The organism is Gardnerella sp. KA01001, from assembly GCF_049244025.1.
Classification (GTDB): Bacteria; Actinomycetota; Actinomycetes; order Actinomycetales; family Bifidobacteriaceae; genus Bifidobacterium; species Bifidobacterium swidsinskii.
This window is the reverse complement of the sequence record NZ_CP058366.1, coordinates 1,499,456-1,555,930: the sequence shown is the minus strand read 5'-3', so window position 1 is coordinate 1,555,930 and position 56,475 is coordinate 1,499,456. Positions and strand designations below refer to the sequence as shown.

General features: G+C 39.5%; 71 protein-coding genes and 1 pseudogene (1 of these 72 running past the window's edge). 68 read left to right on the top strand and 4 right to left on the bottom strand.

Features of this window, described 5'->3' with window-relative positions:
* The 50 genes from HXT59_RS06390 to HXT59_RS06145 form a co-directional block, all read left to right on the top strand.
* On the top strand, positions 1-127 hold the end of the coding sequence (locus HXT59_RS06390) for a glycoside hydrolase domain-containing protein (protein WP_421784302.1). It extends 2,084 nt beyond the left edge of the window; 127 of the gene's 2,211 nt are visible here — the last part of the coding sequence; its start codon lies beyond the left edge, outside the window; the stop codon is at positions 125-127.
* 67 nt (positions 128-194) lie between these two features.
* On the top strand, positions 195-644 hold the full coding sequence (locus HXT59_RS06385) for a hypothetical protein (protein ID WP_019260869.1): 450 nt from the start codon (positions 195-197) through the stop codon (positions 642-644).
* 85 nt (positions 645-729) lie between these two features.
* Positions 730-1,089 carry an HNH endonuclease gene (locus HXT59_RS06380; protein ID WP_421784301.1) on the top strand — a complete coding sequence of 120 codons (360 nt, stop codon included), beginning with the start codon at positions 730-732 and terminating at the stop codon, positions 1,087-1,089.
* Positions 1,090-1,249: 160 nt separating this feature from the next.
* Entirely contained in the window at positions 1,250-1,801 is a 552-nt protein-coding gene (locus tag HXT59_RS06375; protein ID WP_415699502.1) for a P27 family phage terminase small subunit, read from the top strand.
* 11 nt (positions 1,802-1,812) lie between these two features.
* Positions 1,813-2,598 carry an S-adenosylmethionine synthetase N-terminal domain-containing protein gene (locus HXT59_RS06370; RefSeq protein WP_421784300.1) on the top strand — a complete coding sequence of 262 codons (786 nt, stop codon included), beginning with the start codon at positions 1,813-1,815 and terminating at the stop codon, positions 2,596-2,598.
* 14 nt (positions 2,599-2,612) lie between these two features.
* Positions 2,613-3,881: a site-specific DNA-methyltransferase gene (locus HXT59_RS06365; protein ID WP_421784299.1), complete on the top strand. Its 1,269-nt coding sequence runs from the start codon at positions 2,613-2,615 to the stop codon at positions 3,879-3,881.
* On the top strand, positions 3,874-5,361 hold the full coding sequence (gene dcm / locus HXT59_RS06360; protein WP_421784298.1) for a DNA (cytosine-5-)-methyltransferase: 1,488 nt from the start codon (positions 3,874-3,876) through the stop codon (positions 5,359-5,361). Before HXT59_RS06365 ends, dcm begins: the two co-directional genes overlap by 8 nt.
* Positions 5,362-5,427: 66 nt before the next feature.
* Positions 5,428-6,063, top strand: a complete 636-nt coding sequence (locus HXT59_RS06355) for a virulence protein (protein ID WP_421784297.1) — start codon at positions 5,428-5,430, stop codon at positions 6,061-6,063.
* Positions 6,063-6,290 (top strand): DUF4314 domain-containing protein, encoded by a 228-nt coding sequence (locus tag HXT59_RS06350; protein ID WP_421784341.1) that lies wholly within the window; start codon positions 6,063-6,065, stop codon positions 6,288-6,290. The genes HXT59_RS06355 and HXT59_RS06350 overlap by 1 nt, the downstream gene beginning before the upstream one ends.
* A 114-nt stretch (positions 6,291-6,404) precedes the next feature.
* The gene (locus HXT59_RS06345; protein WP_048730054.1) at positions 6,405-6,689 is read left to right on the top strand and encodes a hypothetical protein; all 285 of its coding nucleotides are present in this window, start codon (positions 6,405-6,407) and stop codon (positions 6,687-6,689) included.
* A gap of 131 nt (positions 6,690-6,820) precedes the next feature.
* On the top strand, positions 6,821-7,045 hold the full coding sequence (locus HXT59_RS06340; RefSeq protein ID WP_048730052.1) for a DUF7678 domain-containing protein: 225 nt from the start codon (positions 6,821-6,823) through the stop codon (positions 7,043-7,045).
* Between the two features lie 124 nt (positions 7,046-7,169).
* Positions 7,170-8,762, top strand: coding sequence for a terminase large subunit (locus tag HXT59_RS06335; RefSeq protein ID WP_421784296.1), 1,593 nt, complete (start codon positions 7,170-7,172; stop codon positions 8,760-8,762).
* A 10-nt stretch (positions 8,763-8,772) separates the two neighbouring features.
* Positions 8,773-10,071, top strand: coding sequence for a phage portal protein (locus HXT59_RS06330; RefSeq protein ID WP_421784295.1), 1,299 nt, complete (start codon positions 8,773-8,775; stop codon positions 10,069-10,071).
* Positions 10,019-10,753 carry a head maturation protease, ClpP-related gene (locus HXT59_RS06325; protein WP_421784294.1) on the top strand — a complete coding sequence of 245 codons (735 nt, stop codon included), beginning with the start codon at positions 10,019-10,021 and terminating at the stop codon, positions 10,751-10,753. Before HXT59_RS06330 ends, HXT59_RS06325 begins: the two co-directional genes overlap by 53 nt.
* A 2-nt stretch (positions 10,754-10,755) precedes the next feature.
* Positions 10,756-11,940 (top strand): phage major capsid protein, encoded by a 1,185-nt coding sequence (locus HXT59_RS06320; RefSeq protein WP_101887634.1) that lies wholly within the window; start codon positions 10,756-10,758, stop codon positions 11,938-11,940.
* A 25-nt stretch (positions 11,941-11,965) separates the two neighbouring features.
* On the top strand, positions 11,966-12,244 hold the full coding sequence (locus HXT59_RS06315; protein WP_101890255.1) for a head-tail connector protein: 279 nt from the start codon (positions 11,966-11,968) through the stop codon (positions 12,242-12,244).
* Entirely contained in the window at positions 12,245-12,577 is a 333-nt protein-coding gene (locus HXT59_RS06310) for a phage head closure protein (RefSeq protein ID WP_101890256.1), read from the top strand.
* The gene (locus HXT59_RS06305; RefSeq protein WP_421784293.1) at positions 12,574-12,954 is read left to right on the top strand and encodes an HK97 gp10 family phage protein; all 381 of its coding nucleotides are present in this window, start codon (positions 12,574-12,576) and stop codon (positions 12,952-12,954) included. Before HXT59_RS06310 ends, HXT59_RS06305 begins: the two co-directional genes overlap by 4 nt.
* Entirely contained in the window at positions 12,947-13,285 is a 339-nt protein-coding gene (locus HXT59_RS06300) for a hypothetical protein (RefSeq protein ID WP_421784292.1), read from the top strand. The genes HXT59_RS06305 and HXT59_RS06300 overlap by 8 nt, the downstream gene beginning before the upstream one ends.
* Complete coding sequence (locus tag HXT59_RS06295; protein WP_421784291.1) at positions 13,269-13,850, top strand: major tail protein; 582 nt, start codon at positions 13,269-13,271, stop codon at positions 13,848-13,850. Before HXT59_RS06300 ends, HXT59_RS06295 begins: the two co-directional genes overlap by 17 nt.
* 14 nt (positions 13,851-13,864) lie before the next feature.
* A complete protein-coding gene (locus HXT59_RS06290; protein ID WP_421784290.1) occupies positions 13,865-14,230 on the top strand; it encodes a hypothetical protein in 366 nt (121 codons plus the stop codon).
* 242 nt (positions 14,231-14,472) lie between these two features.
* Complete coding sequence (locus HXT59_RS06285) at positions 14,473-17,298, top strand: phage tail tape measure protein (protein WP_421784289.1); 2,826 nt, start codon at positions 14,473-14,475, stop codon at positions 17,296-17,298.
* A gap of 11 nt (positions 17,299-17,309) precedes the next feature.
* The gene (locus HXT59_RS06280; protein WP_421784288.1) at positions 17,310-17,972 is read left to right on the top strand and encodes a hypothetical protein; all 663 of its coding nucleotides are present in this window, start codon (positions 17,310-17,312) and stop codon (positions 17,970-17,972) included.
* A gap of 1 nt (position 17,973) precedes the next feature.
* On the top strand, positions 17,974-20,805 hold the full coding sequence (locus HXT59_RS06275) for a phage tail protein (protein ID WP_421784287.1): 2,832 nt from the start codon (positions 17,974-17,976) through the stop codon (positions 20,803-20,805).
* 10 nt (positions 20,806-20,815) lie between these two features.
* Positions 20,816-21,028, top strand: coding sequence for a hypothetical protein (locus HXT59_RS06270; RefSeq protein ID WP_257983762.1), 213 nt, complete (start codon positions 20,816-20,818; stop codon positions 21,026-21,028).
* Entirely contained in the window at positions 21,009-21,290 is a 282-nt protein-coding gene (locus tag HXT59_RS06265) for a toxin (protein WP_421784286.1), read from the top strand. The genes HXT59_RS06270 and HXT59_RS06265 overlap by 20 nt, the downstream gene beginning before the upstream one ends.
* A gap of 13 nt (positions 21,291-21,303) precedes the next feature.
* A complete protein-coding gene (locus HXT59_RS06260; RefSeq protein WP_064340490.1) occupies positions 21,304-21,600 on the top strand; it encodes a hypothetical protein in 297 nt (98 codons plus the stop codon).
* Complete coding sequence (locus HXT59_RS06255) at positions 21,600-21,812, top strand: hypothetical protein (RefSeq protein ID WP_020757763.1); 213 nt, start codon at positions 21,600-21,602, stop codon at positions 21,810-21,812. Before HXT59_RS06260 ends, HXT59_RS06255 begins: the two co-directional genes overlap by 1 nt.
* Before the next feature lie 14 nt (positions 21,813-21,826).
* Positions 21,827-22,420 carry a hypothetical protein gene (locus HXT59_RS06250; protein WP_064340489.1) on the top strand — a complete coding sequence of 198 codons (594 nt, stop codon included), beginning with the start codon at positions 21,827-21,829 and terminating at the stop codon, positions 22,418-22,420.
* A 9-nt stretch (positions 22,421-22,429) separates the two neighbouring features.
* A complete protein-coding gene (locus HXT59_RS06245; RefSeq protein WP_233186102.1) occupies positions 22,430-22,993 on the top strand; it encodes a hypothetical protein in 564 nt (187 codons plus the stop codon).
* Positions 22,990-23,409, top strand: a complete 420-nt coding sequence (locus HXT59_RS06240) for a phage holin family protein (protein WP_064340487.1) — start codon at positions 22,990-22,992, stop codon at positions 23,407-23,409. Before HXT59_RS06245 ends, HXT59_RS06240 begins: the two co-directional genes overlap by 4 nt.
* Positions 23,402-24,322, top strand: coding sequence for a GH25 family lysozyme (locus HXT59_RS06235; RefSeq protein ID WP_421784285.1), 921 nt, complete (start codon positions 23,402-23,404; stop codon positions 24,320-24,322). The genes HXT59_RS06240 and HXT59_RS06235 overlap by 8 nt, the downstream gene beginning before the upstream one ends.
* Positions 24,323-24,487: 165 nt before the next feature.
* Positions 24,488-24,673, top strand: coding sequence for a hypothetical protein (locus HXT59_RS06230; RefSeq protein WP_020757758.1), 186 nt, complete (start codon positions 24,488-24,490; stop codon positions 24,671-24,673).
* A gap of 2 nt (positions 24,674-24,675) precedes the next feature.
* Positions 24,676-24,966: a hypothetical protein gene (locus HXT59_RS06225; protein WP_421784284.1), complete on the top strand. Its 291-nt coding sequence runs from the start codon at positions 24,676-24,678 to the stop codon at positions 24,964-24,966.
* Complete coding sequence (locus HXT59_RS06220) at positions 24,959-26,089, top strand: DUF2800 domain-containing protein (protein WP_421784283.1); 1,131 nt, start codon at positions 24,959-24,961, stop codon at positions 26,087-26,089. Before HXT59_RS06225 ends, HXT59_RS06220 begins: the two co-directional genes overlap by 8 nt.
* A 4-nt stretch (positions 26,090-26,093) precedes the next feature.
* Positions 26,094-26,642 carry a DUF2815 family protein gene (locus HXT59_RS06215; protein WP_075523955.1) on the top strand — a complete coding sequence of 183 codons (549 nt, stop codon included), beginning with the start codon at positions 26,094-26,096 and terminating at the stop codon, positions 26,640-26,642.
* A 185-nt stretch (positions 26,643-26,827) separates the two neighbouring features.
* A complete protein-coding gene (locus HXT59_RS06210) occupies positions 26,828-28,804 on the top strand; it encodes a DNA polymerase (protein ID WP_421784282.1) in 1,977 nt (658 codons plus the stop codon).
* 55 nt (positions 28,805-28,859) lie between these two features.
* The gene (locus tag HXT59_RS06205) at positions 28,860-29,270 is read left to right on the top strand and encodes an RNA polymerase sigma factor (RefSeq protein ID WP_103043206.1); all 411 of its coding nucleotides are present in this window, start codon (positions 28,860-28,862) and stop codon (positions 29,268-29,270) included.
* Positions 29,257-29,469, top strand: coding sequence for an SHOCT domain-containing protein (locus tag HXT59_RS06200; protein ID WP_103043205.1), 213 nt, complete (start codon positions 29,257-29,259; stop codon positions 29,467-29,469). The genes HXT59_RS06205 and HXT59_RS06200 overlap by 14 nt, the downstream gene beginning before the upstream one ends.
* Positions 29,470-29,530: 61 nt before the next feature.
* Positions 29,531-31,123 carry a recombinase family protein gene (locus HXT59_RS06195; RefSeq protein WP_103043204.1) on the top strand — a complete coding sequence of 531 codons (1,593 nt, stop codon included), beginning with the start codon at positions 29,531-29,533 and terminating at the stop codon, positions 31,121-31,123.
* Complete coding sequence (locus HXT59_RS06190) at positions 31,093-31,503, top strand: recombinase family protein (protein ID WP_103043203.1); 411 nt, start codon at positions 31,093-31,095, stop codon at positions 31,501-31,503. Before HXT59_RS06195 ends, HXT59_RS06190 begins: the two co-directional genes overlap by 31 nt.
* Positions 31,500-33,077 (top strand): recombinase family protein, encoded by a 1,578-nt coding sequence (locus HXT59_RS06185; RefSeq protein WP_421784281.1) that lies wholly within the window; start codon positions 31,500-31,502, stop codon positions 33,075-33,077. The genes HXT59_RS06190 and HXT59_RS06185 overlap by 4 nt, the downstream gene beginning before the upstream one ends.
* Positions 33,078-33,708: 631 nt before the next feature.
* Entirely contained in the window at positions 33,709-34,002 is a 294-nt protein-coding gene (locus tag HXT59_RS06180) for a DUF2089 family protein (RefSeq protein WP_004110367.1), read from the top strand.
* Entirely contained in the window at positions 33,999-34,172 is a 174-nt protein-coding gene (locus HXT59_RS06175; RefSeq protein ID WP_004110365.1) for a hypothetical protein, read from the top strand. Before HXT59_RS06180 ends, HXT59_RS06175 begins: the two co-directional genes overlap by 4 nt.
* A gap of 279 nt (positions 34,173-34,451) precedes the next feature.
* On the top strand, positions 34,452-34,913 hold the full coding sequence (locus HXT59_RS06170; protein WP_004110362.1) for a hypothetical protein: 462 nt from the start codon (positions 34,452-34,454) through the stop codon (positions 34,911-34,913).
* Between the two features lie 12 nt (positions 34,914-34,925).
* Positions 34,926-35,477, top strand: a complete 552-nt coding sequence (locus HXT59_RS06165; protein ID WP_012913982.1) for a hypothetical protein — start codon at positions 34,926-34,928, stop codon at positions 35,475-35,477.
* Between the two features lie 187 nt (positions 35,478-35,664).
* Positions 35,665-36,318, top strand: a complete 654-nt coding sequence (locus tag HXT59_RS06160) for a response regulator transcription factor (protein WP_004110353.1) — start codon at positions 35,665-35,667, stop codon at positions 36,316-36,318.
* Positions 36,319-36,352: 34 nt separating this feature from the next.
* Positions 36,353-37,525, top strand: a complete 1,173-nt coding sequence (locus HXT59_RS06155) for an exodeoxyribonuclease V (RefSeq protein WP_012913983.1) — start codon at positions 36,353-36,355, stop codon at positions 37,523-37,525.
* 302 nt (positions 37,526-37,827) lie between these two features.
* On the top strand, positions 37,828-38,097 hold the full coding sequence (locus HXT59_RS06150; protein ID WP_004110348.1) for a type II toxin-antitoxin system RelB/DinJ family antitoxin: 270 nt from the start codon (positions 37,828-37,830) through the stop codon (positions 38,095-38,097).
* The gene (locus HXT59_RS06145) at positions 38,090-38,365 is read left to right on the top strand and encodes a type II toxin-antitoxin system YafQ family toxin (RefSeq protein ID WP_012913985.1); all 276 of its coding nucleotides are present in this window, start codon (positions 38,090-38,092) and stop codon (positions 38,363-38,365) included. The genes HXT59_RS06150 and HXT59_RS06145 overlap by 8 nt, the downstream gene beginning before the upstream one ends.
* A 120-nt stretch (positions 38,366-38,485) precedes the next feature.
* Here HXT59_RS06145 and HXT59_RS06140 read toward each other — a convergent pair whose 3' ends face one another.
* Positions 38,486-39,373, bottom strand: coding sequence for an IS3 family transposase (locus tag HXT59_RS06140; protein WP_421784340.1), 888 nt, complete (start codon positions 39,371-39,373; stop codon positions 38,486-38,488).
* A 615-nt stretch (positions 39,374-39,988) separates the two neighbouring features.
* On the opposite strand from HXT59_RS06140, the gene HXT59_RS06135 reads away from it, so the two are divergent.
* The 3 genes from HXT59_RS06135 (at position 39,989) to HXT59_RS06125 (ending at position 42,302) form a co-directional block, all read left to right on the top strand.
* The gene (locus tag HXT59_RS06135; RefSeq protein ID WP_415693494.1) at positions 39,989-40,381 is read left to right on the top strand and encodes a hypothetical protein; all 393 of its coding nucleotides are present in this window, start codon (positions 39,989-39,991) and stop codon (positions 40,379-40,381) included.
* Between the two features lie 292 nt (positions 40,382-40,673).
* Positions 40,674-41,159: an NUDIX hydrolase gene (locus HXT59_RS06130; protein WP_076002746.1), complete on the top strand. Its 486-nt coding sequence runs from the start codon at positions 40,674-40,676 to the stop codon at positions 41,157-41,159.
* Between the two features lie 510 nt (positions 41,160-41,669).
* Complete coding sequence (locus tag HXT59_RS06125) at positions 41,670-42,302, top strand: helix-turn-helix domain-containing protein (RefSeq protein WP_076002747.1); 633 nt, start codon at positions 41,670-41,672, stop codon at positions 42,300-42,302.
* A gap of 736 nt (positions 42,303-43,038) precedes the next feature.
* On the opposite strand, the gene HXT59_RS06120 is transcribed toward HXT59_RS06125, so the two are convergent.
* On the bottom strand, positions 43,039-43,293 hold the full coding sequence (locus tag HXT59_RS06120) for a type II toxin-antitoxin system Phd/YefM family antitoxin (RefSeq protein ID WP_004110957.1): 255 nt from the start codon (positions 43,291-43,293) through the stop codon (positions 43,039-43,041).
* A 310-nt stretch (positions 43,294-43,603) separates the two neighbouring features.
* On the opposite strand from HXT59_RS06120, the gene HXT59_RS06115 reads away from it, so the two are divergent.
* Complete coding sequence (locus HXT59_RS06115) at positions 43,604-44,590, top strand: helix-turn-helix domain-containing protein (RefSeq protein ID WP_421784280.1); 987 nt, start codon at positions 43,604-43,606, stop codon at positions 44,588-44,590.
* A gap of 21 nt (positions 44,591-44,611) precedes the next feature.
* Positions 44,612-44,848 (top strand): annotated as a pseudogene (locus HXT59_RS06110) (hypothetical protein); the annotation flags it as partial.
* A gap of 248 nt (positions 44,849-45,096) precedes the next feature.
* Here HXT59_RS06110 and HXT59_RS06105 read toward each other — a convergent pair.
* Both HXT59_RS06105 and HXT59_RS06100 read right to left on the bottom strand, forming a co-directional pair.
* Entirely contained in the window at positions 45,097-45,498 is a 402-nt protein-coding gene (locus HXT59_RS06105) for a hypothetical protein (RefSeq protein ID WP_012913990.1), read from the bottom strand.
* On the bottom strand, positions 45,495-45,698 hold the full coding sequence (locus HXT59_RS06100; RefSeq protein ID WP_004110950.1) for a helix-turn-helix transcriptional regulator: 204 nt from the start codon (positions 45,696-45,698) through the stop codon (positions 45,495-45,497). The genes HXT59_RS06105 and HXT59_RS06100 overlap by 4 nt, the downstream gene beginning before the upstream one ends.
* 199 nt (positions 45,699-45,897) lie before the next feature.
* Between HXT59_RS06100 and HXT59_RS06095 the strand changes: the two genes are divergently transcribed.
* The 13 genes from HXT59_RS06095 (at position 45,898) to HXT59_RS06035 (ending at position 56,189) form a co-directional block, all read left to right on the top strand.
* A complete protein-coding gene (locus HXT59_RS06095; RefSeq protein ID WP_004110949.1) occupies positions 45,898-46,194 on the top strand; it encodes a type II toxin-antitoxin system RelB/DinJ family antitoxin in 297 nt (98 codons plus the stop codon).
* Between the two features lie 423 nt (positions 46,195-46,617).
* Entirely contained in the window at positions 46,618-47,190 is a 573-nt protein-coding gene (locus HXT59_RS06090) for a hypothetical protein (RefSeq protein ID WP_004110943.1), read from the top strand.
* 175 nt (positions 47,191-47,365) lie between these two features.
* Entirely contained in the window at positions 47,366-47,506 is a 141-nt protein-coding gene (locus HXT59_RS06085) for a hypothetical protein (protein ID WP_004110941.1), read from the top strand.
* 238 nt (positions 47,507-47,744) lie between these two features.
* Entirely contained in the window at positions 47,745-48,194 is a 450-nt protein-coding gene (locus HXT59_RS06080) for a hypothetical protein (RefSeq protein WP_004110940.1), read from the top strand.
* Between the two features lie 415 nt (positions 48,195-48,609).
* Positions 48,610-49,716, top strand: a complete 1,107-nt coding sequence (locus tag HXT59_RS06075; protein ID WP_004110938.1) for an ABC transporter ATP-binding protein — start codon at positions 48,610-48,612, stop codon at positions 49,714-49,716.
* A gap of 10 nt (positions 49,717-49,726) precedes the next feature.
* The gene (locus HXT59_RS06070; protein ID WP_004110937.1) at positions 49,727-50,506 is read left to right on the top strand and encodes a hypothetical protein; all 780 of its coding nucleotides are present in this window, start codon (positions 49,727-49,729) and stop codon (positions 50,504-50,506) included.
* Positions 50,503-51,441 (top strand): ABC transporter permease, encoded by a 939-nt coding sequence (locus tag HXT59_RS06065; RefSeq protein WP_076002751.1) that lies wholly within the window; start codon positions 50,503-50,505, stop codon positions 51,439-51,441. Before HXT59_RS06070 ends, HXT59_RS06065 begins: the two co-directional genes overlap by 4 nt.
* Before the next feature lie 421 nt (positions 51,442-51,862).
* Positions 51,863-52,369, top strand: coding sequence for a GNAT family N-acetyltransferase (locus HXT59_RS06060; protein WP_004110930.1), 507 nt, complete (start codon positions 51,863-51,865; stop codon positions 52,367-52,369).
* Between the two features lie 5 nt (positions 52,370-52,374).
* Positions 52,375-52,680 carry a type II toxin-antitoxin system RelB/DinJ family antitoxin gene (locus HXT59_RS06055; RefSeq protein WP_049762315.1) on the top strand — a complete coding sequence of 102 codons (306 nt, stop codon included), beginning with the start codon at positions 52,375-52,377 and terminating at the stop codon, positions 52,678-52,680.
* Positions 52,681-52,753: 73 nt separating this feature from the next.
* Positions 52,754-53,245 (top strand): recombinase family protein, encoded by a 492-nt coding sequence (locus tag HXT59_RS06050; protein WP_012913996.1) that lies wholly within the window; start codon positions 52,754-52,756, stop codon positions 53,243-53,245.
* Positions 53,246-53,264: 19 nt separating this feature from the next.
* Entirely contained in the window at positions 53,265-53,894 is a 630-nt protein-coding gene (locus HXT59_RS06045; protein ID WP_012913997.1) for a hypothetical protein, read from the top strand.
* Between the two features lie 547 nt (positions 53,895-54,441).
* A complete protein-coding gene (locus tag HXT59_RS06040; RefSeq protein WP_012913998.1) occupies positions 54,442-55,740 on the top strand; it encodes a hypothetical protein in 1,299 nt (432 codons plus the stop codon).
* A 269-nt stretch (positions 55,741-56,009) separates the two neighbouring features.
* Complete coding sequence (locus HXT59_RS06035; RefSeq protein WP_012913999.1) at positions 56,010-56,189, top strand: hypothetical protein; 180 nt, start codon at positions 56,010-56,012, stop codon at positions 56,187-56,189.
* Positions 56,190-56,475 lie beyond the last annotated feature (286 nt).

Here is a 56,475-nt window from a genome sequence, read left to right as displayed (position 1 = left end):
AGATGTTGTTGAAATAGGTGTAGCAGTAGCGGGAGTAGTTGCTATTTGTGCTTTTGTTCCAGTATTAATTACAGGTATTTTGGGATTCTTAGTAACATTAGGGTTGGTTGTTGCTGCTGATGCATAGAATGCATGAAAGAGAATAGGATCTGCTTTATGATAAGATAAAGTTAGATATTAGAATTTGGTGGAGTATGAATAAGATAAGTAAAAAAGCGAAAGTGCTGATATTTTGTATTTCAATAGTTGTGGCTATCGTTTGTTTTATCACCTTATTCTTGCATCGTATTGATAATAATGCATTTAATGCTCAAATTGATAGTAAAGAGAAAATAGCTTCATATAGGGCTAACTATAACTACATAGATGTATATAAGCAAAAAGATAAAATAATTATCAACACCTATTCTGATAGTAAGTTTGACGAACCAAATCGGATTGTTGTTCCATTTGAAGGTAAATTAAGTAAAAGTGATATTCTAGTAAAGTGGAAAACCGCAAATGGTGATGTTATTGAGCAAGATAGTGATAGTATCCTTGCGGCGAGTATCATCATTGAGAAAAATGGAAAAACTATATGTAATGAAAACATAAATTTTTGTGAAAAAGGCTGGAAAGTATTAAACGATGTAATTGGAAAATAGTGATATAGTTTTGTAAATGATTTTGTTAAAAGCTCTTTGAGATTATCTCAAAGGGCTTTTTTCATGCCCGAAGGGAGGATAAGTCTTGCCAAGAAAACCTAAAAGACCGTGTTCTTATCAAGGCTGTCCGAACCTAACTGACGGCAGGTTTTGTGAAGAACACTTAAAACAAGAGAACAGACGATACGAAAAATACGAGCGTCCCTATGATGCTCACAAGCGTTACGGCAGAGCATGGCAGAAAGTAAGGGATTCTTATGTGAAAGAGCATCCTTTCTGTGAGCTTTGCTTTAAGAATCGTGTGCTTGTTCCTGTTGAGCAGGTTCATCATATTAAACCGATTGCTGAAGGCGGAACACATGAGAGGAATAATCTTATTTCTCTATGCAAATCCTGTCACTCTAAAATTCACGCTAAGCGTGGAGACCGCTGGCATAACAAATAAAAACCACCCCAGGGGCGGTCAAAATCTCTAAAAACCTATTCCCCAGGGAACGGGCGCAGGGTCTCGCGTGCAAAAACAGCGTATTCAAAAGGGTAATAGGCAAAATCAGACACAAAAATTTTTTAATAGTTAAAACTCGCGTGGGAAGGAGGCGAAAAGTTTGCCTACAAAATCAAATAATATCGGCGGTCGTGGCGGCAGACGCGTAGGTGCCGGGCGTAAAAAGAAAGCGGTTGTTGAAAAAGCTAGTGAAGGAAACCCCGGCGGTAGGCCTTTAAGCGTTCTTGATATTCCGGAGCTTGAAGGTGCTGAAATGCCTCAGCCTCACGAGTTTTTATCCGCCACGCAAAAAGACGGTACTCAGCTTCAGGCTAAAGAAATTTTCGCTGAAACATGGAAGTGGCTAAAAGACATTGGTGTGAGCAGTAAAGTCCCGTCTCCTCTTATTGAACGGTATGCGATGAGCTGTGCTCGTTGGATTCAATGCGAGGAAGTAACCAGTAAACTCGGGTTTCTTTCCAAGCATCCAACCACGGGAAAACCGATACCATCGCCTTTTATAAATATTGGTATTAACTACATGAATCAGGCGGTCAGGCTTTGGAATGAGATTTTCCAGATTGTGAAAGAAAACTGTTCGACTGAGTTTGATGGTGTTTCACCTCAAAACGATTTAATGGAACGCCTGCTTTTAACACGTAAAAACATTTAGGAGAAAAAATTATGATAGAAAAAGTAAATCCAAGTCACCCGGACAAGATTGCGGATCGTATTGCCGGAGCAATTGTTGATCTTGCTTACAAGATTGATGAGAATCCTAAGATTGCTGTTGAAGTGATGCTCGGGCATGGTAAGTGTGCCGTGTTTATTGAAAGCACGGTGATGTTTAAGTTTAAGGATATTAAAAATATTATCCACCGTTTAAGCCCTGGGAAAGTAAAGATTGATATTACGGTCGTGCCGCAGGATAAGCATTTAAGCCAAAACCAAAACGGCATGGTTCGCTGTGGCGATAACGGGATTTTTAAAGGCGTACCACTAACAGACGAACAGAAGAAACTTTCTATTATTGCTCGAAAGGTTTATGAAAAGTATCCGTATGACGGCAAGTATGTTCTTGATGGTGAAAAGCTTATCATCTGCCAGTCTCACGCTAAACGAGAAGACTTATTGAAAGACTATCCGACAGCGTTTGTTAATCCTTTAGGTGACTGGACGGGCGGTATCAGCGTTGATACGGGAGCGGTTAACCGAAAACTCGGGTCAGACATGGCTGATTCTGTTACGGGTGGCGGTCTTCATGGTAAGGATCTTACGAAAGCTGACGTGTCGGTTAATATTTACGCGTTTTTGAAAGCACAGGAAACCGGCCGGGTGGTTGAGTTTTCTTGTGCTATCGGGGACGAGATGGTTGATGGTAAACCGTATTCGCAGATTGTGAAAATTGCGAAAGATTATATTGACTCGGTGGGTGGTTTTGAAAAGCTGGCTTGCTGGGGTCTTTTCTAACGGGAGGAAAGCTTATGGAAAAAGAGATGCAGTATTATTTGGCTGACGTAAGTGAGCTTATCCCGTATGTGAGAAACGCTCGCACGCACTCTGAGGCGCAAGTAGCTCAGATAGCGGCAAGTATTCGCGAGTTTGGTTTTCTCTCCCCGATTCTAGTGGCTGAGGATAATACGATTCTCGCAGGGCATGGTAGGCTTGCCGCGGCATTAAAACTGGGTCTTAAAAAAGTTCCGTGCGTGAAAGAAAATCATTTAACTGAAACACAAAAGCGTGCTTATATTATCGCGGATAATAAGCTTTCACTTAACGCCGGCTGGGACAATGAGCTATTAGCAGTCGAGTTATCGGAGCTTGAAGGAGCTGATTTTAACCTTGATCTTCTCGGGTTTGACGAGGCGGAGCTTTCCAGTATTTTTGATGCTGATAAAGACGTAAACGATGATGATTTTGATGTTGAAAAAGAGCTGGAAGAACCGTGTTTTTCTAAAACAGGTGACATATGGACGCTTGGTAAGCATCGTATTATTTGCGGTGATTCAACCGATTCTTCCACGTTTGAAAAACTGCTGGGTGAAACGAAAGTAAATCTTGTTTGCACGGACGCACCTTATTTCGTGAACCTTGAAAACGCGTCAGGGAAAATTAAAAATGATGATTTAAGCGATAAAGAAGGCTACGAGTTTTTAATGAAAGTTTTTACCAACTTTAAAAACTCTATGGCAGCTGACGCGTCTATTTACGAGTTTTACGCGACCATGAAAGCACGTGTTTTCTACGATGCTTTTGAGGACGCGGGGTTTAAGGTTGCAGCCGGTTTAATTTGGAAAAAGCCGAGAGCTCCACTTATGCGAACGGACTGGAAGTTTAACATGGAGCCGATTATTTACGGTTGGCGTAAAGACGGTAAACATAAGTGGTATGGCGATCAGAAACAGACAGCCGTGTTTGAGTTCGATGGGATTAAAAACTCGAAGGAAGAAGGCTGTGGGCATCCTTCCAGTAAGCCCGTGCCGTTAATCGCTTATCTTATTAAACAAAGTACGCAAACAAACAGTGTTGTGTTAGATGGGTTTTTAGGTTCGGCATCTACGCTTATAGCCTGTGAGCAGATTGGCAGAGTTTGTTTTGGAGTGGAGCTTGAACCTAAATTTATTGATGTTGCGGTTAAACGGTATATGAAGTTTCACGATGATAAAACCAAGGACGTGCTTCTTATACGAGATGGGAAACAGTATAGCTTTAAGCAGGCAATTGAAATGATGAAAGAGGCTGGCGATGAGTAAAACACTTACACTCGCCAGCCTTTTTGATGGCTCGGGCGGTTTTCCTTTAGCGGCTACGCTTATAGGGATTAAACCTTTATGGGCAAGTGAAATCGAGCCGTTTCCTATAAGAGTTACCACTAAAAGATTGCCTTATGTTAAGCATTTAGGTGATGTGTCAAAGATTAAAGGCGATGCTGTGGATGCGGTTGATATTATCACGTTTGGAAGCCCATGTCAGGATATGTCGATTGCAGGTAAACGGGCAGGTCTTAGCGGTTCTCGCTCGAACCTGTTTTTTGAAGCGGTTCGGATTATTAAAGAGATGAGGAGGAAAACAGGTGGACAAAAACCAAGATATATCGTTTGGGAGAACGTTCCGGGAGCGTTTTCCTCAAATAAAGGAGAAGACTTCGAGAAAGTTATCAAAGAAATCTGTGCTGTCAAAGGACATTCGTTTAATGCTCTTAGACCTGAAAAATGGAGCAGTGCAGGACTTGTCATGGCAGAAGATTTCTCACTCGCATGGCGGGTACTTGATGCTTCATACTTCGGAGTACCCCAGAGAAGAAAACGTATCTTTCTTGTCGCAGATTTTGATGGACAAAGTGCCGGAAAAATATTATTTGAGCAAGAAAGCCTGCCTGGGGATTTTACGGCGAGCGGAAAGCCGTGGCAAGAAACTGCCGGATATTTTGAAACAGGCACTGGTGATGCAATCGAAAGATACTGTTTGAACGATCAGGGTGGAAGCAGAATGGACGTGTTTGAAAACAAAAGCGGTACGCTTACAGCAAGCGTGGGAAACCATCCACCGCTCGTGTTTGAAAATCACGGACAGGACTCACGATATAAAGGGCCTCTTAGCGTGTCTCAAACCGTGCTTTCAACGTTTGGAACTGGTGGGAATAATCAGCCTTTTGTGGTTTGTGATAAAACCTGTTTTGATGTTCGTTTAACATCACTCAATACGAAAAACAAGCGTGCTAAAGTGTATGAAACGAAACTGGCAAGAACAATTAACACAGGGCTAAACTCCCCTGAAGCTAATCAAGGCGGTCTTGCAATAGTGTATTCTACGAGTAAAAACTCGCATCACACGAATGCTCGGGCTGAAATGACAGACACGCTTGTGGCAAGTGACTATAAAGATCCTCCTGTCGTAAACGATATGAATGAGGATAAACACTATGTGGTTAGACGTTTAACACCGAAAGAATGTGCAAGACTGCAGGGCTTTCCTGACTGTTGGTGTGATAATCTTCAAACAGAAAATCCAAGCGATGAAGAGCTTATCTTTTGGCAGGATGTGTTTGAAACACATCGAAAACTAGTCACGAACGCCTGTAAGCCGAAAAGTAAAAACCAGATAATCAAATGGCTTAAAAATCCTCACACTGATTCGGCAGAATACAAGATGTGGGGCAACGGCGTGGCGCTTCCCTGCGTGTATTTCGTTCTCAAAAATATCGCTTATTTTCAGGGAAAAGAAAGCACATAAGACTTGCTAAATACCTTCTTTAGAGTGATGTATATACACAAGGAAAAACCTAAAGGAGGTATTAAAATGAGCTTAGAATATGGTTTAAAAGGTTCTAAAAGAAAACCACTCATACAAGCAATAGAAAACTTAACAGGTCTTAAAGCCGCGTATCTGAAAACACCCAGCATGGCTTACAAGATAGGTCCTTTCACAGTTGGTAAAACCGGGACAGTAACATCTACGGATGCTGAAGACCTAAAGGATCTAAAACAAATACTTGAGGGCGACTATGGTATACGCCTTCCTAAAACACAAGATGAAAGCACACGCATGCTTACAGTCGAGTTTCCAAAAGATAAGCTTGATGTGACTAAGCTTAGAAAAATCATCAAAAACAAGGGTGATTTAATCAAAAAAGCACTCGATGTGACAAGCCTTGAAATAGAAGAAAACGATGAAACAGTTAGTTTTCCCTGGTTTAAAGATGTAAGCCAAGATCATATGGATACTTACATGAAGCTTATTTTGGCTCTTTGCAAAATGAGCTTGGAAGTAAAACATGTGAATGAAACTAAACATAAGCCGGTTAACGATAAGTATGCCTTCAGATGTTTTCTTCTTAGGCTCGGCTTTATTGGAGATGAGTTTAAAAAGGATAGAAAGATTCTGCTTTCCCATTTACAAGGCTCATGTGCTTTTAGAAACGAAAGAGGTGAATGATGAGAACGGTAAGTAGAGAACAGGTTGAAAAGCTTAGAAAAACTTATCCTAAAGGTTGTTTGGTAGAGCTTATCTTAATGGATGATGTTCAGGCACCTCCTATCGGCACTAAAGGCAGAGTGCGAGGTGTTGATGATATGGGTTCAATCATGGTTTCTTGGGAAACAGGAAGCGGGTTAAGCGTTGTTTATGGCGTGGATAAGTGCCGAAAAATTAGCGACTTGTAAGAACAATAATTAGTGGAAATACCAGCGGTTTTATCCCATTTATTGCTTGATAATATGTGCTTTTAGAGTGATATATAGTATCAGCAAAAGCAAAGAAGCAAAGGAGAAAAACCTATGAAAAAAGAAACCTTACAAAGACTTACAAGCGAAGTTAAAGCCTGCAGACGCTACACACTAAACGCAATCAAAAAAGCTGAAGAAGGAAAAATTAGTTCGGCTATCAGCATGCTCGACATTGCACAAACAGCAAAAACCTGCGCCATGCAAGCTCACGAGGAGCTTTGGAAGGTAAGCGAAGGAAAACTAAACGATACGGAGTTTGAACTGTTTGCGGATGCTGAAACCTTGGACAAGGATATTCAAAAAGCCTACCAAGCGATTAAACAGGCAAGAAATTAAAAAGAAAAATTGGTTAAACCAAAGAAAAATCGTGGAATTACCTGCGATTTTTTCTCATTTATGACTTGCTATTAGGTGCTTTTAGAGTGATATATAGTACTAACAAAAAGCACAGAAAAAGGAGAAAAACCATGTGGGAACAAGATACGCTTAAAGTAGAAGATCAGGTTGTAAGCTACAGTATGAAGGTTTTTGAAGAGCCAAGCGAATATGGGATTAACCAGGGAAGAATTTCCAAGCTTACTTTGAAAAACAATAACAAGGTTATCGCAAACTACGATAGAGGCTGGGATATTATGCCAACAGATAAGATTGCAAACGAGGCTTTAGAAATGATCCTTGAAGCTAGAAACTAGAAACTGAAGTTTTATTAAAAGTAGCAGGGCTTTTAAGGCCCTGTTTCTCGTAAGAAAGACGAGAAAATGATGTGGACGCAAGTAAGCGTCTTTTTTTTATGCCTAAAGAAAGGAGGAGCTTAAGTTGCAAGCATACGAGGTTACTAAGTTTAAAAAAGAAGATTCAACGTATAGTAAGGATTTAGCGGATTATGCTGTAAGTTTTATTGAATGTTTAACGCATACGAAGGGAACGTGGGCTGGTAAGCCTTTTAAGCTCCTTGACTGGCAGGAGCAGATTATTAGGGACTTGTTTGGCGTGGTGAAACCGAATGGTTACCGTCAGTTTAATACTGCTTATATTGAGATACCTAAGAAGATGGGTAAGAGTGAGCTTGCTGCTGCTGTGGCACTGCTTTTATGCTGTGGGGATAATGAGGAGCGTGCGGAAGTTTATGGTTGTGCGGCGGACCGTCAGCAGGCAACGATCGTGTTTGATGTGGCGGCGGACATGGTTAGAATGTGTCCGGCTCTTAATCGTAGGGTTAAAATTTTAGCTTCGCAAAAACGTATTATTTTCCTACCAACTAACAGTTTCTACCAGGTCTTGTCGGCTGAAGCGTACTCTAAACACGGTTTTAACATTCACGGTGTCGTGTTTGATGAGCTTCACACGCAGCCTAACCGTAAACTGTTTGACGTGATGACTAAAGGCTCCGGGGATGCTCGCATGCAGCCACTGTATTTTCTGATTACCACGGCTGGTACGGATACGCATTCTATCTGCTATGAGACGCATCAGAAAGCAGTGGATATTCTTGAGGGTAGGAAAATTGATCCAACTTTTTACCCCGTGATTTATGGTGCAAAAGATTCGGATGATTGGACTGATCCTAAGGTGTGGAAGAAAGCTAATCCTTCTCTTGGGGTGACGGTTCAAATGGAGAAAGTTAAGGCTGCTTTCGAGTCGGCTCGGCAAAATCCCGGTGAAGAGAATGCTTTTCGTCAGCTTCGTCTTAACCAGTGGGTGAAACAGTCTATTCGTTGGATGTCGATGGAAAAGTGGGATGCTTGCGGTTTTCAGGTGAATGAGGAAGAACTCGAGGGCAGGGTCTGCTACGGGGGTCTTGACCTTTCAAGCACCACCGACCTTACCTCCTTTGTTTTGGTCTTTCCACCAGAAGATGAGTCGGATAAGTTTCGTATTCTACCTTATTTTTGGGTGCCTGAAGAAACCTTGAGTTTACGCGTGAAGCGAGATCACGTGCCTTATGACGTGTGGGAAAAACAAGGGTTTATTAAAACTACGGAAGGGAACGTTGTTCACTATGGGTTTATTGAAAAATTCATCGAAACTTTAGGTGAACGTTTCAATATTCGTGAGATTGCTTTCGACCGTTGGGGCGCGGTACAAATGGTGCAAAACCTTGAAAACATGGGGTTTACCGTGGTTCCGTTCGGACAGGGATTCAAGGATATGAGTCCGCCTACCAAGGAGCTTATGAAGCTTACACTCGAGCAGAAAATCGCACACGCAGGGCATCCGGTGCTTCGCTGGAACATGGACAACATATTTATTAGGACAGATCCTGCAGGAAACATTAAATGCGATAAGGAAAAATCAACCGAGAAAATTGATGGTGCTATCGCAACCATCATGGCACTTGACCGTGCTATCAGATGCGGTAATGCAAATACGGAAAGTGTGTATGACAGTCGAGGAATCCTATTCATGTAAGGAGGTGCGTATGAACATTTTCAGTAAGATTTTTAAGAGCAGAGATAAGCCTGAAAACAAGATGTTAGGCGGCGGTTATCGTTTCTTAATGGGTACGTCCTCGTCCGGTAAGAGGGTGAATGAGCGTTCAGCGATGCAGATGACAGCTGTCTACTCGTGTGTGCGTATCCTGTCTGAAGCGGTGGCGAGTCTGCCGCTTCACGTGTATGAGCGGACGAGTACGGGTACGGCTAAAGCGGTTAAACATCCTTTGTATAAGGTGCTTCATGATGAGCCGAATCTTGAAATGACAAGCTTCGTGTTTAGAGAAACCTTGATGACGCATCTACTGTTATGGGGTAATGCTTACGCGCAGATTATTCGAAACGGTAAAGGCGAGGTTTTGGGCTTATACCCTTTAATGCCTGATCGTATGAGAGTTGACCGGGATGAGAGTGGTCAAATTTTTTACGAGTATACGTTAAATGATAGTGATGTTTTAGCGGGTAAAGAAACGAGTGTGAAACTTAAACCTTTTGACGTGCTTCATATTCCCGGTCTTGGTTTTGATGGTCTTGTTGGTTATTCGCCTATTGCGATGGCAAAAAACGCTATCGGTATGGCGATAGCTACGGAAGAGTATGGTGCATCGTTTTTCGCTAACGGTGCTACACCAAGCGGCATCTTGGAATACCCCGGAACAGTAAAAGATCCGTCTGGTATGAGGGATAGTTGGAATAAGGGGTTCTCGGGTTCTAACTCGCATAAGATAGCGATTTTAGAGGAAGGCATGAAGTATACGCCTATTTCTATTTCGCCTAACGAAGCACAGTTTCTTGAAACTCGTAAGTTTCAGATTAACGAGATCGCTCGTATTTTCAGAGTCCCACCACACATGGTTGGTGATTTAGAAAAATCAAGCTTTTCTAATATTGAGCAGCAGTCGCTGGAGTTTGTGAAATACACGCTGGATCCTTGGGTAGCGCGGTTTGAACAGTCTATTACGAGACGGCTTTTTACTGATAAGGAGAAAGAAACCTATTATGTGAAGTTTAACGTTGATGGTCTTCTTCGAGGAGACTATCAGAGTCGTATGAATGGTTATGCTACCGCTCGTCAAAACGGTTGGATGAGCGCAAACGATATTAGACAGTTAGAAAACTTGGATAAGATTCCAGCCTGTGAGGGTGGTGACTTGTATTTGATTAACGGCAACATGCTCCCGCTTAACCGTGCGGGAGCGTTCGCAAACAGTAGCGGAAAGGAGGAAAAAGGTAATGAGGAAGTTTTGGCAGTGGAAAAACCAAAAGCAAAATCAGGAGTCAAATGAAATATTGGAGAGAACGCTGTTTCTTAACGGTACGATTGCTGAAGAATCATGGTTTGATGATGATATTACACCACAACTTTTTAAAGACGAGTTAAACGCTGGTAGTGGGAATATTACAGTGTGGATTAACTCGCCTGGCGGCGATTGTGTGGCTGCGGCACAAATCTATAACATGCTCATGGATTACAAGGGTTGTGTGACGGTAAAGATTGATGGTATTGCTGCGTCGGCGGCCTCGGTTATTGCGATGGCCGGGACAAAGGTTTATATGAGCCCGGTGTCAATGCTTATGATTCATAATCCTATGACGGTTGCTTTTGGCAACAGAAGCGAAATGGAAAAAGCAATATCAATGCTTGATGAGGTCAAAGAGTCCATTATTAACGCTTACGAGATTAAAACAGGGCTTAACCGTGTGAAACTGTCGCATTTAATGGATTCGGAAACGTGGATGGATGCTAACAAGGCGGTAGAACTCGGGTTCGCTGACGGTGTTTTAACTAGAGGTGAAACCGCTGATATTGGCATACCACAGGTTTCAACATTGTATTCAAAATTAAGCGTGCAAAACACGTTATTGGAAAAAATATGTAAAGCCTGCCGGATAAGCGGTAAGGAAACAAACAATATTAGTGCAGACGATCTTATGGATCGTCTTTTTTTAATCAAAAATTGGAGGTAAATATGATGAACAGTATTTCAAACATGGTTGAGAAACGTAATAAGGCTTGGCAGGGTGCGAAAGCTTTCCTTGAGTCTAAACGTGACAAGGACGGGCTTATTTCAGAAGAAGACGCGAAAACCTATGATGAGATGGAAGCGAAAGTGAAAGCTTACAGTATGGAAATTGATCGTTTGGAGCAGATGGAAGTAATGGATAAGGAGCTTTCAAAACCAACATCCGAGGCGATTGTTGCAAAACCTATGAAAACAGGTGTGAACCTTGAAAAACAAGGTCGTGCGCGTGACGAGTATAAGCAGGCGATGCTTACAGCTCTTAGAAGTAATTTTAAACGAGTCGATAACGTGTTGCAGGAAGGCGTGGACGCTGATGGTGGGTATCTTGTGCCGGAAGAGTATGATAATCGTCTGATTGAAACGTTGAAAGAAGAAAACATTATTCGCTCTCTTGCTACCACGATTACTACTAGTGGCGAGCATAAGATTAATGTTGCGATGAGTGATCCTGCGGCGGCTTGGATTGAAGAAGGCGCAAGCCTTAACTTTGGTGATTCCAAGTTTGCGCAAATCCTGCTTGACGCTCATAAGCTTCACGTGGCGGTAAAAGTTACTGAAGAACTCTTGTATGATAATGCGTTTAACCTCGAGAATCATATTCTCACATCCTTCGGCATGGCGTTGGCTAACGCTGAGGAAGACGCTTTTCTTAACGGTGATGGCGTGGGAAAACCGACTGGTATTTTCAATAAGAAAGACGGTGGCACGTTCCTTAAAGAAACTGCCGGTATTAAAACTGATGATTTGATTGATCTTATTCACGCTTTGAGGCGACCATACCGTAAAAACGCGAGTTTTATTATGAACGATAAAACAGTCGCGAGCATACGAAAACTTAAAGACAATAACGGCGCATACGTTTGGCAGCCTTCATACCAGGATGATGAGCCGAACAGGATTCTCGGATACCCGGTATACACGTCTGCTTACGCGCCTGAAAACATGGTGGCTTTTGGCGACTACTCGTACTACAACATTGGCGACCGTGGTTCACGTTCGTTTAAAGAGCTTACCGAGCTTTTCGCTGGAAACGGCATGATAGGTTTCGTCGCTAAAGAGCGTGTAGACGGCAAACTCGTGCTTAAAGAAGCAGTGCAGATTCTACCTGTTAAAACAAGCGTAGCAGCCTAAAAAGATGGTTTAAGGAGGGGTGTTGATGATAGTTACAGTTGAGGAAGCAAAAAACTATCTTAGGGTGGATAGTCGAGAAGATGATGAGCTTATCAACACCCTTATTCGTTCTGCTGAAAAACTCTGCCAGGGAGTAGCTCGTAAAAACGATACTAGTTTGATTAGTGAAAACTTTGATGAGTATAGGCTCGCAGTCTTATACGCTACAGGCTACTTGTATGAGCATCGGGAAGAAGCAGACCATCACGCGCTAACTATCACTTTACGTTCGATGCTTTTTACTGTTAGAAAAACGGGGTTTTAAATGAGAATAGGTTTATTAAACGAGCGTATTATGCTGCTTAAAAACAGTGTTGAAGTTGATGATGTTGGTAATCATAAGATTAAGTGGAGTAAATATTACGAGTGTTACGCTACGGTGAGTGCTGAAAGTCCATCTGAGCAGACTTCGGCAGGAAACGTGTGGGATGAGTCAAAAATAGATTTTACTATCCGCTATTCGAAAGAAACAGCTGCAATATCATCCACCAGGTATCGTGTTATTTTTCATGATACGGTTTATGAGATTTTAGGTGTTGACCACATGAATTATAAGAAGAAAAGCCTGAAACTTCACTGTAAGAGGTGTAAAAAGTGAGCAAAACAGGAGTAGATAATCTTTCAAACAGGATAATAAAAGAGCTTAAAACTTACGCTGATACTACGAGTGAGAAAGTAAAAGAAGCAGTTAAAAACGTGAGTAAAACCGTTAAAGAAGATATAGAAAACACTGCTCCGAAACACACAGGTAAGTATGCGAAAAGTTGGGCGCTGAAAACTGTTAAAGAAACAGAAAACGCTCTCACACTGGTAGTTCACTCAAAAAACAAGTATCAGCTTACACACTTGTTAGAGTACGGTCACGCTAAACGAGGCGGAGGACGTGTGGAAGCAAGAGCACACATTAAGCTTGCGGAAGAAAAAGCGGTTAAAAGTTTCGAAGAAAAAATAAGGGAGGCGGTAGAACATGACTAAACTTTTAAGCATCATGAGAGAGATAGGTTTTCCTTTTGCTTACCATCATTTTGCTGAAGGAGAATCACCTTCCCCACCGTTTCTTGTGTTTCTTACGCCTGCAAGCAGTAATTTTTCTGCAGACGGGAAAGCGTATTTTAAAGCAAACGAAGTTCATATTGAACTATACACAGATTATAAGAACCCCGTGCTGGAAGAAAAAGTTGAAGCCGTGCTTGATAGGCACGGCATTTTTTATAACAAAACAGAGACGTTCATAGAGTCGGAAAAGCTTTATGAAACACTCTACATTTTTGAAATGGAGGTAACAGAAAATGGGAAACAAGGTTAAATACAATCTTAAAAACGTGTACGCGGCAAAACTTAAAAAAGACGCAGGCGGAAGTTTTAACTATGATGCGCCTAAACCTATTCCGGGAGCTGTGAGCATAAGCCTTGATGCGGAAGGTGAATCCTCACCGTTTTACGCTGACGGGATTGTCTACTTCCGCTCGACTGCGAATAACGGTTACAGTGGCGACTTGGAAATGGCTCTTATACCTGAATGGTTTAGAACGGAAATATTAAAAGAAAAACTTGATAAAAACGGTGTGCTGGTAGAAAAAGCAACTACCGGTGAAGCGGAAAAGTTCGCGCTTCTTTTTGAGTTTGACGGTGATGTTAAAGCAATCCGCCATGTGCTTTATAACTGCTCGGCTTCAAGGCCGTCTATCGCTTCGGAAACTAAGGAAGACACGATAGAACCGGGTACTGAAACACTCTCGCTTACGGCTGATCCTAGAGAAGATGGGCTTGTTAAATCTCGTAGCGGGGATACGACATCTGATGAAATTTACGCTAACTGGTATAAGAGCGTGTACGTTCCTCAAAACATGACAGAGGTTAAACCTAAGTAAAAGGAGTGGTGAATATGATTGAAAAAACAGTAAAAATCGGTGGCAAAGACGTGAAGTTTCGTTCTTCTGCCACTATTCCAAGACTGTATCGTATCAAATTCAAGCGTGATATTTTTCAGGATCTTTCCAAGCTTGAAAAATCGTATAAGAGTAAAAACACCGGGTTTGAGATTGATGATCTGGAGATTTTTGAAAACGTAGCTTACATCATGGCTTACCATGCGGATAACACGATTCCTGAAACGATTGAAAAATGGCTCGATGAGTTTGAAATGTTTTCTATCTACGAGGTGCTGCCTGAAATTCTTGAGCTTTGGGGTGCGAATTTACAAACACAGGTTCAATCTAAAAAAAAGTTACGTCAACTACAAGAGAAATGACAACCGCGTTATTTCTTCTTAGATGCACAGAAATCGGGATAAGCATTTGTGAACTTGATCTTTTAACTATCGGCATGATTTTAGACATGTGGACTGAGAAAGCAAACGATAGTGTGAAATACGATAGGCTCGCAAGCCAGGCAGAATTCGACAGGTTCTAGACGAAAACCAAACATTCTTATGCAAGGCGTTAAAATACCTGAATTTTTTATTCCTAAATTAAGAGAAAAGGAGGTGAAGTTATGGCAAACAGGATTAAAGGTATTACCGTTGAAATCGGTGGAGATACCACAGGCTTGGATAAAGCGTTAAAAGACGTGAATACGACTATCCGATCCACGCAAGCTCAGCTTCGTGACGTAAACAGGCTGTTAAAACTCGATCCGTCCAACGCTAAACTTTTAGCACAAAAACAGCAGTTGTTGCAGCAGGAAATAGCAAACACTTCCGAGAAACTTAACGCTTTAAAACAGGCTGATAAGCAGGCTAAAGTACAGCTTGAAAACGGGGATCTCGGTAAAGACAAGTATGATGCTCTGCAGCGTGAGATTATTGAAACCGAGCAGAATCTTAAAAATTTAGAACAGCAGGCAAAGAAAGTCCCATCAGCGTTAGCAGTTTCTATGAAAGAAACCGGGGATAAAATTAAAAGTGTCGGTGAGAAAACAGCCCAGGTCGGCACAAGCTTATCCACGCATGTTACCGCACCAATTGTGGGGCTTGGAGCCGCATCGTTAGCCGCGTTTAACGAAGTTGATGCGGGCATGGATACGATTGTTACTAAAACAGGCGCAACAGGAAAAGCACTGGAGGGTATGCAAGATAGTATGAAAAATCTTGCTACCAGTATTCCTACTGATTTTCAAACCGCAGGTGCTGCTATCGGCGAGGTGAACACAAGATTCGGTTTAACAGGTAAAAGCCTTGAAGACCTGTCAGGCAGGTTTATTAAATTTGCTCAAATTAACAACATGGACGTTTCCACGGCTGTTGATAACACGCAGAAAGTTGTGGCTGCTTTTGGGCTTAAAGCACAGGATGCCGGGGCTTTACTTGATACGATGAACGCTGTAGGTCAGCGTACCGGTGTCAGCATGGATACGCTTGCTAAAACCATGGTGACTAACAGTGCCTCCTTACAGCAGCTTGGGTTTAGTGCATCTGATGCTGCTAATTTCTTAGGTAATGTTGAAATGTCCGGTGCTGACACGTCACAGGTTATGACAGCTCTAACTAAAGCATTGGCTGCTGCTACAGCTAAAGGCACGCCTATGAAACAGGCTTTAGAGGATATTCAAAACAGTATGGTGAATGCGAAAAGCGACACTGAAGGTTTAAAAGTAGCTTATGAGCTGTTTGGTAAGCGTGCGGGCGCGGCTATTTATCAGGCGTGTAAAAACGGTTCACTGTCTTTTGCTGAGCTTGGTACTTCCCTTAAAGATAATGCCGGCAGTGTGGAGAAAACGTTTAACGAAACGCTTGATCCGATAGATAAGTTTAAGACTTCAATGAATAGTCTGAAAATCGTGGGAGCAGATCTTGGCAGTTCTCTTGCAACGGTTTTACAGCCTATGCTTGAAAAGTTCGCTTCCTGTATGAAGTCTTTAAGTGAAGCTTGGAACGGATTGTCTCCGGGAATGAAGGATGCGATAGTAAAAATCACGCTTATTGCGGCAACAGTCGGTCCTGTACTCATTGTGATTGGAAAAATTATTAGTGCTGTTGGAACAATCACTTCTGCTCTGGGAGGGTTAATCGGACTTCTTGGAGGAACAGCCACAGCCACTACTGCGGTAGGTGTGGCAGGAGGAGCAAGTGCGGCAGGAACAGCGGTGGCAGGGACAGCAGCAGGAACGGCGGCTGTAGGGTTTGGTGCGTTAAACGTTTCACTTCTTCCTATTATCGGTATTATTGCGGCGATTATTGCCGCGGTTGTGGCGATTATTGCGATTATTAAAAACTGGGGTGCTATAAGCGAATGGTTTAAAAACCTGTGGCAGGGTGTTTGCCAGAGCGTGAGCAGTATTTGGCAAAACATCTCGGAGTTTTTCCAAAACGTGTGGCAAGGCTTAGTTCAGGTTTTTACCGGCGTGTGGGATACGATTAAAAACGTGCTCACGGTAGCACTCATGTTTATCGTAGAGCTTATCAAAGGCTATTTTTCGCTTATCACACTACCGTTTAGGTTTATTTGGGAAAACTGTAAAGACGTGATTATAGGCGCATGGGATGCGATTAAAACCACGGTAAGCAGCGTGCTTGAAGCCATAAACAGTGTAATAACAAGTGTTATGAACACGATTATGTCGTTTATAACAAGCGTGCTAAACACTATAAGCAGCGTGTTTACGAGCGTGTTCAATGCGATTTTAAGTGTTGTAACCTCTGTTTTTAACAGTATAAAATCGGTGGCTGAAACGATATGGAATGGAATGTGCAGTGTTATAACAAACGTGGTAAACACGGTTAAAAATACGGTTTCTACAGTGTTTAACGCGGTGGCAGGCGTTGTAGGCAACGTTTTTAACGGTATTAAAAACACGGCCGTATCAATTTGGAACGGTATTAAAAACGCTATCATCACTCCGATTGAAGCGGCGAAAAACAAGGTTAAAGCAGTAGTTGACGCGATAACAGGCTTTTTTGCAGGTATTAGACTTAGTCTTCCTCATATTAAACTGCCTCATTTTAGTATTAGAGGACACTTCTCACTCGCACCACCGTCTGTACCGTATCTTTCTATCGACTGGTATAAGAAAGCAATGGATAAGCCAATGCTGTTAAACGGGGCTACTATCTTCGGTGAGAAAAACGGGCATTTGCTTGGCGGCGGCGAAAAAGGCCCTGAGGTGATTATGGGACTTGATGCTTTGCAGAATATGAGCGCGGGAGCAAACACGCAAATGCTTAGTGTTATGAACCAGATTCTAGCGATCATGGACGCATATTTCCCACAGTTTTCCAACCAGAGTATTGTGCTTGACTCAGGCGAGCTTGTAGGCGGTATTGCAAACAAGATGGACAGTGAGCTTTTCAAACTGCAAACAAGAAAAACAAGGGGGTGGTAAACGTGTATGGGATGACAATAGGAAAATTACATAGTTTTAAGGATTTAGGCTTAGTTCCAACACTTAAGCCACATGTTAATCTACCATCCCCAAGGTTTAGCTATCTGGAAGTACCCGGAAGATTGGGAAGTTTTGATCTTACAGAAAGTTTAGCAGGTGAAGTGTTATACGAAATGCGTGAAGGCAGTTTTGAATTTATTGTCGCGGATAAAGGCGTGTGGCAGAAAGCTTACGAGAAGCTTAAACGTGATGTTCACGGGCTTAAAACAACCCTTGTGCTGGACGCTGAATCTTCCTTTTACTATCAGGGTCGAGTGTGGGTAAGTGATTTTAAATCAGATAAAAACTATGAAACGATTACGCTTAACTACAGGCTAAACCCTTATAAGCACAGTGTTTTAGACATGGAAACAGGTGGCGTGTACACGTTAAAAAACGTGCAGGTTAAAGACGGGAAAGAAATCAGGCTTACCCGTGATTTTGATATGACGCTTATACCTGAATTTACTAATAAAACACTAAGCACAATAAGCGTTGATTTTAAAGGAAAAACCTACAGTCTAAAACAAGGCGTATCTCGTTTCCCTGAACTTAGGACACGCGAAAATAATATGACGCTTACGTTTCAAGGCACAGGCACACTTGATATTTCCTACCTAAGGGGGTGGTTATAAATTGTACAGAATAACTCTTGATGAAACAGCCTTGTATTATCCGGGCGACACTAAGAATGTTCTTCTTGACGCGACGCTTAACGTGGAGCTTAACACTGCAGGCACGCTTGTGTTTACGTGTCCGAAAGAAAATCCCTGCTATGAGAAGTTTTTTAACAGAAAATCAGTGGTGAGCGTGTATCGAGGTGAGAAAGAAATTTTTACCGGAGAGGTAAGAGAACAGGAGAAAGACTTAAACCAAAACAAGAAAGTAGTATGCGCAGGTCTTTTAACGTATCTTGCAGACAGTATTCAGCCGCAGAGAGAATATCATGATCATACACCTTACCAACTGTTGGAAAAATTCCTAAACATTCATAACGAGCAGGTGGATGATAGGAAGAAGATTCATATCGGAAAAGTCAGCGTGACAGATCCCAATAATTCCTTGTACAGGTTCACCAATTTTGAAACCACGCTTGAAGCGATTATGGGAAAAATGGTTGATAAGCTGGGAGGATACTTAAAGCTAAGACGAGAAAAAGACGGGCTGTACCTTGATTATCTTTGCTTGGAAGAAATGGGTAAAATGGCGAAACAGCCGGTTGAGTTCGGGTTGAACCTGCTTGATTATACTGAAAACTTATCGGCAGAAGATGTTTCTACAGCGATTATTCCTTTAGGTAAAGAACTGGAAAGTGAAAACAGCAAAAACGAGGTTCTTAAAAAATACACTGATATTACAAGCGTTAATAATGGGAAGAATTATCTTGTTTCCACTCAGGCCAAGAGCGCGTTTGGTTGGGTTTGTAAAGTCGTTAGATGGGATGATGTTGCTGTTCCTGAAAACCTGTTACGTAAAGCCTCTCTTTGGCTTAAAGATAATCAGTTCGAACAGACAGAGCTTAACTTAAGCGCGGTTGACTTATCCGAGTTTGACCTTGATTTTGAAACTATTGAATGTGGAGACAGAGTTAGGTGCATAGCATCACCTTTTGGCATGGATCGGGTATTTCCCGTGATGAGACAGTCTATTCCATTGCAAAAACCCGGTGAGATGAAAATCGTCCTGGGCAGTCAAACCAGACGAAGCTACGTGCAAAGCTCGCATGATAGTGTGCAAAGCCTGCGTGAAGAAAGCCTTGCAACAAGAAAAATAGACAATGAGCGCGTGCAAAGTGAAATCAACAATATTAAAGCACAGATGAACATCACCTCAGGCGGCTACAAGGTAACAGAATATGATGATTCAGGCAGGTGGCTAAGAGACCTTTATATGGATACGCCTGATAAGAATACTGCTACGAAAGTATTACAGGTTAATATGAACGGGATCGGCGGAAGCCATAACGGTTTTGCAGGACCTTACAATACGGCGATTACTTTAGACGGGCGTGTTTACGGAGATAGAATTATCGGGCATTCGATTGATGCGGAAAAACTTTCAGTTTCTTACACTTCACAGGTGGAAAAGCAGATTAGTAACGCAAAACAGGAAGCTATTTCTGATAATGATGAGAAACTTAAACGCTACTATACGATAAACGAGGTTAACACCAAGTTTTCCGTAACGGATCGAAAGATTGAATCAAGTGTTGAAACAGTTAATCAAAAACTGGAGCAGAAAAACGGTAACTATTACGGCACGTATACTCCCTACTCTTCTAATGCTCCGGCTAACTCTTGGACAAGCAGAAGTGAGAAGTTAAACCACGTGGGAGATTTTTTCTTCGACACTCAAACAGGCTACGCCTACAGGTATCGGGTTAAAAGAGACTGCTTAGAGATTAAGTTTAACAGTAATTGCCGTACGGAAAGCGCAAACTATGATTGGGTGGAAGTTTTCTATGAGTCTGAGGGTAAGATTCACGTTTTACCGAAACTCGGCGGTGCGGACATAGCAGATAAAAGCATCTTTGTGCCAAGCAATACGTTTTGGCTTTATTTTAGAAGCGATGGCTCAAGCCATGATTATTACGGTTTTAAGATTGATGCGATAAGAAAAAGCGGTTCAAGAAAAGAAGTTGAAGATAGTTTAGCGGTTTTACCTAACGATGCCGGAAACATAATAGAACTGTCAGGCAGCAACTATCCTGAGTCAGAGCATGATCCGTATCAGGATAATACGAGAAAACTATGGCGGTATACGTCAAATGAGAGTCTTGACAGCTACCTGGAGTTTGACTGGGTTAGAGTCAGTGACAAAGACATTCAGGCGGCTAAAGATACAGCTGACAGAGCTATATCTAAAGTTTCTATTGTTGAAGACTCGATTACTTCCATGGTGAAAAAGGGTGAGTTCGGTTCGTTTATGCGGCAAAACTACAACAGTTTTCTGATTGGATTTAACGAGTCAAGCAACTATGTTCAAATCACTGCAGGACAAATAGGTCTTTACAATGGCTCAATTGACCAGTATCACAAGCGTGCAGTCTTTGATGAAAGCGGTAACCGTTTCTATCGTGAAGGCTCATATGTCGGCATGATCGGCACGAATCATAAACGTTACGTTGAAGAGTGTAAGGGTCTTGAGTTTGATTTGAGTTACGAGGGTCAATATATGGCTTTCGCACAACAAAAATCATCAAATCATGACGAGCTGAACACCATGCTTTGTTTTTCACGCTCAAACGGTATGTATGACGAGTATGGCTTGCATTTAGGCTGCAACTTTTATGCCCACGGTTTCAAGGTTATAAAACCGCAGTGGGAAGAAGGATTTGGAACTACGGCCACCATTCATTATGTGCAGGTGCTTGATGTGGATGAGTACGGCAAAGTAAGAAGATGGGGTGAAAACGGGCGCATGGTATTTAAAAACGGTATCCTCATGGACTTGACTTTCTACAACTAAGGAGATGAATATGGCAGAACTTATTATTAACACAAACGAAGTTGTGATAAACGAAGGTACTAAAAACAGTGACATAAAAGTCGCTAAAACTGTTGATGAGAGTATGGAACTAGAGCAGTTTATCAGCAACAGTAAGTACGCAAAAATGATAGAAGACATCAATCACAAACTGGATATTCTAATCGAGGAAAAGGAGGTGGAAGATGGAAAAGCCGACCATTAACTATGCGATAGCTACACAGAAGTTTAGAGCGAAGTTAAGCGATGAGATAGTGTCTTTGCAAAAAACTATCCCTATCCCGACCTACATGGTTGAAGGGATAATCGCATCAGTTTTAGCTGACATACGCTCAGCTCTGATAGCTGAAAACACGATGGAACATGTTGCTTTTAGTGAGGAAAACACAAAGTATTACGAAGAACAGTTAGAAAAACTAAACGAGGAAATCCTAAAACTTAAAGCAGAAAAAGAAGAAAAACCATAAGGAGGAAAGCCTTATGTATAGAGGAACAACACCTACAAACGTGTTCAGGACAGATGTGGATTTAGAAAACGCATCTGTCCTTTTTGTTAGCTATAAGCAAAACGGAAAAGTTGTTTTAGAAAAAAGCTTAGAGGATGTGAGTATTAAAAAGACGCTTGTAACAGTAAATCTCACGCAGAAAGAAACACTTTTGTTTCAAGACGGTATTGTCACGATTCAAATCAGAGCCAAGTTTCCCGACAACACGGCTATCGCTTCAAATCTGATACGAACAACAGCTGAAGAAATAGTAAAGGACGGTGAGATTTAATGGCAGAACTACAGGCAAGTTTTAAACACAATACAGATATGAGCGCATCTTTTGAAAGCATCATAAAAGTAACAGGCGAAGAAACAACGGATTACAACAGGCTTACTAACCTGCCGAAAATTAACCAAGTAAAGCTTATAGGCAATAAAACGCTTTTAGAGCTGGGACTTTGCTCTATCAGCAATATTGAACTCGAAGAATTACTTAAATAAGGAAGGAAATTATTATGCAAACTAAATTTTTAGATAACAACGGACTTTTATACGTTTGGAAGAAAATCAAGGAAAGCTTTGTGAAAAAAGAAGAGCTGACAAAAGCTTTGGAAACAGTGCCGAAGAAAGTTGCGGATTTAAGTGATGCGGCAAACTATGCACAAGTATCTTCAGTGCCAACCAAGGTGGAAAACCTGACAGATGCGTCAGAATACGCGAAGAAAACCGACATTGTGACAAACGTAGAAAATCTTCAAGGCATTGACGCGTATGCGAAAACAAGTGCACTACCGACAAAAGTAGAACAGCTGGAAGACGCAGCGAATTATGTGAAAAAGACAGACCTTACTGAAGAGGTAAAGCATCTTGTCGGCAACATTCAATCAATTGATTTTAAGGTGGTTGATAGCCTGCCTCAGACAGGTGATAAGGCAACAATCTATCTTATAAGCGATAACAAGGGCGAAAACGATGCGTATGATGAGTACATTTATGTAAACGACAGGTTTGAAAAAATCGGTACAACATCAGTTGATTTAAGCGACTATGTGAAAAAAGAAGATGTTAAAAGTATCAGCAATGAAGAAATCGATGCACTGTTTGTGTAGGTGAAGCTTATGGCAGACAAGTTTTTAGGCAAAGAAGGTTTACTTAGGCTGATAGAAAAACTGAAAGAAAAATTTGCCACACTGGACAGTCCTGCTTTTACGGGAAAACCGACTGTTCAAACACCAACCTATATACCGGACACCAGAGGAAAAGAAATCGTTAACCGTGAATACGTGGATTTCGTAACAAAGCTGCTGATACATCAGGAAATGCCTAAGCTCCCCAAGCAGTTCAAATGGGTTATTACACCTGATTCTTGGCAGGAAGTACTAGATGGTTATGTGTATGGCTTTTTTTACGAAAAATATTACAAGCCACATAAAGAACAGTACTCCAACAATGCGCAGGAACAGAATGTAGCACTTGATATAAAAATCGACTTTGAAAGACTTCCGTCTATGAGGTTTTATGGCATGGGAGATATTAAGGAGGTTTGCAAACTAACTATGGCAATCGGCAGTGATTGGCGGATTTACTGTTATGGGGATAAACCTTCAAACGAAATACCGGTAATTATTACATTTATGCAGGTAGAAGATGTAACTGATCTTATTAAGGAGGCGGTAGAATGAAAGAATTTTGGAATACACTACAGTTGGCTTTCACAGTAGTAGGCGGCTGGCTGGGATACTTTTTAGGCGGGTGCGATGGTTTAATCCTCGCACTTCTTTTATTTGTGGTAACCGATTACATCACAGGCGTGATGTGTGCGGCGATTGATAAAAAGCTCTCAAGTAGCGTGGGTTTTAAGGGCATCTTTAGAAAGGTGCTCATTTTTATGCTTGTTGGCATAGCAAACATTATAGATTTTCAGGTTATTAAGCAAGGAAGCGTGATTAGAACCGCGGTAATTTTCTTCTACCTATCTAACGAAGGACTTTCACTCATTGAAAACGCGGCTCACCTGGGGCTTCCCGTGCCTGAGAAATTAAAAAACGTTTTAGAACAATTACACGACAAAGACAGAAAGGACAATACTCATGAGTAAAAAAGGAATAGACGTATCAGTATGGCAGGGTGACATTGATTTCAACGCGGTGAAAGCATCCGGCGTTGAGTTTGTGATCATTCGAGCAGGATACGGTATCGGATGCAAAGACAAGTGGTTTGAGGAAAACTATCGTAAAGCAAAAACAGCCGGTCTTGATGTGGGAGCTTACTGGTATTCGTACGCAAGCTCTGCAGGTGAGGCGGATTTAGAGGCTCAAAGCTGCGTGAACATACTTTCAGGTAAGAGTTTTGAGTATCCTGTTTACTTTGATTTGGAAGAAAAAAGCCAGCTTAACCGTGGACGGGATTTTTGTGATTCTTTGATTACAAGTTTTTGTAACAAGCTGGAAGCTTGCGGATATTATGCAGGTTTTTACACTTCGCTTTCAGTAGCTAATAACCTTGTGTCTTCTCATGTTAGAGACCGTTACGCTTTGTGGATCGCACAGTGGAACACGCACTGTAGCTATCAAGGTTCGTATGGTCTTTGGCAATACTCGTCAAGTGGCAGTGTTAACGGGATAGCCGGAAGAGTTGACATGGATTATGCTTACGTTGATTATCCAAGCGTGATAAAAAACGCTGGGTTAAACGGGTATCAAAACGGTGGCTCTTACACTGCTCCTCAAACATCAAGCATTGATGAAGTGGCAAGAGAAGTTATTAACGGTGATTGGGGTAATGGAAATGAGCGTAAAAACCGTTTAACTTCTGCCGGATACGATTATACGAGCGTGCAAAATAAAGTTAATGAACTTCTTGGTGTTAAAGCCTATAGAAAGTCGGTTGATGAGCTTGCACGTGAAGTAATCCGAGGCACGTGGGGTAACGGCAACACACGAAAACAGCGTCTAACTCAAGCAGGATATGATTATGATGCAGTACAAAAACGAGTAAACGAACTCTTGTAAAACAGTTTGAAACACTTATAAAGCCCGAGGCTTGTTCCTACATTGGAGCAATCCTCGGGCTTTTTTTATTTTTGAAAACTTTTTTTAGAAAAACCGTCAGATTATCACCTTTCCCAAGGCTACCCCATAGAAGGGCACAAAGTCCTTTTAGAAAGGAGGCGGCACATGAAACAAAAACTTGTCGTAAGTGTTTCAAAAAAGCCTAAAGAAGATGGGCTTGCAAGTTGTAAACCTATCGGGCTGAGAGAAAAAATCATCCGATTCTTCCTCGGAAAGAAAGAAGACATCATGGTCTTTATTCCAAGTAACAGAATCGATGAAGTTGTGGTTCAAAACAAGAAAGGTGAATAAGAATGAACGAAAACACGGTAAAAAAGATAATTGGCGATCTTGAATCACTGATTTGTCACCTGAAAGAGATCGAAGGTGAAACAACACATAAGACGTCACCAAAACAAGTACCTGAAACTAAAAAGGTAAGTCTTGAACAGGTGCGAGCAGTTTTAGCAAAGCTTAGCCAGCTGGGAAAGACAGCTGAGGTTAAAAAACTCATCGTAAAACATGGTGCGCAAAAGCTCTCGGATATTCCTGAAAGCGAGTATGCGAGCATGTTGTTTGAAGCGGAGGGAATTAAAGGTGACTAAGCATGCTTTACTTTCCCCGTCTTCTGCTCACAGGTGGATTAAGTGTACTCCGAGTGCTGTTTTAGAAGAAAAGTTTGAAAACACTACTTCTATGGCGGCTGAGGAAGGAACGGCGGCACACGCGTGGTGTGAGTACAAGCTGAATAAGCTTCTTAACCGTCCGTGCGAAAAACCGTCAACAGAGTATGACTCAAACGAGATGCAGGAATACTCGGATGCTTACGTGGATTTCGTAATGGAAAAGTATGAGCAGGCAAAGCTTAACTGCCAAGATCCTATTCTTCTCATCGAGCAGAAAGTTGATTTTTCAGATTACGTGCCTGATGGGTTTGGTACAGCGGACTGCATTATTGTAGGCGATAAAACGCTGCAGGTTATCGACTTTAAGTACGGTCAAGGCGTGCTGGTGGACGCTTACGAGAATCCGCAGATGAAATGCTACGCTCTTGGAGCTTTAACGCTTTTCGACAGCTTGTACGAGATTCAAAGCGTTGAGATGAGTATTTTTCAGCCAAGACGTGACAACGTATCAACTTTCACGCTACCTGTCACGGATCTTATCTCTTGGGCTGAAAAAGTGCTTAAACCTAAAGCAGAGCTTGCTAACAAAGGCAAAGGCGAATTTGAAGCCGGTGACTGGTGCAGGTTTTGCAGGGCAAAAGCCACGTGCCGTAAACGGGCGGAAGAAAACCTTAAACTCGCAGAACTTGAGTTCAAAGAGCCATCTGTTTTAACAGATAGTGAGATTGAAGAAGTGCTCACGCTTATACCTAAGCTCACGAAATGGGCTGATGATGTTTTAGCGTATGCCACAGATTCCGCTATAAACCACGGTAAAGAGTGGTCTGGTTTCAAGCTCGTGGAAGGACGTTCAGTTCGTAAGTTTAAGGATGAGACAGCGGTTATTGAAAAAGCGAAAGCTCATGGCTTTACCGACATTTTCAAAACTAGTCTTATCGGTTTAACGGAAATGCAAAAGCTGATGGGCAAGAAAAAATTTGAGGATATTCTGGGCGACCTCATTATCAAACCGTCCGGAAAACTTACGCTCGTACCGGACTCGGATAAGCGGGCAAAAGTTAATGTTTCAAACGCAAATAACGAATTCAAAAAGGAGAATTAGTACTATGTCTAAATTAAATAACACGAAGGTTATCACCGGTAAGAACACGCGTCTTTCTTATTTCAACGGTTGGGAGCCAAAGTCTATTAATGGCGGTCCTGAAAAATATAGTGTTTCACTGCTTATTCCTAAAGATGATGTTGAAACAGTAAATGCTATTGAGAAAGCTATTGATGCTGCTATTGAGGAAGGTGTCGGCAAGTTCGGCGGTAAGAAACCAAACAAGGCTGCTCTTAAAACACCACTCAGGGACGGGGATATTGAGCGTGATGATGAAGCGTATAAAGGACACTATTTCATCAACGCGAACTCAACCACGGCTCCGCAGATTGTAGACAAGCAGGTAAAACCAATCATGGACCGCAGTGAAGTGTATTCAGGCTGCTATGCGAGGGTTTCCATCAACTTCTACGCTTTTAACTCTAACGGTAATAAGGGAGTTGCTTGCGGTCTTGGCAATATTCAAAAAATTCGAGACGGTGAGCCACTCGGCGGACGTAGCCTCGCAACCGATGATTTTACGACTTTAGAAGATGATGACTTTCTAGCATAAGGAGCATGTGAAGATGATTAGCTGGTTTGTTGGAATATTTGCTGGCGTATTGCTTCTTGATTTCGTGGTAAGAAAACTTGTCAGTCTTTATATCGAAGTCAAAAACATGCTGAACAGAAAGTAAGAAAGTCAAGGAGGTGGCGGGTTTTCTGTCACCTCTTTTATTAACTTGGAGGTGATGTAATTTGGAAAATTTGAGTGTGGATTTGGAGACGTTTTCCTCCGTTGACCTTAAAAAATGTGGTGTGTACAAGTACGCAGAATCGGATGATTTTGAGATACTGCTCTTTGGCTACAGTGTGGACGGTAGTGAAGTTAAAGTCGTTGACTTAGCGCAAGGTGAAACCATACCCGAGGTTGTGCTTTCCGCCTTAACAGATGAAACAGTAACCAAGTGGGCGTTTAACGCTCAGTTTGAAAGAATCTGCTTATCACGCTACCTGCGAGATAAAGGCATCAATGTTAACCCTGGTCAGACAGTGAAAAGTGAAGGCCTATTTTTAAATCCCTGCTCGTGGCATTGCACAATGATCTGGTCAGCCACACTGGGACTTCCCATGTCTTTGGAAAACGTGGGAACAGTACTGGGGCTTGATAAGCAGAAACTCACTGAGGGTAAGAATCTTATTAAATATTTCTGCCTGCCGTGTAATCCTACGAAAGTAAACGGTGGAAGAACAAGAAACAAGTATTTTCACGATAAGGAAAAGTGGGAGCTGTTTAAATCGTATAACAAGCGTGATGTGGAAGTTGAGATGAGTATTCAAGAAAAGATCTCACGCTTTCCCGTGCCAGACTTTTTATGGCAGGAGTTTTATCTCGACCAAGAGATTAACGACCGTGGGATAGAAATAGATCCTCTTTTCGTTGAGTCAGCCATAAGACTCGACCAGGAGGTGAAAACGCATCTCATGAGTGAGCTTAAGCATATTACCGGTTTAGAAAACCCGAACTCCGTGTTACAAATGCGCTCTTGGCTTAAAGAGCATGGTCTTGAAATGGAGTCGCTTGGTAAAAAAGAAGTCGCTAAAGAGCTTAAAACAGTGGGTAAAGAGTTGGCGGAAGTTTTACGGCTTCGCCAGCAGCTTGCTAAATCCTCGGTGAAAAAGTATACGGCGATGAAAAACGCTGCCTGCATGGATTATCGGGAGCGTGGCATGTTTCGCTTCTATGGTGCAAACCGTACCGGAAGGTTCGCGGGAAGGCTCGTGCAATTACAAAACCTGCCACAGAACCATCTGCCTGATCTAGCTGAGGCTAGAAGTCTTGTTAAACAGGGAAATGTTGAAGCGTTGGAAATGCTTTATGAGGATATTCCGGATACTTTATCCCAGCTTATACGCACTGCTTTTATTCCACGCACGGGATTTAAGTTTATTGTCGCAGACTTTTCAGCAATCGAAGCGAGAGTCTTGGCTTGGCTTGCGGGTGAAAAATGGCGTATGCAAGTATTCGCGGAAGGCAAAGACATCTACTGCTCGTCAGCCTCTCAAATGTTTGGCGTACCTGTTGAAAAGCACGGAGTAAACGGGCACCTGCGGCAGAAAGGTAAGATTGCGGAACTTGCTCTTGGATATGGCGGATCTGTTGGAGCGTTAAAAGCTATGGGAGCACTCGACATGGGTCTTAACGAGGATGAGCTGCAGCCACTTGTTGATGCGTGGAGATCATCTAATCCGATGGTGACTACACTGTGGTGGGATGTGGACAGAGCGGTAAAACAGTGTGTACACGAACACGTATCTGTGCGAACACACAATATAGTGTTCACTTACAAGAGTGGGTTTCTTATCATCAAACTGCCGTCTAAAAGATGCCTTTACTATGTGAAACCACGTGTGGAAGAAAACAAGTATGGTGGCGAATCGGTCACCTATGAGGGTGTGGGATCTACTAAAAAATGGGAGCGGCTGGAAAGCTACGGGCCTAAATTCGTGGAAAACATTACGCAAGCTATAGCTCGTGACATTCTACTTTACGCCATGCAAACGCTGAAAGAATATCGCATCGTTGCTCACGTGCATGATGAAGCCATTATCGAAACCGATAAAAGCGTGAGTGTTCAAAGCGTGTGTGAGCTAATGGGAAGAACACCACCTTGGGCAGAAGGACTTTTTTTACGAGCTGACGGCTACGAGTGCGATTTTTACAAAAAAGATTAAAAAACCGTCAGATTTTATTCTTTCCCAAGGCTACCTCATAGGAGGTGGCCTTTTTATGAATATGGAAGAACAACGCAAGGTCAAATTGCTAAGAGATGAAGGCCTTAGCTATACGCAGATTGCAAACCGAATGGATATTTCCGTTAATACGATTAAAAGCTACTGCAAACGTAACAGTCTAGGCGTAATCCAGTCTACGAAAATACAGACGGCATTATGTGAATCTTGTTCAAAACCAATCAAGCAAAACAAAGGAAGAAAAGTTAAACGTTTCTGCTCTGATGCGTGTAGAAACACATGGTGGAACAAGCATACACAGCTGGTAAAAAGACAGGCAAACTATGAGTGCACTTGTCTTAACTGCAAAAATTCTTTTATCTCTTACGGTAATAAAACCAGAAAATACTGCTGCCACGCCTGCTATATAGAACATCGTTTTGGAGGTGAGCATCATGCAAATCAGTAAGGATGTTCACGGGCTAAAGGATGTTAAAGCCAGAGCTTGGACGAAAGAGAGTATGCAGGCGGATTTTTGCTTTGAAATAGCCGAAAAACTTACCGTTTCACTCTTTAAAAAAGGGCTTATCAGCGAGCAAGAAAAAGAAAAAATAAGCCGTCTTAACAGGAAAAAATTTCACCCGTTTTACAAGGAATTATTGGGCTAAAAGCTTGATAAACACTGCTTTTAGAGTGATGTATATGACTGTAAGAAAGTGAGGTGAGATGATGAAAATGATAACAAAACTGGAAGCCAAACAGCCGGATAATTCTCTTAGAAAAATACGGGTTGCAGCATATGCGAGAGTTTCTACCGACAGTGATGAACAGCTTCTCAGTCTAGAAGTGCAAAAGGAGCATTACGAAAACTATATTAAGTCTAATCCGTACTGGGAGTATGCGGGGCTTTACTTTGACGAGGGTATTAGCGGCACGAAAATCGATAAGCGTGAAAGTCTTAAACAACTGCTTAAGGACTGTGAGAGTGGTCAGATAGACAGGGTTATTACAAAGTCTATTAGTAGGCTTGCAAGAAACACGGTTGACTGTCTTGAAATAGTTAGAAAACTTACCGGTCTCGGTATTTATTTGTATTTTGAGAAAGAAAACATTGATACCGAGCATATGAGTTCGGAGCTTATGCTTTCTATCTTAAGTTCCATTGCGCAAAGCGAGTCAAGATCTATCTCGGAAAACAGCATGTGGTCAATTCAAAAAAGGTTCGAAAACGGAAGCTATATCATTTCTTCCCCATCGTATGGCTATAAAAACGAGAACGGGAAAATGATTATCGTTCCAAAGGAAGCTGAGGTTATAAAAGACATCTTTAGTATGGCACTTTTAGGTAAAGGCGGGCATGTGATAGCTAATGAGCTGACTGCTAAAAAGATTCCCGCGAAAAGAGGAGCTAAATGGTCTTCGACTACCGTGAACGCTATTTTGAACAATAAAACATACACAGGGGATGTGATTTTTCAGAAAACATACACGGATGATAATTTTAACCGCCATAAAAACTGTGGCGAGAAAAAACAGTATGTTATTGAAAACCACCACGAGGCTATCATCAGCCATGAAACTTTTAATCTTGTGCATGAGCTGAGACAGAAGAGAAAATTAAAACTAAATATTACCGGCGGTAGTAATAAATACCTTGCTAGATATGTGTTTTCAGGAAAACTTTACTGCGGTAATTGCCATAGTAGGTTAAAGAAACACGACCGGTATAAAAAAGATGGAGCCTATGTTGTTTGGTGTTGTACCAAGCATATACGTGAAATTAAATGCTGCCCTATGAAAGCTGTAAAAGAGGAGTATGTTAAATTAGCTTTTCTTCAAATGCTTAACAAGCTCAAAGCAACATACGCTCAAATATTAACGCCTTTCATAAAAAGCTTAAGAAACGTGAATAATAAAGACGGATTAAACAAGGTTATCGAACTCGAAGAAAAAAAGCTTAAGCTGCAAGAACAAGAGCAAGTACTCAGTAAGCTTTTAGCCGGTGGCTACATTGAGATGGATTCCTACTATCTGGAAAGCAATCAGCTTCAAACGGAAATAGATACTTGTCTTAAGGAAAAACTTCAGCTTTCCAACAGCTTAAACGGTAACTTAACGCACTTAAACGAGGCACAAAAACTTCAACGGTTCGTAAGCGTCACAGAAGTATTTAGCGAGTTTAAGGACGAGAATTTTCTAGATTTCGTAGACGATGTCGTAGTTAAAAGCAGAACAGAATTTATTTTTCATTTGAAATGCGGATTGGACTTAGAAGAAGAGGTGAAAGAAACATGGCATACATCCCATATGGTTACAGAATAGTAGACGGTAAAGCGGTTATAGACGAAAAAGAAGCTCAAAAAGTGAGAGAACTTTTCCGTAAATTCTTAGAATTTGGAACGATTTCTGAAACGGCTCGAGCGGTGAACATTGATAAAACACATTCTGTAATTAGCAATATTTTGAAAAATAAAACGTACTTAGGAACATCGCTTTACCCGAGTCTTTTAGATGAAGAAACTTTTTATAAAGTTCAGCAGTTAAGAGCCAACAATTTTAGAAGAAAACCTCGTACAACAGAGCTAAAACCTTTAATTACAACAAATTTCGCGTACGAAATAGGCGTTATAGAAAAGAAATACGATGATCCTTATCGGCAAGCAGCATACGCGTACAGTCAAATCAAGGGAGGTGTAAAATGAGTGCCAACGTTACAATTATTCCACCAAGAAAAATAGCGGGGAATACGGTAGATAAGCATAAAGATAAGCCGAAGTTAAGAGTAGTAGCGTATTGTCGTGTTAGTACTGACAGTGAAGAACAGGCAACAAGTTATGACACGCAAGTTCAGCATTATACGGATTATATTTCAAGAAATCCTCTCTGGGAGTTTGCCGGCATCTACGCTGATGACGGTATTTCAGGAACCAGCACGAAAAAACGTGTCGGTTTCAACGACATGATCCACGATTGCATGAGTGGCAAAGTAGACATGGTTATCACTAAGTCGATTAGCCGTTTTGCGAGAAACACTATCGACTGTTTAAAGTTTGTTAGACAGTTGAAAGACAAAAACATTCCAATCATTTTTGAAAAAGAAAACATCAACACCATGGAAGCAAGCGGAGAACTATTGCTTACTATCATGGCTTCTTTAGCTCAACAGGAATCCGCGTCGCTTTCTCAGAATGTGAAGCTTGGACTTAAGTTCCGCTACCAGGAAGGCAAAGTGCAAATCAACCATAACTGGTTTTTAGGATACACAAAAGACGATGAAGGGAATCTTGTAATTCTTGAAAAGGAAGCACAAGTCGTAAGAAGAATCTATAGAGAATATTTAGAAGGAGCAAGCCTTAGAGATATAGCGGAGGGTCTTGAAAAAGACGGTGTTAAAAACGGTGCCGGGCATTTAAAATGGCACTTGTCTAATATTAAAACCATCTTGCAAAACGAAAAATATATTGGTGATGCTCTTTTACAAAAAACCATCACGACAGATTTTATTAACCATGTTCGTATAAAAAATGATGGAACAGAACCACAGTATTATGTAAAAGATAGCCACGCGTCTATTATTCCAAGAGATATTTTCTTTAAAGTTCAAGAAGAAATGGTAAGACGAGCCAACATGTTTAGTGGTGAGGAGAATAAAAAAAGGAGAGTTTATTCCAGTAAGTACGCTTTATCCAGCTTATGTGTTTGTTCTAAATGCGGGGATGTTTACAGAAGAATTGCTTGGAATAATCGAGGAGTGCGTTCTGTTGTTTGGCGTTGTTGTACCAGATGGGAAAATGGTCCTAGTGCTTGTGATGCTCCGACAGTAAAAGAGGAAGAGCTGCAGTCTGCTACAGTGAAAGCCATAAACAAGGTGTTTAGTATATCGGATGAAGTATTGGATACGTTGAATAACAATATTAGAGAAATTATCGCTGGCAATAACTTAAGTGAGCTTGAAACGGTTGATAAAAAAATTGCAGACAAACAGGCGATACTGCTAACCTTGCTTAAAGCTAAAAAAGACTACACGAAAATAGCCAACGAGATTGATGAGCTGAAAGGTAAGAAACAGCAGCTTCTTATAGAAAAAGCAGGTCAAGAAGATGCTAAAAGACGAATCAGAGAAATGGAAGATTTTCTGAAAAGTGAGCGTCACGAGCTTAGTGAGTATGATGAGAAGCTGGTAAGAAAGTACATCAAGAAAATAAAAGTTTACGAGGATAGGTTCAGCGTAACTTTTAAATCAGAGTTTAGTGTGAATATTGAAAGGGCATCGTAAAAGTCAAAAGAATGTGAGCGTTTGAAATGTTACAAAAGTCAGCCTAGGGGTAATCCTCTCTAGGCTGTTTTTATGCTCAAGAATCAAGCTATTAAGCCAATCTTAAACCTTTTAACGATAGCTTTTCCTATCGTTAAAAAGTGCACCCAATATCCATAGTGTGCACTCAAAAAAGTGTAGCTATACTTGGAGTTCTCTCAATCCACGTCGAGAGTGTTGTCTTGATGTCAAAGATTGATTAGCTGGGTGCATTGAAAGCTTTGTGTAGCAGGGCTTAGCGAGGGCTATCGTTAAAAGGTTTAATGCGAAGCGGCTTCAAGCTGGGTTCTCGCGGTTTTTGAGTGCGATTTTGCTGTATGAGGGAAGATGTCGACGCTCTAGGGTTGAGTGCACAGGATGTTAACGTACTTCGCTCGCGTTGAAAGCACACTGTGCTTTCAACTTTGAGCAAGCTCAGCGAATCGAAGGCGTAAAACAAAAATAAGGATTGGAGTTATAGGTTAAAATTGTCCTAAGCCCCCTTTACGTCATATCTCTCATGCTCATTCTTGACAAACCCATACAACAACTTTAATATTTTTAATAAAAGTTTAATTTAATTAAAGTTTTGTAGGTTGAAGAAAGGGGTGATATGGATCATATTCCAAAATGGATGGCTAATCTCACAGATGAAGATATGTCGTTTATAAAGAACTTTGTATTATCGTCTGGGTCGTTAAAAGAAATGTCGCAAATGTATCAAGTCTCTTACCCAACGATGAGAATCAGGCTTAACAGGCTTATTGAAAAACTGCGCATAAGCGACAATGAACCAGAAGATCCGTTCGTTCTTTTGGTAAAGAGTCTTGCTATTGACGATAAATACGATGTTGACACAGCTCGAACACTCATAAACGAATATAGAAAAAGGAAGGATGAATCATGAGCTATGCATTATTTGGTCCGATAATTGACATTCTTATCGCACTTGCTATATGTGCTTTAGTGTTCTTTATTGCAAGAAGTCTTATTCGATATGCGCATTCTCTTAAGAAAGACGATAAGTCATCTAAGCAGTCTGCAGAAGATAAAAGAATCGCATTACAGGACTTATAAAACACAAAAATAACAAGTTATCGTGGCAGAAATTGCAAAATTAGCAAAAACTGCCACGATAGCTCCATAAATATGTCTTTATTTAAGAATGGTTCCAAAATGTAAATATTTTTAAATGTTGGTTGTTAGGAACATACAAACTACTAATAGTAAAAGTTTTTTTAAAAAGTTTTCTAAAAGCACTATCGTTAAAAATAGGTACACCTATTTGTGTAGATAAAATCTGCACGTTAGTATGTTGGTAATTTACGAAACGAGAATCACGAGGAGGTGCTTATTATGACTAATCCTTTGCGCGGTATACGAGAAGAAGATATCGTCAAGTATTTTAAAGATCACAATCTTTCAGTTGATAAGACGTATGTATTTACAATGAAATACGACCCTTGGTGGAAAGATTTAATCAAACTATTTTTGTTACCTAAATTATTCTATGTAGCGCAAGGCGTTGATGCGCGTATTGTCGCTGCCACTAATAATGAGTTTATTGTGGTTAATCCGAATGCCATTTTAGGCTCGGGTAATCTAGCTAAATTAGACGATAAGCATCTTCGTCGCATTCCGTGGAATCAACTCACTAATTTTGAAGTTATAAATAAGCCAACAACTCAAATAATTCGCTTTACTGTCAATAGTAAAACCGAAGAATGGAGTGTACCAACGGAAAGTGCTAGCGTATGGCACTTTAATGTGTACAATCTTGATAATTTGAGAAAAACAATACAATCGCACATTAAGTAAGGAGATACGGTTATGTTAAAGGTAAAAAAGATTGTAACATCACTGATTGTGACTGTTTTGTCTTTCGGATTCTTGTCAACAACAATTTCAGCTGCGGAAGCGACTGAAAATAAGTCTACAGCTATTGTACAACAGGATGTTAAGAAAATTGAACAAGAAGTTCGTTTTATTTTTGAAGAAGCTAGCAGTTATAAGAATGGCGTGGTTTCTGTTAAAGATGAGCTCCTTAAGATGAAATATGGAAAAGTAATGGCAGCATACATTGCTGAAGGTATTCGACAAGTATATACAAATGATAACCTGTTGGACGCAATCCGCGCGAATAGCCAAGATAAGGATTTTTGGTCTTGCATGGGCGGCGAACTTATAGGTTTAATTCCTGGGATGGATATTGCTCAACTGCTTTCCAGTGGTGATTTTAAAGCTTATATTGAAGGGCATGCTTGGGATAAGCTTGCTAAATTCCTTGCAAAACAAATCGCTAAATTTGGATTGAAGGTGAATGTTGCAGGTATCGTAGCATCAATCGCAATTGGCGCTGGGAAATGTCTCATTTTTGGATGAAATAGTAATAAATTGTTCACTTTTGTCATAGATTTATGATGCATGTATTGCAATTTTGTATTGCAAAATATGAAAATAATGCTTTGGCTTTATCGCACAATTACTTTGCGACAGAGCCGAAGCATTTTAATCATCATTCTAAACATCTATTGACAAGCAAATTCCAAAACAAGATATCATATATTGTATGAACACTACTTATGCAATTGTTGATAATGACACGTTTGTATTGCGATATATGCAACTTCTTTTAAAAAGTCGTTTGCCTGAAAACTTTGTTTGTGCATGGATGTGTTCTTCTGCAAAACAAGCTATTCATCGTTGCGTTACAGAAAATACTCCTGACGTACTTTTAGTAGATATGTCAATGAGAGAAATGAGTGGTGTTGATGTAATTAAAGCAATTCGCGAGCGCAATAGCAATATTGTTTTAATTGGCATTACTTCCTACATGCTGGATGAATACGTATTGCAAGTTGCTAAGTCGGGTGGTCAAGCGCTAGTGCATAAAGACAATTTAGCAGACGTAGTTGCAGCTATCCAATCGCGCGCAACGAGCTACGGGTGTCCAGAATTGCCACAATATATTGACTATTTTCACACTCCGCAAGAATCATTTAATATGATTTCTCAACTTCCGAAGACTTCAGTTTTGTCTCCTCAAGAATCGGAAATTATGCGCTTGTGTAAACAGGGGTATTCGTCAAAAGAGATTGCAGATCAGCTTAATGTGAAAGTTTCAACAGTCAACACGCATTTACGGCGTATTTATGGAAAACTTCAAGTTAAAAGTCGCATGCAGGCGCTTGCTGTGCTCGCAAAATATTCACATGACATATAACGTGTAAGAAATTAACGTGTAAAAGTAGGTAGTTATGAAATTATTAACGCGTATGATCAATTTTTTGCCGCATGATGCCTGGCAGAAAATTGGAATTGGTGTAATCATAAGTTGTACTTTGATTCTTGAGATTTGTTCCTATAATAATCTTCATTACTACTCTAATTGGCATGCAATTACAGTTGAAATAGTATGGATTGTAATCTGCTTATGCATTGCAATATGGCCACGTAAAGCATCTTTTATTGTACTTATTTGGATGCCGTTGGTAATTATTGCGCCAAATATCAACTACTCATCTATGATGCTTACCATATTGATTTGTTTGGCAATTGCTGTAATTACTCAACCTTGGTACACCGTGCTTTCTTCTTGCGGAGTATCTTCATGGTTCTTTATTATCTGCGATTTTCAAAACGCCTATGTGTTAGCGTGGTGGCTTCTTATCACTCTTATTTCTAGTGCAATCGTAAAATACTATATTTCTACTATTCACCAACAGCAGGAACAGTTATTTGCGCAGCGTTACAACGTTTTTCAAAAATATGCCACTATTGCAGCAATTCGCATGCATGATGAAGTAACTAATGAGCTTTCCAGCATTATGATGATGGCTCAACAATCTATTGAACCTCAAACAACTCATGAGCAAGAGCATGAAAATTCGCGAGAGATTCTTCAACGTGCTACTACAACTGTTCATAGAGCACGTAATATCATTTCTCTTCTTGACAATGCTACAACTGCAAGCACTGGCGATGTTATGCAATCGACTACATGTTATAAAGATTTTTGTACAGGCTTACGCGTTTTATTTGACTGTGAACAAAAGTCATTTGAAAAGCTTGGCTATATTGGTTCCATTGACTTGAGTAGTGATTTAGCTACTGAAGATTCTCAATCAATCCATTTGCCTTTTGAAGAATGTGCTCAAATTGAGTATATTTGCCGAGAACTGCTTGCGAACGTAAAAAAGCATGCTGCAAAGCCTAAAGAATACGCCATGAATGTAATGCTTAATGACCATGAATGTCATATTACGTGTATAAATAGTGCGCAACGAGGTATTCTTGCTAACTTGCAATTAGGATATGGACTGCGTTTTCATAAGATGCTTGCGGAATGCGTTGGTGGAACTTTTAAAGTTATTGAAGATGACGATTCGTGGATTATTAATGTACATGTTCCGCTTCATGCAGAGAAATAGCCATTGCGCAAGATGCTTATTGTGCTTTCTTGCGCTTCAATCGAGTATTTGGACGAACCTTTGTGCAGCAGATGCAAGTAGGTGGTTAATTTGCAATGCAGAATGCTGCTTCGTTGCTATGTTATACCAGTTATCGTGGCAGTTTTTGCTAATTTTGCAAAAACTGCCACGATAACTTGTGATTTAGTAATAATTGTGTACACAATGGTGCTACTTTGGTATTACGTTGGGTGCTGTAGGTCTGTTATAATAAAGCAAAGCATGAATAACAAATTCATGATTTTGAGCTTAAAGGAAACGACATGACTTCTACAAAAACAGCTAGAACAGGCAGATTAAGTGTAAGAGTTAATCCAGAAATACGGGATAGCGCATCGCAAGTTCTTGAACATTATGGTCTTGATATGAGTTCAGCAGTCAACCTATTTTTATATCAGATTGTAAATACGCAACGTTTCCCATTTTCACTTGAAAGTTCTCCATATGAGCATGCTATTGATGAAGCTATGAAAGAAAAACCAATAGCTGCAGGTACTGTAGACGATTTTGCTGAGCTGATGCGCAATGCCTAAACCGCCATTTTATAGTCCAATCTATCTGCGAGATGTTAAGAAATATAAGCAGAAGCATTACGATATTGAGCAAGTAATCAATATTGTAAGACTTATTTGCAATGGTGCAGATTCTCGCGAACTTGCAACTTATAGAGATCATATTCTTAAAGGCTCATATAAAGGCGTGCATGAATTGCATGTGTCTGCAGATGTTCTACTGTTGTATCAAGTTAAAGAAGATTGCATTATATTTCTACGCTTAGGATCTCACGACGACTTATTCTAGATAGCAAAATCTACCACGATAACTTGCTTAAAAATATAGTTATACAAAAGGAATCACATTTTCAAGCGTACTTGATGAAATTATAAACTTATTGAACGTTCTTAACTCTAAGCAAAATGACTAAATTTTGTATCCGTTGGCGACAAAGCGACAATTTTGGCGACATAAAAATGTCGCTTGGGGCTTAGTACAATTTTTAGACATTTTGTGCAACCATAGCACGATGTTCCATAATTGTCTTTTAATCCCCATTTTAATTCTGTGATTGTTGTAAAAATCAATATAAGTATGAATAGCTTGACGTAATTCTTCTGTACTATCCCAGTTAAGTGGATAATACATTTCTGTTTTCATTTGTCCAAAAAAGCCTTCACAGGCAGCATTATCTCCACTGTTTCCTTTTCTTAACATGGAGCGTGTAATACCAAGACCTTCTAATCTCTCAATCCACCTGCCATCTCTATAGTGACCTCCTCTATCTGTATGAATAACTAAGCTTTTACATTCTGTAGTGTCAAGGGTAGTTAAAGCCCCTTCTAACATTTCATCTACAAGACACTGATCTGGGTGGTTTGAAAGAGCGTAAGAGGCCACTTTACTATCAAAACAGTCAATCATAGGGCTTAAATAGAGTTTTGACTCTTTTGCTGAAAACTCAGTAATGTCTGTAAGACAAATCTTATTAGGTGAATCTGCATGAAAATTATTATTAACGATGTTACTACATGCGGGAGTAATTTCTCCTATGTAACTTGAATAGCGTCTTTTACGCCTGGCATATCTAACCTCAATTAACTCTTCTTTCATGAGCCGTCTTACTACTTTTTCAGATACTTTAATACCTTTAGTTCTCAACGCTAACCATATTCTAGGAGAGTCATAAGTAAAGAAGTTTTCTTCTGCAATCTTGTGTATGCAACCTCGTATATGTGCGTATTTGTCAGGTTTTTGAAGAGCATTTTTAGCATAGTAATAACTTGAACGTTTTATCTGAAGTGTTTTAATCAGAAGCTCTAACGGTAATACTAAAAGTAGTTAGGCTTATAACACTTTTTGCGGAGTGAGGATTTCTGATATTAATACGGTTGGGATTATATTAGATTTGTTGGGATTGTATTAAATACAGTTGGGACTTTATTAGCTACGGTTGGGACTCTATTAGAGCGTGGCTAATGCTCGTTTTGTTTTCTAAAACGAGTGTTGTTTAACGAGAAGGGGGGTGAAAACATTGTTAACGCTTAAACCTCAAAGCACGTAGCTTTCAAGGCAAGTGTGGTTTTTACATGTCAAACTGTTATAAAAACGAGATTATTCCACTCTTTTTTACACTCATGATACGGGTTTTAAGAAAGAGCGGGTAAATGTTATAAGAATTTTTGGAACAATTAACAAGATTGTGGTTAATGATTAATCAATAAGACACTACTAATAAACAGTTAAAGCCTGATTAGCTATAGGGCGATGAGATACGTCAATAGGATCCTCATGGTTTTTTCATGACTCCTATGAAGTACCTCTATTCTACTATGGCTGTTTTTCAGGTATTAGAGTCGGTACTTCATAAAGTATCGGCTCTTTTTTGTATGTGTCTTCACCCTACCGCTGCAGGCGGGAAGGGTGAGCATGAAGACTCGTAAAACTAATAGCAACGATCGAGCAACATATAAGTACACAAGTTGTGTTCGTAATGAAGATGGTAGTTATAGTGAAGAAACTATCGAGATTAAACCAGGCGAAAATGGTGTAACCGTTGCGGATATTAAGATGCTTCACTCAATGGATGACAGTGAGGTTTACTACAACAATAAGAACCTGCGTCCTACTAGAACTGCTGAAGAAAAAGCTGAGATTAAGGCGTGGAAAGAAGAATATATCCAGCATTTTAATCTTAAGCATGGTTATGAGCCTAACAAGGATGATGTGGAGTATGCTACTGAAGAGCATTTTCCACGTAACTATAATCTTTCACTTGACTTTGATGCACGTCGAGAGTGTCGTATTGATGTCAAAAGCTGATTAGGTGGGTGCAAGTTTGCCCTTGTGTAGCAGGGCTTAGCGAGGGCTATCGTTAAAAGGTTTAATGCGAAGCGGCTTTAAGCTGGGTTCTCGCGGTTTTTGAGACCAGTTTTGCTGTATGAGGGAAGATATCAACGCTCTAGGGTCGAGTGCAATAAGTTCAATGATTGTTGCTTGTGCACAGTGTGATATACAAATGTATCAATCACTTGGATTTTCAATTCAGATTGGGAACTTGTTTGCATTTGAACCATAAGTCACAGTCATTAGATAAAAAATAAAGGAGTAAACTATGGAACATAATTGCGGATTTATTAACGATAAAAAAGCATTTAGATATAGAGCAGCAGCCATCATAGTAGAAGAAGGTTGTGTGCTATTTGCAGGAAATGATGAGGACGACTATTACTACTCAGTTGGCGGAGCGGTTCACATGGGCGAGACATCAGAAGAAGCCGTTAAGAGAGAAGTATTTGAAGAGACAGGTCTTAATTATGAAGTAGATCACCTTGCTGTCATACACGAGAACTTATTCATCGGCAGCTCTGGCTTAAAAGGAGTAGACTTCCATGAGCTGACATTCTACTACATGATGAAGCCCATGGGCAAAAGAGATTTTACGAGCCAAAGCACTACAGAGTCAGATGCTAAAGAGACAATGCATTGGTTACCTATAGATGAGCTTGATAAGTTCAAGGCTTACCCGACATTTATGAAAGAATATCTTAAATCGGAGCATAGTGGAATAGAGCATATAATTTCAGATGAAAGATATTAATGAATTCCGCTATTATGGCAAGAGATCGTTACATAAACATTAGTTCTAGTTTCTTAACTCTTGGATACAATGAAACTTTTCCTTCTGTACTCTGAAACTGTTTGCTTTCTGTGTTATATATCCCAGCATGCACTTGACAACAAACGTATGTTTCTGTTGCCTTATTCCGTACGTTCGTTGTTGGGGATTGGCATGAATGAGAGCAGAGCAATGAGGTGGATATCGGTCTTCGGCGCATTGTGTTGTATGGCTCGTGCACCTTGGATTTTGTACGTTCTCTGTTAGTTTTGTATAAATTCTTTTGAAACAGCTATTTTCACATAATTATGTGCGCGTGTGCTAAGAAAATGCCGTGTTACGATTCGTAACGCTTGTGTTATCGTTCGTTCCTTTTCTATTCATATGTTGCTCGTTAGCATGTAATTACGCAGTGCGATTATTAATTGCATTACGAGCAAAACAAATAATCGTTAAGAACGAAAACTTATAGCCAATGAAAGGAGTTATACGATGTTGTTGGGAGAAAAAATCAGAAATGCGCGCGTGGAAGCGGGTTTAACTCAGGAAGAACTTGCTGAAATGATTATGGTTTCGCGTGCTGCGGTAGCGAAGTGGGAAGGCGGTCGCGGTCTGCCGGATGTTGCAAATTTGAAGGTGATTGCGGATGCGCTGGGCGTTACTGTCGACTATTTGTTGGATAAAGACAATGCTATTGATTTGTCAATCATTAAGAAGCCTATTGATTTAGCGAAGTATGGTCTTAATGCAAAATTGGGTGTTCGTAAGAAAATCAAGATAAAGGAACAAATTATTCGCGATGAATATGCAGACGCTGAAATTATTATGCTCACGGTGACGAAGTTTATTCCAAATTCGTCTGAAAAGTTTATGGATAATTTTATCGGGTGTATTACTACTTTGTTCGGTGATATTCCTTTGTTTGATACGTTTGCATTCGGTAAAGCGGTAGAGAGCATTGGCAGTGAACAGTATTACTTGGTGAATAAAAAAGAAAAGCAATTTTTTGTGCTGATAACGGATGAGTATATTATTAGCAGAATGATGCGAGTAAAGTTCACTGATAAGAAGATGTGTGTTGGGGATAAGGAATTTACGCAAGTTGGTAAGTTGCGTGATAAGTAAGAACCGGGAACCGGTAGTTGGTTGGGAATTGGTCAGAAGAATGTGTTTTTCAGTTTTGATTTCCGCATTCTTCTGATTTTTAGTTTCCGGGTTTTGTACATGCTTTTAGTGTTTTACATGACAGTTGATCATAAGAAATGAAATTCGATTTTTGCACACATATAAAAATGCATATTCTTTGCATCTGGCTAGTCTACTGAAATTATTTGACCTGTGCGTCAAAAAAGTTCATTGGCACCAAGTCATGATTTTGACTATATAAAACGTTACATTGGGCTTTTAGAAAGATATGTCACATATTGTCGAATTTCCATTATTTGTTGTTGATAATATTTTCAATGTTTCTGCCTGTATAAAAGATACGAACAATCGTCACGCTACATTTATCTTCATCTAAGAGGTAAAAAGCTGTGTAGCTATCTATGGGAACCCTGTGTATTTCCATAGAACACCAAGGCTCCCAGCCAACAATCTAGTATTGCATGGGCATGGTGTTAGTAGAATGGATATCATGCCTGAAATCAGGCTATAAAGTCAATTTTAAACCTTTAACGATAGCTTTTTTAATAACCGTTAGCATAATAATGATTGTTATTAGGAATAGTTATTCCAGTAGTGCGTCAATATTTCGTTTTGAGTATAGAAGTCTTCGCACTTCCATAGTGTCGTCGATGACAACGTAAAAAATAGAAAAGTTGCGTACACTAATCCTGTAGTAAGGGTGTTCTCGTGTTGATTAATCCCTTCTCCTTACACTATCAAAGACGTCGTCTTTAGAAAGACGCGTAGAAGTATTTGCGGCAAAAGTATCTGCTTCGTCGAGTTTTCTTTCGATGTCGTCAGTGAGAGCAGAGTATTGTTTGATGCTCATGAGAACCATAGTTCCATAACCGTTTTTTGTAAGGAATACTGGTGTATTTGAATTTATAACTGTTTCTTCTACTTCTGGGAATTTATTTCTTAAATCGGAAACTGGGCGAATATTGATCATAGTATCAACCTCCTTTTATCAAAAAAGTATCATAATATTATCAAGATTACAATAGTTAGCGCGCTATCGAACTTTTATTCCGACGTTTGGCGAGATATTATTCCAATGTTTGGCGGCATCAGTGAAGATGATTGGAAAGTGCGGTGCAAACATGAGAGAAAACGAATTGGTGGTCGGTTGCGCTCATTTGTCGGCAGAAATTGCGCTTTTAACGGTAATTGTCAATCGCACTTGCTACTACGCAACTGCTGTTTCAGCTATAATTTCACCATAATCATGATGAATTCTAGTTTGAAATGGAGATGTTTTTATGATTTTAGCAGATAAAATATTGGAACTGCGTAAACAAAACGGTTGGTCGCAGGAAGAATTGGCGGACAAATTGGGCGTCAGTCGCCAAGCTGTTTCCAAATGGGAAGGCGCACAAAGTATCCCGGATATGGAACGGATAATTGCATTGAGCCGTTTGTTTGGTGTTAGTACAGATCTTCTGGTAAAAGATGAAATTGATGTTATGGGGAAGAACGTCAACGCAGGTGAAAATGCCTGCCAGGAAGAAGCCGGCGTTCGCATGCGGGTAATTGAGCTGGAAGAAGCCTCCGCTTATATTGCTCACAGAATATCATTTGCCGCCTATGTTGCTCTAGGCGTTCTTCTTTGTATTCTGGCGGCAATACCGTTGGTCGGCAGTGATCTTTTGCTTTCTCACACAGTAAATGCACAAGTCGGTAAAACTATGGGCTTAGCATTCAGTGTTGCGATTATTACCGTAGCTGTAGCTATTTTTATTATTCAGAGTTTCCACGGAAAGCGTTATCAATATTTGGAAAAAGAGGACTTTGAAACGGCTTACGGCGTTGACAGTGTGCTCAAAGAACGCTTGGAACGGTTCATGCCGTCGTATGTGCTGCGGACGGTCAGCGGTGTCGTTTTATGTATGGTTGCCTTTATTTTTCTTATAATTTCGGATATAGCACCGAAATTTTATCAACTTTCATCCGGCTTTTTTGTAGTTATCGCTATTGCCCTGGTGGCAGCAGCTGTCTATTTATTCGTACAGGCGAATATTGTCCGCTCGTCCTATTGCCGTTTGCTGCAACCGAAGAAAAAAACTGTCTATCCTGCAAAGATTAGCTTATTCCTCCAAGCTTACTGGCTTATAATTATCTGCATTTATTTAGCCTACAGTTTCATCACGTCCGATTGGGGAAAAAGTTGGATTGTTTGGCCGTTGGCCGTATTGACTTACGGAGTAATAGAAGTAGTGCTCAAAGCGTGGAGGCTCGGAAAGAAATAAGTGACTTTCGGAGCCGATTTTGTGGCGAATAATGTTAAGGCTGTTGCTTCTTGCATGGTGGATACGTTAAATGGTACGAGTGTTTTAGAAGGAGAAATACCTAAGGATGTATGTCTTGAAGTAGTTTGTGAAAATGGTATTAGCGAGGTTTCTGATAAGAATAAGGTCAATCTTAGTTGTAATAATTTTGGGCGCAAAACAGATGGATGTGCTCACTATGCTGTGCATTGCTTGAATGGGAAAGCTGTAGTGAAGTAATACTGTTGCGGTGTTTTATGTCTGTCACTGTGACTAGTCGCACGAAATATAGTTTGGCATATTCTAAAAATGCTTAGGAATGTTGGAGTATTAGGCTTGGTGGTTTTTTAATCCAAGTGTAAAGGTCATTTTCATTTGCCTTGCCTGATGCAACTTTGAGAATAAAAAAGTTTCGTATTAGGGATAAGGAATTTATGAAGGTTGGTCAGCCTTGTAATAAGTAGTAAATGAGCGGGTTATGTCTGGTTTTAATATTTTTTCTCATAATATTTGTTGATAAAAAACATGATTAATGGAGAAAAGGCAATCGAAATAGCTAAAAGAGCAGCTGGCAAATATGCTTTCGTGATAAATGCAATTATGGCAATTATTCCCATTAGGTGCATCAGTATGAATGCCATTGTTGCATTTACTTTATCTTTGATTTTCTCATTTCTTTCATCGTTCACATTTATTTTGTAGTTGTGGTCTTTTTCTATCATCTTATAGTGCATGATTTTTACGTGTGAAAGTGAGATAATTGCAACAAAAACAACTGACAGTACAATTCCTACGGATTCGTTCAGTTTAAGAGTCAGCGCAAGAATTAGTCCGCAAATTCCTATTACATAACCTATGTACCAAAAATTCTGTGTTTTTTGTTTTTTCATTTTTTATCTTCCTCGTAGATAAATATTTCTTCGATTGTTAAATTAAAGTACTTAGCAATTTTGTATGCCAATATGATTGATGGATTGTATCTTCCATTTTCCAAAGAACCGACTGTCTGTCTTGATACTTCAAGTGCATCTGCAAGTTCTTCTTGTGTTATGCCTTTTTCTCTTCTAATTTGTTCAAGTCTATTTTTCACATTACATTCTCCTTCCTAATGGAAAGCTAGCTTTACATATAAGATAATTATTTCGAAAGCAAATTTCAAGTTAGCTTTCCAGTGTATTTAATAAAGATGTGGTGGAGCACCTGCCGTGAGTTTTGCTTTGCTAATGCTGATGTTAATGCAATGCCAATGCAATGTCATATAATCATTGTAAGAAACAAGGGGTGATTGTATGGCGAAAACAGCTAACTTGTATACTCGTATTGATCCAGAGTTAAAAGAGCAGGCAGAGTATATATTGAATTCTTTGGGTCTTCCTCCTTCGAGTGCTATTACCATGTTTTATAAGCAGGTTGTTTTGCAGCAGGGGCTTCCTTTTGATGTGAAATTGGGTTATAGAGAGCCGCGTGATGTGAGTTCTATGACTCAAGGTGAGTTGAATGATGAGTTGGAAAAGGGTTATAAGTCAGTTTTATCTGGTGATGTGAAGCCTGCGGATAAGGTTTTTGAGTCCTTGCATAAGGCATAGGGTTCGTGTCGTGTGATAATTTTCTTATTTTTTATTTTGTTTTTGAAGAAAAGTATGAAGTTGTGGTTTCTCGTGTGCTTTATGGGAAAAGAGATATTGAGAAAGTTATAAATGGCAATTAAACCTTTTGCAATATCTCGCTTCTATCGTTAAAGCGTGTACTCATTTTGCCACACATTTGTTTATGTATGGAAATAAAATCCTGTAGATTATCGGATGATTTTTAGCTATAGTTATTTTGTAGGCTGTATATCTGCATTCTTTGTCCATAATTTACATCCCGTCAGTTTTATTAAACTCAAAGATGATTTGTACTCCGAGATGAATAAATATTTGGCAGATGATGGTGAAGAACAAAGTGAAGATTGAACATGAGAATCGTAGCTGCAATTAGGTAAAGATTAAGTTGTAGAGGAGGCATAAATGAAGAATATCAAGCATTATGCTTTTTTGACTATGGTAGTTTGCCTTATGTCACTTATTTCAGGTTGTAAGAGTCAGAATAATTTTAGTGATAATAATAGAGAAGTAAAAACAGAAAATCAAAAGTCTGCAAGGAATGAAAGACACTCAGAAAATAATGAAGATGTTGACTGGAAAGAGGTAAGTAAAAATGGTGTTGATGAAACTTTGCTCATAAAAAACATAGATGAAAAGGTTCTCACGTATGTTGCTAAACAGTTACAAAATCTATGCGACGAGATTGGTGAAAAGGGGGTCAAAGATAAATACTATCGGCTGACAGGGTGGTATAACGATGTAGTATATTCTAAGCAATACAAGAGTGTTGTGTCGTTGGGTAAAAAAGCAATGAAACCATTGTTCCTAATAATATATAAAAGCAAAGAGGCTGGAATGTATGAATGGGTTTGTAGTAAAGCGTTAGATGAAATATCTGGTTTTGATTTCTCGGGATTAAACAATGGCGCAGGCTGGAGTAATTCTAGAGAATTTTTAAAGGCATTTACCGATAAAATTATTGAACAAAAAAATTAACAACTCTCTGTTTACAATTGTCTTGGATGTTTACACTCCTACAATATTCCCAATATTAACTTCCATTCTGCAATGAGCATTAAGACTATTTTGCTGTCGAGTGATTATTAATTTAGTTGTTTATGTTTTGGGGATCAAATCGGTTAAATAATTGTAAAAAAGTTCCCTACACTGTTTGATTTCTCATGGTAATGGCTTGTTGGTTATTCCAGAAAATAGGGTTCCTGAGTTTAAGAAGTTGCTTGTTGGGTATTATGAAGGTGAAGATTTGCAGGTAATTGCTTCGTTTATGAGGGAATATTGTTGGAAGCATTAAACGCTCACAATTATGTTGGTTCCTCTGGCTCTGCGAATCTTGCTGTTTATAAAAATTATAGTTTGCTAGTAAATGAAGAGATTAGTGTCAATAATCTAGACAAATTAATAAAAAAAATAATATATTTATTAAGATTATTACAGTAATCAGAGCGAATGGTAGATCTTGTTTACTTAATAATCTGTTTTATGATCATTTGATACAGAGTCGTGTTAACGAAAAGGAGGCTAGTAGTGTTATGAGAAGTAAAACTATTTTTTGTAAAACCATTTTTCAAAGTTGTCTTGTTATGCTTCTGCTGCTAGGTACTCTCTTTTCTCTTGCGGGATGTGCCGACGATGATGAGAAGGCGGAGCTTGCGTCGTATCATTGGGAGACGGTGGCGGTGTCTCAAGAAGAGTTTCGTATACCAGAAAACTATATAAATAAGGATGAATTGTATCTCTTTGTGTCACGAGACATTCTTGATTCTCACTATGATTTGTCTAAAGTTACTCTTGGAGATAAGCGTATTAAGTTAGTTGACTCATCGTTCAATTTACCTGGTCCAGGACTTAAAGCTTTATTTTTAGTTGGAAAATTTGATTTAAAAGACAAGCCAGGCTCTTGTAAGTCAAGCTCTTGTGTTCTTAAAGTACCAGGGCTTAATAAAGCAGGTAATGTTGCTATAGGTTATAAGAAGAAATAGTAATATTTTGCACATGTTAAACAAATGTTTTGTGATTGCTTATATTTGAGTTTTTTGCGGAATGCTAATATAATTTTCCACGTAAAGCACATTTAAGTTTATGAGGTGTTGCGCTATGACTGCCCAAATGATCGCTAGTCTTAAGAACGGTTTGAAAGGCATATAAAAGCACATAAAACAGCTTAAGATACATATTCTTTAGCAGTATTAAACACGCATTGCACATGGTGTTTTGTTTCATTATGTTTGCGCATGCGCGTTGGTTTTTGTACGTTTTTTTTTGCATGTTTTTGCGCGTTCTTATCGTTCTTGTAAGCAAGCGTTATCTCTTTATCTAATTAATTTTCATTGTTGAAATTTATTCAATAACAGTAAAAATTAAGCTTTAATAACACGTAAGAACGAAGTAATAATAATGAATAATAATATAGAAAACGCAACTGATAGTCGCGATAACAATAATAAGCAGTCAGCTAGCAACTTAATATTGCGTATTGATAATATAACAAGATCTTATTCTCGTGGATTTGGTCGTAAGAAGACAACTCGCCAAGTTTTACATAACGTATCTTTTGATATTCATTCTGGTGAAATATTTTGCTTGCTTGGCCCTAATGGTGCAGGTAAAACAACTACCGTAAAAATTGTTGGTACGTTGTTAGCTCCTGATAGTGGTAGTGTTCGTATTGCCAATATTGATGCTGTGAGTAATCCTCGAGAAGCGCGTAAGCATGTGTCGTTACTTCTTGGAGGTGAGCGAGGATTTTATCAAAAGTTAAGTGCATTAGATAATCTTCGTTATTTTGCGGATCTTTCTGCTGTTCCATATAGGGAGCAAGGAAAGCGTATTCACGATGCTCTTGAGCAAGTTGATTTACTTGATAAAGCTCATGATGCTGTTCAAACTTTTTCAAGGGGAATGTGGCAGCGGTTGCATATTGCTCGATCGCTGGTTGCTAGAACGGATCTTATGCTTTTAGATGAGCCTACCACTGGTTTGGATCCTGAAAATGCTAGGAAAGTACGTGAAATTATTCATGCTTTACGAGATCAAGGAATAGCGATTTTGTTAACTACGCATGAGATGAGTGAGGCTGAGAAATTAGCTGATACTGTTGCTGTAATAAATCACGGTAATATTATTGCTCAGGGAAGTGTTCAGCAGTTGGCTTCTTTGCAGCATATTGATCATGTAACAATGTACGCGTATGAAGGTGAAACATCAAGTGGAACTCCTAGTGTTAAGGAAGAATTGCAAAAACTTGATGGAGTGTTGTGGTGTGATGTTTTTGAATCGCATGGAGTGTTAAATATTACTATCGCGTGGAGCAAAGCATTATCTCAAGAACGAAATGTTAAAATTCCTGTTGATGGGATTACACGTTTAGGTGATCGCGCTGCAAGTTTGGAAGAAACGTATCTTGCTATTGTGCAAAATGATAATATTTCTGCATCAAATACTTCTACTTCTTCTGCTGCTACGTCGTCTTCTTCGTCTTCTTCACTTTCATTGAGTAAGTAGGAGGCTTAATATGAATACTTCTACTCGTTCATGCGCTTCTGTGATTCGTGGCATGTGGTTTCAGCTTAAAAGCTTAGCGAAAACAACGTTTTTCTTGCAAAATGCGATACTTGCTCCAGTATGTTTTGCGTTGATGAAAATTGTTGCATACTATGGTTTTTCTCATAATTGTGCCAACTTCCTTAATAATATTTGGGTTGATTCTTCTATAGCTGGATTATGGTCTGCTACAACTACTGCTGTTGGAATTATTGGATACCAGCGTTATTTAGGAACATTACAATATTTAACTTTAAGTGTTATCTCACCTTCTGAAGTGTTTCTTCCTATTGTAGGATCCGCAGCTTTACTTGGGTGCATTGGTATGCCGCTTGCGATTATTACCGTTGCTGTTTTCTGCCATGGTTTCTTTATGATAACATTCACGCAGTTAGTTGGATACTTACTTTCTATGCTTGCTTGCGTAGCTTCTGCTGCATTATTATCTGGAATTTTTGTATTATGCCGTAAAGCTACAGTTTATGAAGGTTTGATTTTAATTCCTGTATGGATGCTTTGTGGAATAGTGATACCTGTAGAATCAATGCCATTGCCTGCTCGCATTATTGCGTTTATTCATCCGCTCACGTCTGCAGTGTGGGTGGTTCATGCGCAATCGTTTAATACTACTACTGTGTTAGCAATTGTGTTATGCGTTGTATTATCCAGCGTTCTGCTTGTTATTGCAGGTTTTATGTTACGTCATGCTATTCGACTTGCAACGCTTAATGGAAGTTTGAACATAATATGATACGAAATAATAATCAGGTTGAAACTATGCAAAATAAAATTATTAAAAATAGTAAGTACGCTGAATTGCATCAATATAATCAATATTCTCAGTATGGTCACGTGAGCGTGTTATCTAGTATACGAACTGGCGCAAGAGTGAGTATACAGAGTATACCTAGCTTAAATAGTTGGAATACTGCTGTTATTCGTATGATTATTGAGCCTCTTTTATCCACGTTCTTATACGTTTTTCTAGCTGGGGCTGTAAGTGGAGGATTCAATGGAGCAGCTAGTGCTGCAACTAGCGCTGGTTTTAATCATAGTTTGATTGCTTCAACTCTTGCTGCTGTGATGTGTGCATGTTCTATTTCCACAAGTATGACTGTGTCAGAAGCACTAGCATGGGATCGTTTTGAAGGAACAACACCATTCGTGCTTACAAGCGCGAAAGTTGCATTACCATTATGGTTCGGCCGTATTGTTGCGCTCGTGACTATTTCTTTAGTGAGTGATGCTGTGACTTTGTTTATAACAATGCTTGTAGTAAGCCCGAGTGCTTTCTTGATGATTAATATGAGTGCGTTGATGCTGTTGTTCCTTATTGTTCCTGTTGCTTCTACGGGATTTGGTATTGCTGTAGCTGCTATAAGCATGATGATGAATGATGTTTATACTATTTCTAACGCGCTTAGTGCAATACTTCCTATTGTTTGTGGTGTGATTGCTCCAATTAGCGTATTTCCTAAGATGATGCAATACGTGTTATATGCGATTCCAGTAACTCATGTTACTCAAGCATCTCGTAGTATAGTTGATGGTTCTGTAAATGTTGGCGTATCGCTACTTGTGATTCTTGTTGTTGGCATGTTATGGGCAATTGTTGGCGTGATTATATGGAATGTTGGTGTGGCGGTTCAACAGCGTAAAGGTACTTTAACAAATATAGGGTTTTAGGTAATAAATATGGGATTTAGTTAATTATATAAAGATTAAATTCGCGTATGGAGAGTGGGTGTAATGCTAGTGGCATGTTGATTATTGCGTAAGATTGTTCAGCAAGCTATTAAGCAGGTCTTAAACCTTTTTGCGATATTTCCTATCGTTTAAAAGTGCACCCACTTTTTGTTTGTATATTTGGCTGTATCATACATTATTTTTCTAGTAGAAGCTGTGCTTTATGGAAAAGAAAAATTTTATGGATTTGAAAAGCTCGCACTAATTGAAAGAAAAAATAAAAAAATTTTTCTTTAATAAAGCTTGTATGTGTGGTTTTTTTAAACAGTAATACTATTAAAGCTAAACAGACTATTATGGACTCTAATTTTAATAGAATTGTATTCTTATTAGAATCACATATTAAGAATAAGGAGAACTTATGAAATTAATTAGACCAGATAGTAAATATATCCAAGGTTATATAGAAGCAAATGAAGAAGATGAAATTTTTAGGCCGAATGCAGAAAGACGTTTTATAAACCCCGAAACAATTATAGAGAGTTCTTATAATATTGAACATGGTATAAATTTGCCTGAAAATTATGTTAGAGCTACTACGTTTTGGCTGATAGATAATGAAAAATTTATTGGTGAAATTAATATTAGGCATGAATTAAATTCTTTTTTAATTAACTATGGTGGTCACATAGGATACGAAATTAGACAATCTGAATGCATGAAGGGCTATGGAACAAAAATGCTTTCTATGGCACTTACATATTGTAAAGAGACTTTGAATCTGCATAAGGTTTTGATTACGTGTGATGATGACAATATCGGATCGATAAAAGTTATAGAAAATAATGGTGGAATTTTAGAAAACAAAGTGAAAAATAACTTATCAAGAGGAAACGTTACAACAAGAAGGTATTGGATTAATATATAGGAAAAATATTAAAAACAGCGAATGTGAATGTGAGAATACAAGAAAATATTAAGCAGCAGGCAGATCGAATTTTGGAAACGATTGGAGTCCCTAGAGCTATGGCTATTGACATGTTTTATCGTCAAATCATTCTTAATAATGGTATTCTGTTTTCGCTTACTATTCCAAAGTCTCTTACAGCACAAGATGCTATGGATGAGAAAACGTTTAATGCGTTGATGGTTAAAGGATATGATCAGGCGGTTCGTGGTGATAGCTATCTGATAGATGATGTTTTTTTGAAGAGCTTGAATGCTGATTGGCAGTCGTGATGTGAGATTGGTTTTAGAAAATTAAACCTTTTTGTGATTGCTCGCTTCTATCGTTAAAAAGTGCACCCACCCTGTGAAGGTTGGTTCATCAAGATCTGAATTTAATCGAATGATTGATGAGTGTGAGAAAGGTAATCTTGATATTATTCTTACTAAAAGTGTGAGTCGTTTTGGTCGTGATACGAAAGAAGGCTTAGAGGCTATTAGAAAGATTCGATCATGTGGTACAAGGATTATCTTTGAGACCGATAAGATTGATACGGAAACTGTCGATGATGAACTTTTAATCAGTGTGGTTCAAGCGTGCTGTCAGGCTGAAAATGATTGGCGTAGCGAGAATATTGTTTGGGGATTAAGGCGTAGAGCAGAAGATGGCACGTCGGGTCTTTATAGTAGGGCTTGTTATGGTTATAAGAAAGATAAGCATGGCATGCTGAATGCAGGCATTATTTCTAAAGAGAAGTTTGAAGCCGTTGAGCTTGAGATGGCGGTTCGTAGTAATGTGGAAGTTGGAGAGGACGGAACGGTCAAACGCAAGTCTAAGAAATATAGTTCGAAAAGATGAAGATCATAGGAGAATGTATATGAAAGATAAATTTTCTAAATCAAATATTAACACCGTTTCAGGGAATGTTTTTAATGGACCCACTAATATTGTTTCCGGAAACAATACAGATTTTAATGGGAATTCATCGGGAAAAACTGCGACATATACGCCTGAACCTGTTTGGAGAAGCCCTATAACAATGGCAATTCTATCATGGATGGGAATCTTTATTTCCCTGATAGGAATTTTCCCGTTTTATAAACTATTTGAACCTTTAATTAATTTATTTACCAATAAAAGTATTCAAATAAATGCAAACAATAATATTATATATTGGGGAATCTTAGCTATAGTAATAATTATACTTTTGGCAATTATTGTATGGTTAAGAGATATTACTAAAAGAGAAACTAGGCATCCGTTATTCTTTAATTATGCAATTAGTGGTCTTGGAAGAAAACTTACGATAGAAAAAATTCATATTGAAAAATGCCCTATATGTGGTGGCACAATGAAATATTTCAATAAGGCTGTAGAATGGAGAGATACAACATATCCTAATGGAAAAACAAAACGTGAGGTTACAAAAAAAGTGCCTGCTTTGCAATGTAAGCGAAACCCAGATCATTTCTGTGAAGTTGATCCAGCTGCAGATAAAATAAATTAGGTTTAATGAAAATAAGTATACTGTTATTGTAAAGTTGCAACTCTATGCAAATTAAAAAATTGCAGATGATGCTGGACAAATATTTCGAGCGATAAATCTCTAAAAAAGATTAATAGTTTATATAATATATACATTAGTCTAATCAAAACTTATATGCTCGAAACAACAGAAATCTTATAGTTTTTATAAAATCAAATGGGTTTTGCAGAGATATTTAATTTTTCAAAATAGCCTAATAATCTTACATGGAGAGTGTTGTTTTGATGTTGAGAGTGACAGAAAATAGCCGCAAAAGCTCGGTAATGCTGCGGTTTTCTGGCAATCTGGGGACTTCGGAATTGGGCAGACAAAACACTCTGCAGAAATTTATCCAAAGGAGAACCAACCAAAAGTGTGATGGTAGAGTTGCCAAGATAGATGTCAATAAATGGAGTTGCCGGGTTAGATGTCGGGTAGTTGTGGTTGTGAGATAGATATCAAGATTGGTGAGGCTTGATTTATTCGCAAAATTTACTATTCCTATTATAGAACGTTAAAAGGAGGAACTTTGAATATAGAGTATGTTGTAGTTGGCATATGTATTGTGGCAGTGGTGATGATTGCTGCTTTCCTAATTAATAGGCTAAAGAAAACAAATATTCCCGAAGACGAGAATAGCTCTGATTTGAATAATAGTGCGATGATAGTAAAGAAAACAAGTAAATTATCTCAGCCAAATCAAAAGCTCGATGAACTTGTCATTCAGATGGAAATGCTTCCGGTAGAAGCAATATCTGATGATAGTAAGCTGGTGGAGATAACTGATAGTAAAATTCTGGGGCGTGTGAACAATTTGTTTTCCGGATTGGTGCAGGCTAGTATAGCAGGTTCCAATGCAGTCCAAACTGCAAAAGCGGGAAGCGAGGTTTTGTATCGCGCTATAATCCCGGCTGGTGCTAAACTTACCAATTCTAAGGCTATGAAAGGAGCGGTTCGAGGACTCTATTTTGGTGCTAATGGAATCAAGGGTCATGCAAACCTTGTAGCGGTTAAAGCTAAAAATGTAGTAGCGAATAATGTGGGTGTAGCCATGGGATTGGCATCAATTGTTGTTGGGCAGTATTACATGACGCAGATAAATGCAGAGCTTGGATCAATCCGTGATGGAATTTCAAAAATATCTGATTTCCAAGATAATGAATTTCGAAGTCGAGTTTTTTCACTTGTTGCTCATGTTAAGAAAATTGCCGACTTTCAAGTAGAGATCCTTGAGAATGATGAATTGAGACTGTCAAAGATTGCGCAGCTCGATAATATAGAAGAAGAATGTACTCAGTTACTTGGTCAGGTTAATTTAACTTTGGCGGGCTTTACAAAGAAAAATGACCTGGATTATGCATCTTATGAAAAGGAATTAAAAGAAGCGCAAAACTGGTATACATACCAAAAAGCATTGCTTGATGTGCTGTATAAGATTTCCGACTTGAGGTATACGCTTCATCTGGGGGCTGTCTCAAGAAAGCAGTGCCTAGCGCTTTTGCCGACATACACAAAGCAGGTGGAAGATACTCAAGCATTATTGACTGGCTGGCATCAGACATCCGTAAATCGTTTAAGCATTGATACAGATGAGATCAAGCGTAAAAGAGATGGAATCGATCGCGTCATTCATTTTATTCCTGGATTATTTGATGATGACCTTAATTTTAGGGCGATTAACAAAAAAACAGTAGATATGATAACGGCTCAAGCATCAGTCAAATCCATTAAACATCCGCAGGACACCTCTGACCTGTATGCCGAGGATGTGCAATTGATTTCTAAAGACGGTAAAATCTACTACTTACCAATGGGTAAGGCAGAATGAATGTGAAAAAAGAAGAATGATAAGGTGACAGATACGTTGTAACAAAAAGTATGACAGTATTCGTCCTCTTGACATGAATGGTGCCACCGTCACTCAGAATGCCATTCACGCCAACTATGATAATTTGTTAATTAGTGAGAGAGGTACTTTAGCACCGTTAGTTTCAAATAGTTGAATTTCATCAGTGGACGTTAGCATTATTGTTATATTATCGTCCACTTGAGACCCTGGTGATTCTAAATGCACCAGCTTACTAGGAAGGCATCTAAATGAGTAAATGTTCAAACTGTCGTAAGCAAATGCAGCTAGTTTCTATTCTAATAAGCGTAATGGTTCCAGTTATTGCAGCTTTCGCTATTATGGAGTTATATCATCTGCTTGGAGTAGCCATTGCAATGGAACTGATTCTTATCGCTTGGACAGTCGTGCTTATTAAGTCAAGCAAGTAAAACAATTCTCCGACTAGACAGCGAGACTAATTAAATGGATGACATCATGCAAGTACGTGTTTTGCAACTCCTAAGTGGAGTGGACGCGATGTATTTATTCTAAAGAGTGTCCACGGCTAGCTTGGGTGAGGTCAGAGACTTTTTGCGATAGATTTCTAAATAGCGTTGAGTTCCATGAGCTTATTCTTCATAATGTATTTAGATTAAATTCCGAAATGGAAATAATTCTAAATAGGAAGAGGCGTACGTTTACGAGATGTTGTTCACAGATATAATATACGTTTAA

Coding starts and splice junctions, on each gene's coding strand:
- HXT59_RS06270 (WP_257983762.1), top strand. CDS start 20,816: ATGGCAGAACTTATTATTAACACAAACGAAGTTGTGATAAACGAAGGT.
- HXT59_RS06070 (WP_004110937.1), top strand. CDS start 49,727: ATGAATACTTCTACTCGTTCATGCGCTTCTGTGATTCGTGGCATGTGG.
- HXT59_RS06240 (WP_064340487.1), top strand. CDS start 22,990: ATGAAAGAATTTTGGAATACACTACAGTTGGCTTTCACAGTAGTAGGC.
- HXT59_RS06120 (WP_004110957.1), bottom strand. CDS start 43,293: ATGATCAATATTCGCCCAGTTTCCGATTTAAGAAATAAATTCCCAGAA.
- HXT59_RS06180 (WP_004110367.1), top strand. CDS start 33,709: ATGGATCATATTCCAAAATGGATGGCTAATCTCACAGATGAAGATATG.
- HXT59_RS06345 (WP_048730054.1), top strand. CDS start 6,405: ATGAAAAAAGAAACCTTACAAAGACTTACAAGCGAAGTTAAAGCCTGC.
- dcm (WP_421784298.1), top strand. CDS start 3,874: ATGAGTAAAACACTTACACTCGCCAGCCTTTTTGATGGCTCGGGCGGT.
- HXT59_RS06290 (WP_421784290.1), top strand. CDS start 13,865: ATGATTGAAAAAACAGTAAAAATCGGTGGCAAAGACGTGAAGTTTCGT.
- HXT59_RS06300 (WP_421784292.1), top strand. CDS start 12,947: ATGACTAAACTTTTAAGCATCATGAGAGAGATAGGTTTTCCTTTTGCT.
- HXT59_RS06280 (WP_421784288.1), top strand. CDS start 17,310: ATGACAATAGGAAAATTACATAGTTTTAAGGATTTAGGCTTAGTTCCA.
- HXT59_RS06225 (WP_421784284.1), top strand. CDS start 24,676: ATGAACGAAAACACGGTAAAAAAGATAATTGGCGATCTTGAATCACTG.
- HXT59_RS06350 (WP_421784341.1), top strand. CDS start 6,063: ATGAGAACGGTAAGTAGAGAACAGGTTGAAAAGCTTAGAAAAACTTAT.
- HXT59_RS06185 (WP_421784281.1), top strand. CDS start 31,500: ATGAGTGCCAACGTTACAATTATTCCACCAAGAAAAATAGCGGGGAAT.
- HXT59_RS06160 (WP_004110353.1), top strand. CDS start 35,665: ATGAACACTACTTATGCAATTGTTGATAATGACACGTTTGTATTGCGA.
- HXT59_RS06155 (WP_012913983.1), top strand. CDS start 36,353: ATGAAATTATTAACGCGTATGATCAATTTTTTGCCGCATGATGCCTGG.
- HXT59_RS06205 (WP_103043206.1), top strand. CDS start 28,860: ATGAATATGGAAGAACAACGCAAGGTCAAATTGCTAAGAGATGAAGGC.
- HXT59_RS06325 (WP_421784294.1), top strand. CDS start 10,019: ATGAGGAAGTTTTGGCAGTGGAAAAACCAAAAGCAAAATCAGGAGTCA.
- HXT59_RS06285 (WP_421784289.1), top strand. CDS start 14,473: ATGGCAAACAGGATTAAAGGTATTACCGTTGAAATCGGTGGAGATACC.
- HXT59_RS06165 (WP_012913982.1), top strand. CDS start 34,926: ATGTTAAAGGTAAAAAAGATTGTAACATCACTGATTGTGACTGTTTTG.
- HXT59_RS06235 (WP_421784285.1), top strand. CDS start 23,402: ATGAGTAAAAAAGGAATAGACGTATCAGTATGGCAGGGTGACATTGAT.
- HXT59_RS06385 (WP_019260869.1), top strand. CDS start 195: ATGAATAAGATAAGTAAAAAAGCGAAAGTGCTGATATTTTGTATTTCA.
- HXT59_RS06195 (WP_103043204.1), top strand. CDS start 29,531: ATGAAAATGATAACAAAACTGGAAGCCAAACAGCCGGATAATTCTCTT.
- HXT59_RS06255 (WP_020757763.1), top strand. CDS start 21,600: ATGGCAGAACTACAGGCAAGTTTTAAACACAATACAGATATGAGCGCA.
- HXT59_RS06060 (WP_004110930.1), top strand. CDS start 51,863: ATGAAATTAATTAGACCAGATAGTAAATATATCCAAGGTTATATAGAA.
- HXT59_RS06045 (WP_012913997.1), top strand. CDS start 53,265: ATGAAAGATAAATTTTCTAAATCAAATATTAACACCGTTTCAGGGAAT.
- HXT59_RS06215 (WP_075523955.1), top strand. CDS start 26,094: ATGTCTAAATTAAATAACACGAAGGTTATCACCGGTAAGAACACGCGT.
- HXT59_RS06090 (WP_004110943.1), top strand. CDS start 46,618: ATGAAGAATATCAAGCATTATGCTTTTTTGACTATGGTAGTTTGCCTT.
- HXT59_RS06265 (WP_421784286.1), top strand. CDS start 21,009: ATGGAAAAGCCGACCATTAACTATGCGATAGCTACACAGAAGTTTAGA.
- HXT59_RS06340 (WP_048730052.1), top strand. CDS start 6,821: ATGTGGGAACAAGATACGCTTAAAGTAGAAGATCAGGTTGTAAGCTAC.
- HXT59_RS06080 (WP_004110940.1), top strand. CDS start 47,745: ATGAGAAGTAAAACTATTTTTTGTAAAACCATTTTTCAAAGTTGTCTT.
- HXT59_RS06075 (WP_004110938.1), top strand. CDS start 48,610: ATGAATAATAATATAGAAAACGCAACTGATAGTCGCGATAACAATAAT.
- HXT59_RS06135 (WP_415693494.1), top strand. CDS start 39,989: ATGAAGACTCGTAAAACTAATAGCAACGATCGAGCAACATATAAGTAC.
- HXT59_RS06130 (WP_076002746.1), top strand. CDS start 40,674: ATGGAACATAATTGCGGATTTATTAACGATAAAAAAGCATTTAGATAT.
- HXT59_RS06260 (WP_064340490.1), top strand. CDS start 21,304: ATGTATAGAGGAACAACACCTACAAACGTGTTCAGGACAGATGTGGAT.
- HXT59_RS06125 (WP_076002747.1), top strand. CDS start 41,670: ATGTTGTTGGGAGAAAAAATCAGAAATGCGCGCGTGGAAGCGGGTTTA.
- HXT59_RS06370 (WP_421784300.1), top strand. CDS start 1,813: ATGATAGAAAAAGTAAATCCAAGTCACCCGGACAAGATTGCGGATCGT.
- HXT59_RS06365 (WP_421784299.1), top strand. CDS start 2,613: ATGGAAAAAGAGATGCAGTATTATTTGGCTGACGTAAGTGAGCTTATC.
- HXT59_RS06115 (WP_421784280.1), top strand. CDS start 43,604: ATGATTTTAGCAGATAAAATATTGGAACTGCGTAAACAAAACGGTTGG.
- HXT59_RS06250 (WP_064340489.1), top strand. CDS start 21,827: ATGCAAACTAAATTTTTAGATAACAACGGACTTTTATACGTTTGGAAG.
- HXT59_RS06245 (WP_233186102.1), top strand. CDS start 22,430: ATGGCAGACAAGTTTTTAGGCAAAGAAGGTTTACTTAGGCTGATAGAA.
- HXT59_RS06355 (WP_421784297.1), top strand. CDS start 5,428: ATGAGCTTAGAATATGGTTTAAAAGGTTCTAAAAGAAAACCACTCATA.
- HXT59_RS06105 (WP_012913990.1), bottom strand. CDS start 45,498: ATGAAAAAACAAAAAACACAGAATTTTTGGTACATAGGTTATGTAATA.
- HXT59_RS06145 (WP_012913985.1), top strand. CDS start 38,090: ATGCCTAAACCGCCATTTTATAGTCCAATCTATCTGCGAGATGTTAAG.
- HXT59_RS06200 (WP_103043205.1), top strand. CDS start 29,257: ATGCAAATCAGTAAGGATGTTCACGGGCTAAAGGATGTTAAAGCCAGA.
- HXT59_RS06190 (WP_103043203.1), top strand. CDS start 31,093: ATGGCATACATCCCATATGGTTACAGAATAGTAGACGGTAAAGCGGTT.
- HXT59_RS06065 (WP_076002751.1), top strand. CDS start 50,503: ATGATACGAAATAATAATCAGGTTGAAACTATGCAAAATAAAATTATT.
- HXT59_RS06095 (WP_004110949.1), top strand. CDS start 45,898: ATGGCGAAAACAGCTAACTTGTATACTCGTATTGATCCAGAGTTAAAA.
- HXT59_RS06170 (WP_004110362.1), top strand. CDS start 34,452: ATGACTAATCCTTTGCGCGGTATACGAGAAGAAGATATCGTCAAGTAT.
- HXT59_RS06230 (WP_020757758.1), top strand. CDS start 24,488: ATGAAACAAAAACTTGTCGTAAGTGTTTCAAAAAAGCCTAAAGAAGAT.
- HXT59_RS06310 (WP_101890256.1), top strand. CDS start 12,245: ATGAGAATAGGTTTATTAAACGAGCGTATTATGCTGCTTAAAAACAGT.
- HXT59_RS06295 (WP_421784291.1), top strand. CDS start 13,269: ATGGGAAACAAGGTTAAATACAATCTTAAAAACGTGTACGCGGCAAAA.
- HXT59_RS06175 (WP_004110365.1), top strand. CDS start 33,999: ATGAGCTATGCATTATTTGGTCCGATAATTGACATTCTTATCGCACTT.
- HXT59_RS06315 (WP_101890255.1), top strand. CDS start 11,966: ATGATAGTTACAGTTGAGGAAGCAAAAAACTATCTTAGGGTGGATAGT.
- HXT59_RS06035 (WP_012913999.1), top strand. CDS start 56,010: ATGAGTAAATGTTCAAACTGTCGTAAGCAAATGCAGCTAGTTTCTATT.
- HXT59_RS06320 (WP_101887634.1), top strand. CDS start 10,756: ATGATGAACAGTATTTCAAACATGGTTGAGAAACGTAATAAGGCTTGG.
- HXT59_RS06330 (WP_421784295.1), top strand. CDS start 8,773: ATGAACATTTTCAGTAAGATTTTTAAGAGCAGAGATAAGCCTGAAAAC.
- HXT59_RS06150 (WP_004110348.1), top strand. CDS start 37,828: ATGACTTCTACAAAAACAGCTAGAACAGGCAGATTAAGTGTAAGAGTT.